Origin of the sequence: Mucilaginibacter sp. McL0603, assembly GCF_049992945.1 — a bacterium.
Taxonomy (GTDB): Bacteria; Bacteroidota; Bacteroidia; order Sphingobacteriales; family Sphingobacteriaceae; genus Mucilaginibacter.
In genome coordinates, this window is the sequence record NZ_CP188251.1 from 1,499,246 (window position 1) to 1,556,916 (window position 57,671).

The following is a 57,671-nucleotide window of genomic DNA, read 5'->3' on the forward strand; positions in this document are numbered from 1 at the left end:
TTTTTCTGGTAATCTGTTTTTTCTTCGGTGGTTAACGGAACTGGTCTTTCCTTGTTCCAGTAAGCGGTATCGTTTTTATTAACCTTTGGCGGGATATGCAATAGCTCGTTGAATTGGCCTTTTGTAAATACGGGACTCAGGTCGTAGTCTTTATAAACCGAAATAAAATATCCCTTCAGCTTAAAACCTAATAACCCACCTGTGAAATCAAACCGGTTTGACGATTGCAGCCATACTTTACCCACCGGCATAAACTGCTGATTGATCCGGATGGTATCGGCAAAATTGATGTTGGCCCTGCTGGTGATATACAGATCCAATGCGTAAATGCGCCAGCTATCATCGACAATATAAATATAACCATCAAAACAAGGGTCGTGACCACGCCTTGGGGTGACTTTTATCTTATTGATCACCACGCCATTTTCTGTCGAGGTGCCCATTAGTTTGTATCGGTAATAAAACAAGGCATTGTCAGATACCGGCGACATCAATGGCCTATTACTTAAACCCTGCCAGTTCTGGTAGTTCTCATAAAAATTCACTTGTGCATCAGTTGCCCGATTAAAGCTGAACATGCGGTTACTGCCTGAAAATTTGGAGGTGATCATCTCCTCGTGTAATTGATTTGGGTATTGATAACTTAGCTTGGATTCAGACTCTGAAAGGTAAATGATACCCCTGCGGTTAGAGTCCAAACCCAGCTCCCGACCTATCTGGTTCATGTCAGCACCCATAAATTTCTTTGGTGCTGCTAATAGCTTCTGTAATCCTTTGATGTACACCTCGCAGGTATAGGCTTTTACCTCGCTTAAATGTGCCTTACGTTTTTTAATTGCTTTGCGAATGATGGCATAAGCCGGATCCTCACCTTTGGCGTTTATGGTAACTGCTTTTAGTTCATAAACCTCGGCAGTAAGGGTGATGTAAAAGGTTGTATTTTCTTTTAGGTCGATGGTGCGGCTTTCCTGTTTGTAACCAACCGCTTTGTACTGTACCTCGTATTGACCAGGCTGTAGTTTTATAGAATAATCGCCTTCAATATTTGCTGATGCTCCCTTGCTGGTATTTTTGATGTAGACACTGGCAAACGGAACGGGTTTACCACCGGCATCAACCACCTTTCCGCTAAGACTAACCTGCTGTGCAAAAGCACTTGAACAAATGCTATAAAAAAAGATAAACAGCAAGGTTGATTTCATAAGCAGTGAGGTTAATGCTAAGTTGTACTTTATTTAATAAAGTTTTAGAGTGCTTTTGTTAAATATTGTTAAAGAAGAAGACACGATTAAAGGATTTTTAGGATTTTCTTGATTGCGCAAGACCGTTCTCACGAGTATGATTTATCCTATTAATCACACAAATCCCAAATCGTGTCAAATCCCAAAATCGTGTCATATCATCCCCATCAATTCCTCATCACTAATAATAGGAATATTCAGCTTGGTGGCTTTTTCAAGCTTGGCGGGGCCCATGTTATCGCCGGCCACCAGGTAGTCAAGCTTGGCGGATATGGAACTGAGTATTTTACCGCCATTTTGTTCGATGATATCTTTCAAGTCATCGCGGGAGTACTTTTCGAATACGCCTGATATGATAAAGCTTTTGCCCACAAGCTTTTCGCTTTGCAGGGTTACTTCCTTTTCTTCAGATACGAATTGTAAACCGCGGGCTTTTAGTTTTTCTATTTCTTCGCGATGTTTTTCGTCTGCAAAATATTCAATAATGCTGCGGGCTATGCGTTCGCCTATTTCCTCAACAGCGTTCAATTCTTCAAACGATGCAGCCATCAGGTTTTCTATTGTTTTAAAATGAGTGGTGAGTTTTTTAGCTACTGTTGCGCCCACATAGCGTATCCCTAAACCAAATAACACACGATCAAATGGCATTTGTTTAGATTTCTCGATACCATCCAGCATATTGGTGATCGACTTCTCGCCGAAACGCTCCATGGTTTTTAGCTGGTCAGCCTTATTGTGAAGGTCATAGATATCACTGATGTGCTTTATAAAGCCTTTTTGATACAGCGTTTCAATAGTCTCGTCGCCTAAACCGTCAATGTCCATCACTTTGCGACCTGTAAAGTGTTGCATTTTACCTACGATCTGTGTAGGGCAACCTTCATCATTGGGGCAATAGAAAGCAGCTTCGCCTTCCTTACGCTCTAATGGAGTATTACAATCGGGGCAAGTGGTACGGTAAAGTATCTTTTCTGCTCCAGGCTTGCGCTTTTCCAAATTTACGCTGATGATCTTCGGGATGATCTCACCACCCTTCTCTACATAAACCGAATCGCCCTCATGCAGATCAAGCCGCACAATCTCATTGGCATTATGCAACGTAGCGCGTTTTACAGTGGTTCCTGCCAGGAATATCGGCTTTAGATTAGCAACCGGGGTAACGGCACCTGTGCGGCCCACCTGATAGCTCACACTTAATAATTCGGTCTCTACCCGTTCAGCTTTGAATTTATAGGAGATGGCCCAGCGTGGAGACTTAGCAGTAAAGCCCAGTTCTTGCTGCTGCGAGTAGTTATTTACTTTGATTACAATGCCATCAATATCATAACTCAGATGGAAACGTTTTTGATCCCACTCAGCTATAAATTTCAGTACGTCCTCAATATTAGCGCATAGTTTAGATTCACTGTTTACCGGAAATCCCCAGCGTTTTGCAGCCTCAAGACTTTCCCAATGGGTTTTAAACAATTGTTTTTCAGTATATAGGAAATACATAAAGCTATCCAATGGACGTTTAGCTACCTCGGCGGAATCCTGTAGTTTTATCGTCCCCGAAGCAAAATTGCGTGGATTGGCATATGGTGGTTCACCATTCTCTATGCGTTCATCATTCAATCGTTCAAAAGCTTTCAGGTGCATAAACACCTCGCCGCGTATCTCAAAATCATCCGGATAATCCCCGGGATCTAATTTTTTTGGGATGCTCCGTATAGTTTTTACATTGGTCGTCACTTCATCACCCTGTACACCATCGCCACGGGTTACAGCTTGCTCCAGCTTGCCGTCTTTATAGGTCAGGCTCATAGACAGCCCGTCGAACTTCAATTCGCACACGTACTCAAAATTATCACCAATAGCTTTCTTTATGCGCTGATCAAAATCAAGCAGTTCCTGTTCGTTATAAGTATTGCCAAGCGAAAGCATGGGCCAGCGGTGCCGAACCGTTTTAAATTCTTTGGTGATAAAGCCACCCACATTTTGCGAGGGAGAATCCGGGTCGATTAACTCGGGGAATTCCGTCTCCAGGGCTATCAGTTCTTCGAGTTTTTTATCAAATTCAAGGTCAGTAATGGTAGGCATAGCCAACACATAATAGTTGTAACTGTGCTGTTTAAGCTCTGCCGATAGGGTCGCTATCCGTTTCTTGGCTTCTTCAAATGACATAGAGCGAATATAATAAATTAGTGATGAGTGATTAGTTGATAGTTAAAAAAATGGATGTACGTTTTTTTTAGCTATAAATTACCAATTTGTTGATTGTTTTTAATTTTTGGTATTTTAAAGTGAGAAATAAAATACTATATTTGGGGACACCGGGAAACATCCTTTTGGGGAAAATTTTCCACACTTGTGTATTAATTGGTCGTATCGGACGTTATTAAATAAAAATAGCCAGACCTCGCGCCCAGCTACTTTTACTAATTAATTTAACTGTTTTAATAAATACAACAATAGTGCCAATCGGCGCAACTTGCCTTTTACGCAACGTAAAAGCATATTTTTGACTGTAATAATTTAACTAACATTTCTTAATAAGAAACTTTGTCAGGCCCGGTTTAATGGGCATTTGCACTGTGCAATTTCGCGTAGCTTTTTTGCGGCAATATAGTGTTTCAATGTCTTTACATCTCGTAATGTAAACCCTGGATTTCTCTAGAATCTATATCCCAAATTAATCATGTAATTACGTGGTATACCCGGCCATTTGCTTATGTTATTGTACGCGCTGGCCCAGTAGGTTTTGTTGGTAAGGTTGTGGCTGTAGGGCCTTTTATCACTTCAACCCGTTCAATATTAACAAGCATGGAAATAATATAGGTAATGTTATAACCTCACTGTCCATTGGGCGTTTGTGTTTTATTACCGGAAAACGAATACCCGCTTTTATAGGATGACGACGTGCTCCCCCGTTATCTCTACCTTTTGCAGCAGGATGGTATTTTGGCTATGTTTTACCGTATACTTAACCGTAATACTATCCTTATTTACTTTTTGAGCGAATGCCCTGTTTGCCCCCAATAATGCAACACCCGATAGTATCAGCAGAACACCAATCCTCATGCTATAACTTAACTAGTGTCGTGTCAATTATGAATTGACGTTTAGTCCTGAGTCGAAAGTCGGGAGTCTGGAGTTAAAAAAGCACAAAATTGACTTGAGACTTACGACTAAAGACTGTTGACTTGACACTAGCATTGTGAAAATATTGAGGCCGCGCTATGACAGCGATAGTAAATAGGGCGAGAATTGCAGAGTGCGTCAGGCTTAGGTTCATACACAATTGTATCAGGTTTTTTACCGGCTTAAACCCCTTTAGGATATTAAAAAGTTACATATATTTTAAATCCGGCTTAAACCAGGGCACGTATAAGTTATCTCATCTATATATAAACAGCAATACTTTATTACAATGAAAATCGTAAAATTAATGTGTTTAGCAGGGGCCTTATCCCTGTTTGCAGTTACTGAGAGCAAGGCACAGATAGAAGTGCATGCAAGGCTTAGTGCCCCGGTAGTAGCCGTTCGTGCCGAACGTCCGTCACCACGCCATGTATGGGTGGCTGAAGAGTGGGTACCCAGAGGGAGTACTTATGTTTACAAAGCCGGATATTGGGCCGAACCACCACATCGGGGAGCCCGTTGGGTAGCCGGCAAATGGCACCAGTCACGACACGGCTGGGTTTGGAAACCAGGTAGCTGGAGATAATAATTGCCGGTAAATAAAAAAGGTGATCAGGTTATACATTGATCACCTTTTTTATTCAAAAAAATTCTATTATTTTAATGCTTTTCGGTACCAGTTGTTGCTCCCGGAGCAGTTGGCTCTTTCGCGAGCATGGCTTCTTTAATTAGTTTTACGGGAGCGCTGCCGTAGCTCAGGAATTTCTCATTAAATTCTTTAAGTACGTATTTGTCGCCCATTTTGCTTTTCCAGTCATCGCGCAGATCCATTATTTCTTTATAGCCGGTAAAGTAACTGTCAAGTTGTACGCTGGTTACGCCTACACGTTTCCATTTGCCTTCGGCTTCAGCCTGCTGCTGAAAAGCCTCATGTGTAAGCAGCAGGAGTGCTTGTTGTTTTGCCATGTTCTGGCAATGTACACTGTAATCCAATATGGTATTACACACCGAACGAAGGTTCCATTTGTACCACATCAGCCACATTTCGGGGTCGCCATCACCATAATTAGCATCCAGCATCATTTGCTCGCTGTAAACTGCCCAGCCTTCAACCATTGCTCCGTTTCCAAAAATGGATTTGATCATACTCGGCGCTTTATTCGAATAAACAAGCTGTACATAATGACCGGGTATAGCTTCGTGTATGCATAATATCTGCAAAATGTATTGATTGTATTCACGCAGGTAACTTTCGGCCTTTTCAGGAGCCCACCCCGCCAGGCTACCCACATTAAAGTAGGAATTCTGAGCGTTATCATACGGCCCCGGCGAGCTCATGGATGCGCCAGCCACACCAGCCATATAACCTGGCTCCTTACGTACGACTAACGGTTTTGTCGGGTCGAGCGTAACCAGGTCTTTAGCCCTTACAAAGGCGGTTAATTTAGGCAGTGTTTTTTCAATAGCATTCTGAAAATCATCAGGTTTTACATGCTTGGCTGATAAGGTATCGATCATTTTGGCGATCATATCCAGCGTATCGGTTGGTTTAGCCTGAGTGCCGAAATATTTCTCCCACAATTTAACAGTGATCTTACCCATCTGCTGGTGAATATATTTTTTGCGCTCTATGGCTGCGTTGTATATCTGTTGTGCGGTTTCAGATGCCTGTATCTCATATTTGAACTTATCTTCATAAAGATCCTTGCCCAATCTGAAAGCACGCGGATGATCATTCTTCATGTTTTTCAGAAAGTCGGCATATCCTTTTACAGCGTCTGCAGATAATTTAGCCCTGTCAAGCATGAGTTTTTTGGTAGCATCGGGGATGTTTGTTTTTTTAAGCGAATCGGCAAAGTCGCCCTCAAATACGCTTACACCGCCTAAGTGCTGCTCAATTGCCAGGCTGGTCAGTTCGGCAACAGGGTTTTTGATATCCTTTTCGGCTTCTTTGTAGTAAGCCGGAACGTTAGCCATCTTATCATAAAAGTTTGTAAGGCGCTTGGAGAGCGGGGCATAGTGCTCATTCAGTATATAAGCAAATGTGCCGATAACGTTGTAAGATGATGGATCCCACTCCCAGGCTTTTAATTGCTCTATCTGCCATTGCATATATTGCATCTGGTTTTGCATTATAGCGTAATCCATCTTATTGGTTTCCAGGAAAGCAGTTGGAACATATTTGCCCAGCGAATCGAGCTGTACTTTGGCAAAATTGAGTTGTTTGTCCCTTGTCTTTTTGTCCGGAACCAGCAAAATACTATCGTATTTATGATAGCCTACACTGGTTCCCCAATCAGGAAATTGCTTCCATAGTTCATCAAGGAAGTGCTGTTCGTAATTATTAAAAGCAATGTCATCCATGCTCCCTTGCATAGGGCCTACAGAACCATCTTTTTTACATGCTGTAAAAAAGGATACAAACAAGGTAAGGGCTATAATTTTTTTGATCACCGGTGATTTTTTAGTTGGTTGGATAAACTTAAAACATTTTATATTAAAATGCCTAATTTATGCCAAACGCTATTGTAAAAATTTCAGCGGCATTGTTTAAAATAGGTTCACCGTGGCTAAATACTGCTATCTTGAATTTAAATCCGGAGATTTTTTTAATGGTTGCCAAACACTCATCCTTATCCTGAAATCCCGGAGATAGTTTTAATTGGGAATAATTCTCGGCTACATCAGCGGCTATTATTACCCCCCCATTGCCGGGATAAAATAGAGCGATCTGGCCGGGCCAATGTCCGGGAGAGTGGATCACACGCAATCCGCCAACACCTGGTATCCAATCGCCGTCGTTAACCTCGGTAATTTGTTCAACAGGCTTTATGTTGATGTAGGGTAGTTTTATACGGGAGCCAAAAGTGGCAATACCTAATAACCTGTTTATTGCTTTCAACTGAAAGCGGTAAGCGACCCCTTCCCGCACAAGCATCGCATCATGAGGGTGCATATAAACTGTAGCTTTTACATCCCGTACAATATCGGCCAGGCTACCGGAGTGATCGTGATGAGAATGTGTTACAATAATATGTTTTATATCATCGGGCTGATGACCGAGCTTTTTGATGGTATCAAATATAAGCTGTTTGCTGCCAGCCGGTCCGGTGTCTATCAATATTAAACCAGTAGGGATGCGAATGATGAATACGTTAACAATTTTCAGTGATAGCTGATAAATTTGGGGGGTGATGGTTACCGTATCCATAATTAAATTTGCTATCTCATCAACTTATTAAGGACTAAATTGTTTGCCATCTAAAAGTAACATATTTATGGATAAACAGCACGAAATATTGATCGACGAACTTATAAAGTTTCTAAGCGGAGGAAGTGCCCATGCCAGCCTGGATGAAGCACTGGATAATCTGCCTGCTAAGTTGCGTAGTGTTAAACCGGATAAACTGCCTTACTCTATCTGGCAACTGGTAGAGCATATCCGCATAGCACAGTGGGACATGCTAAAATTCAGCCAAAATGAAAAACACACCTCACCCACATGGCCTGATGAATATTGGGTAAAGGAAACAGCACCTGCAAATGAAGATGAGTGGAAAAACTCACTAAAACAGATAGATAATGACCGCAAGGAGTTTATCAAATTATTGAAAACCGGAGATATTTATAAAGCCATACCACATGGTGATGGGCAAAGTATTTTACTCGAGGCCCTGCAAATAGCTGATCATAACGCTTATCACACTGCTGAGATTATAGTGATCAGGCGGTTACTGGGTGCCTGGAAATCCTGATTATGTTAGATTTTACGGCTGTCTTAGCCATTGTTTTATAGTTGTGAAAAAATCTGTTGCCTGATCATCGCCTTCAAGCCATGGAAAATGGCCGCTTTTTTCAACAAAATGAATAACTGTACCTGGCAGGATATTTTTTATTTCGAATGCCGTAGACGCGTCCATCGGGTCCTGCCTTCCTTGTACCAGGTATACAGCTCCTTTGTATTTCTTAAGACCTAAGGCAATATTATCACTTGCCGAATAGTATTGTGGCATTAATATATTCGCAATGTCTTTTTGACCTTCAAAGCCAGGTGCGTTTACCATATAACGAGTATCTTCTCCCTTTTTGTGGTTATAAAAGTAGCCAGGCCAGTATACACTCATCTTGAGGCGACCCAAGCTATCAGGTGTTTGCATCTCTTTCAGCTCTTCATTTGTCAGTCGCATTTTTACATTGTCCATTACATAATAGATATCTTTTCCCGTAGGTGTACCGGGGTCGGCTAATATCAATGATTCAACATTATCGGGATGTGTGGATGCATATAATATTGCCAAAGAGCTACCCCATGAGTGCCCTAATATGGTAATGCGATCAAGCTTAAGGTGTTTTCTCAGCTTTTCGATATCAGCAATATAAAGCCTGATATTTACTGTAGAGGAATCAACCTTATTTAAGACAGATTTTTCGGTACCCCGCTGGTGCAAAATAACGCACCTGTTTTGTTTAGCTAATTCACCCCATACAGGCTGAAGATACTGGCCGTTAATACCCGGGCCGCCTGCTAAAAAAATAACTGGTGTGCCTCTGCCCAACTCCTGTACATGCAATTTTGTACCATCATCAGCAGTTATAAAATAATCTGTTTGTGCGTAAGCTGTTATACCAATGGTTGACAATAAGCAAATCAGAAGGAGAAATTTCCTGGTGTTATTCAGATTAAATAGGGGATGAGTTTTACAACCACTGGTAACCGGGGTTTTCATATATTATGATTTAGGTCAATTGTCTTTTTCATCCAACGCAATAGGTTTAAACTGAAAATCCACAGATAAAAAACTGCTTCAATAAGTTGAGAAAAAACAGCTAATTAAGTAAAACGAGAAGTTGATAGATATAGTTACAGAGCCGGATAGCGTGTAAACGCCCGGGTTTAGGAAGGATTGTACAGTAATGCTTTGGAATGCGATTAATATAAACGAAGCAATCTGCTCAAGAACAACTCCTTATAAATAAGAATTTTATAGGTAGTTGAACCGGATAATGAAGTGCCATCGCTATCCGGGCGCCAATAAAAAAAATAAGTTTTTTTTACTCTTCAGATTATTCGCTAATTCGAGCCATTAATAAATTTGACCAGATCTGGCACGAGTTCGGTTTTTAAAGGCAGTTCAGGTTTATCGTACGTAGCCATATTCTGATCTTTATCGGCAGGGGCTTCCTTTAATATATGGTTCATGCCGGGTATGGTGATCTGTATAGCATCAGATTTTGCTTTTTTTAGTTTGTCCGCATCTGCCACGCTGATCTGTACATCGGTGGTGCCTTGTATGATCAGCATTGGTACTTTTACAATTTTGATAACACGGATGGGGGCATATCTGCAATAGGACATTAAATATTTTTGTTTAGCCGGGCTGGCTATAAAATATAATGCAAGGTCAACGTTATCAATGGTTTTTCCTTTTTTAAGACTATCCAGCACTCTTTTAAATTCGTCCTGAATAAACTGTGGTTTGGATTTTAATTGCTCAGTAATAAATTTATCCCCCTGTTCACTGGTAGCATTTACAGAAATAACCATTTTTGCAGGCTGATCACGCGCTGCCAGCATACTTACTAAAGAGCCTTCGCCGTGGCCAAGTACAACCACCTTTGAAAATCGCTGATCATCACTTAGCATATCTATCAATCCGACAGCGTCATCTACATAATCATCAAAACGCAGATCTTCGGGTTTGTTACCCGTTTTACTTTGACCAACCATCCTTTTATCATATCGTACCGAAGCGATACCGCTTTTACTTAGGCCTTCGGCCAAAAGTTTATAAGTATTACCATGAATACCTGCCTGTTCATTATTCCCATTCCGGTCGGTTGGTCCTGAGTCAGCAATGATAAGTACGACAGGTATTTTGCCTGACGCATTTTCAGGCATGGTTAAAGTGCCACTAACTGTTCCGGATAAATTTTTATAAGTAATGGGGGTCTCGCTTTGTGCTTGTGCTATTGTTTTGAGGCCAAGCAAAACCATAAGGGACAGAAATATAATTTTCTTCATTTTATAATAATCGGGGAAACAAATATAGTATCTCTAATTGTATAAAATCAAACACCTGATTTATAAATCTATCTGTCGCTATTTTAGGGGCGATTCTGGCTCATAAATAGATGGTTATGACTATAAATACATGTTTTTATGTAGCGGTTAATTTTATTAAAATAACTATTTTGCTGATTAAATAATGCTTTGCTATAAACCGCTTTATTAATTTACCGTTAAAAAACGGGTATCAACTTTACCCGGTTTATAAGATTTAGTTATTATATTGTGACCGTTTAAAAACAAATTTTATAGAACGAAACCTTTACTTATCCCCTTTAATGAAAATAATTTTCCGTTGCTTAATTGCAGTATTGCTGACTTGTGGTTATGTTTCAGCATTTGCACAAACAAATTTTTCAGCATTACAAGGGAAAATTTTTACAAACGGCGGGCCTGCCGATAGTGCAACTGTGGTGCTGCTCAATTATCCTGATTCGTCTGTAGTAAAATCAACCATCAGCAGCAAAGCGGGTGCGTTTTATTTTGATAGGCTAAGCGGTGGAAAATACCTGATATTTATTACCAAACTAAATTACAATAAATCATACTCGGGGCCATATGAACTTGTTTCGGGCAAAAGCATGGATGTTGGTTTTATCCAAATAAATGGTTCGTCGGCTCAGCTTGGTGGGGTCACCATTGCAGGTAAAAAGGATTTTGTAGAGGTAAAATCCGACAGGGTCGTGCTTAATGTGGATCAAAATGTGATGTCTGCAGGTGCTTCATTACTTGATGTCCTGAGCACATCGCCCGGAGTGAAGGTGGTTAATGATGAAGTATTATATCACGGAGGCCAAAAGGCATTGATTGCCATTAATGGTAAGCCGGTATTACTTAGTGGAGAGGAACTGATCAATTTTTTAAAGAACTACCAGAGCAGCAGTATCAGCAGAATAGAACTGATCGATAACCCAGGTGCAAAATATAATGCCGGTGGCAGCGCTGGCGGTATGATCAATATCATATTGAAGAAAAGTAAGGATATGGGATCGAATGTATCCATTACTGAAAGTGCTGGTTACGGCGATAAATACAAATTCAACACGGGTGTCAATTATACCCTCCGTACAAAAAAGCTTAACCTTTTTGCCAGTTATAACTATGTAAATAATAGTATAACGCACACTATTAATACAAATCGTTTTATTAGCAATAATGGTCAGTTGGATAATTTTGACCTGAATTATAATGCTGATGTTAAAGCAAGTAACAATGCTTTTAATCTGGGAGCAGATTATCAGCTTACGTCGCAACAAACCATAGGGTTTTTAATTAACGGATTTGATAATGTTGCCAATATTGATAAAAGAAATACAACCCGTATTTCAACAAACGGGCTGCTTGATTCGAGCATAAATACAGTATCAAAGATCGACAGGAATATTCATAATATGAATTATAACCTCAATTATAAGGTCAGCCTGGATAAAGCAAGTAAAAGTGTATTGTCAGCCAATGCAGATTATTCAGACTATCATCGCATATCAGGCGAATCGTTAAGAAATGATTTTTTTAATGCATCAGTGCAAAACGAAAACACCCCTGTCTTTTACTTCGACAATTCACCCTCTCATATCACTATTAAGTCGGCTAATATTGATTTTAGCCAGGCCTTGTCCAAAAGCAGTCAACTGGACATGGGGGTAAAAAGCAGCCAGGCAAACAGCGACAATCAGATCGATTTTGCTCAGCTGATGAATGGAAATTACGTATTGGTACCCGCATTGACCGATCATTTTATTTATAACGAACGTATAGACGCGGGGTATATTCAATTTAACAGCAAGTTCAACAAAACAAGTTTCACGTTAAGTTTAAGAGGCGAGCATACTCATTTTACTGCCGAATCGGTTAATCCAAGCAGACATGCTGACAGCAGTTATTTCAGCCTGTTTCCAAATGCCGAGATAAACCAGCAATTGGATAAAAACAACCTGCTTACCTTATCTTATTCGCGCAATATCGACCGGCCTAATTACCAGGACCTGAACCCTTTTGTGAGCTATGTAGATGAATTTTATTCCAGCACCGGTAATCCCTTCCTTAGACCGGATTTTGTAAACACTTATCGTGTTTCTGACCTGTTTTTGGATAAATATCGCGGGAGTTTAAGTGTGATCGTTACAGACAACTTTTTCTATAACGTTTTTAAGCAAAATGATACTACTAAAGCATATATAACTACCAAGGCCAATTTAGGGACCCATTATCAATACGTGGCCGAATTTGCGGCTCCAATTGATATCACCCCGTGGTGGCATATAGATGCAAACTTTACGGCCTTTATAGAGCATTATACCTATAAAATTGACAGCGCTGCCAGTAAAAGTACAAGTGGTATAACACTTGACATGACCCAAAACTTTAAACTAACGCCAAAATTAAGTTTCCAGGTTACGGGCGAGTATCTGTCACCAAGTTATTATGCGATCAGTCAGTATAATCACCTATTCTGGCTTAATGCAGGGTTAACGTATTCGATCTTAAATAAGAAAGGCTCTATAAAATTAGTAGCCAGCGATATATTTAACACGTTTTACAATCAGTACCAAACCAACTTCGCCAATCTTAACATTGCTTCAAAAGATCAGGTAGGCAGCCGGTTCATAGTAGCAACTTTCACCTATCGGTTTGGAAGTTCATCGGCAAAGGGGCGGAGCAAAACCACAGATGAACAGAAACGATTGGGTGGAGGCGGTAATGAGTAATTCCTAAGCCACTTTCATCTCGCGGTATTTCCCTTTTATCCTGGTGACAAAATAATTGCCTAACGAAGGTGCATGAATGAATTTATTATAAACTGAAGCAGGTAACTTAAAATATTGCCATACACCTCCGCTATCCCTGAACTCAAGTTCCAATACTTTATTTTCAGGATCATACCCCACACTTTGTAAAGCTGAAGATTGCACATGTTGCCTTTTCATGATTTTTATCCAAAATGATCAGACCTATCATTTATTAAATCAAAAAGAAGGAAAATGGTTTGCAAAATGTTAGCCTGCGTACCCGCTAAGCATACTGACGAGAATAATGAGCAGTACTATAATACTTATAACCATATACAGGTAATCTTTTTCTATAATAAAGCCGACCGCTGAAAATGCGACTCTGATCACAGGGGTGGCGATCAATAAAACAATGCCTAATTGTATAATGGCTTGCCCTTTCAGGTTGAGCACACCTGCAACAATGCCATCTGTATTGTGGATGAAGTAAGGGACGCCTTTAAAATCCCTGTAATCGGGTATGCTATTCCCATGCCTGTATAAAAAAAATATCCCACCGATAAACACAAGGATCATGGAAGCACTAACTCCAATCCTTAATATCCAGCTGATGATTACCTGCATGTCTTTGTCTTTAAAGCCCCCCAGCCCCCTTAAGGGGGAGTTTTTAGTTTTACATTCCCCCTTTAGGGGGTTAGGGGGATTATATTTTTCCTGCAACGCCATGATATATCATTTGTACAGCCAGTACAGTAATTACTATAGCAAAAACCCATCTTAACCACTTGGAGGATGAGGCTTGTACCAATATTTTTGAACCGCTGAGTGCCCCTAATAAAACGCCTATTACCACCGGCATAGCCAATCCAGGGTGAATGTATCCACGCTGCAGGTAAACCACTGCGCTCGCTGCAGCCGTTACGCCAATCATGAAATTGCTGGTAGTGGTTGATACTTTGAATGGGATACGCATAATACCGTCCATAGCAATTACTTTTAGTGCTCCCGAACCTATACCCAGCAAGCCGGAAATTATCCCTGCGAAAATCATCATGAAAAACCCACCTGCTATATTGCTTACCCCGTATTCAACCTGTACATCATTTACAGGATAACTTCCTCCAAGTTTTAATCTTTTTGACAACCAGGTTTCCTGGTGAACAATTTGTTCAGCTTTTTGGCGCAAAGATATAATGGCCGAGAAAATAAGGATCAACCCAAATAAAACAGCAATAAATTGAGTAGGAATATAAATGGCTATTATGGCCCCGGTAAAAGCACCGGCTGTTGTGGCAATCTCCAGGAACATTCCGAGCCTGATATTGGTGATACCTTCTTTAACATAAGCTGCTGCCGAACCCGAAGAGGTAGCGATAACCGATACAAGCGATGCGCCTATGGCATAATGGATATCAACGTGTAATAAAAGTGTTAAAAGCGGAATGATAATGAAACCACCGCCCAGCCCGGTTAGTGAGCCCAACAGGCCGGCAAAGTAGGAGCCAAATAGTATAATGACAGTAAATACAATTACCGACATAGACAGACAGTATTATTTATTGAGAGCTGCAAATGTAGCAATATCTTTTATTGACTGTTTGATCATAATAAAATTGACAGGATATGACAAAATTATGTCAACAATAATAGCAACATACCGTTATTTGTACTAAGCAAACAAATACCTGAGTCATGGCATCAAAAAAAATTACCGAACTGCTTGGAAACCAGGCAGACGATCTGTTAACTCATCAATGTAAAACATTCCCTAAAGACCAGCTTCACTTACCTTCTCCTGATTTTGTAGATAAGATTTTTGCGCAGAGTAATCGTAATGCACAGGTTTTACGCAATCTGGAGGCTATGTATAGTCATGGCCGGTTGGCGGGTACAGGCTATCTTTCCATTTTACCTGTTGATCAGGGGATAGAGCATACCGCGGGAGCATCTTTTGCCAAAGACCCGCTTTATTTTGATCCTGAAAATATCATTAAACTGGCAATGGAAGGGAATTGTAACGCTGTAGCAACTACTTTTGGTAACCTGGCGATGATGTCCAGGAAATACGCGCACAAAATCCCTTTCCTGGTAAAATTGAATCACAATGAATTGCTAACCTATCCAACCAAATACAAACAGGTAATGTTTGGTACAGTTAAGGATGCCTGGAATTTGGGCGCAGCTGCAGTAGGTGCCACAATTTACTTTGGCTCAGAAGATTCTGACAGGCAAATAGTAGAAGTAGCCCAGGCTTTTGAAGAAGCACACAACCTTGGTATGGCTACAGTTTTGTGGTGCTATACCCGTAATAATGCGTTTAAGAAAGACGGTGTAAACTATGAAACATCAGCAGATATTACCGGGCAGGCTAACCATATTGGCGTTACCATACAGGCCGATATTATTAAACAAAAAATGCCGGATGTGAACGGTGGTTTTACTACAATCAATTTTTCAAAAAGCGACCCGCTGATGTATAGTAAACTTTCTACAGATCATCCTATCGATCTTTGCCGTTACCAGTTGGCAAACTGTTACATGGGCAGGGCCGGACTGATCAATTCAGGTGGCGAATCAAAGGGTGCTTCTGACCTGGCCGACTCAGTAATGCATGCAGTAGTAAATAAAAGGGCAGGAGGCACAGGATTGATACTTGGCCGCAGGTCATTTCAGCGTCCGTTTAAAGAAGGAGTTGATTTTCTGCATACCATACAAGATGTGTACCTGGACAAAAGTATTGATATTGCCTAAAAAATTATTCGATCTCAAGTCTTGTCAGAATCTCTTCCTTTAAGGGGCTGAGGTAATTTTTTAGAATTGACCATATGACGTAATCGTCAATCATGTCATAACCGTGAATAAGCCTGTTCCGAAAGCCAATGATTTCTGATTGGTAAGGAATGGGCCTTTTCTCGTCTGCTGAATCTTTTGAATTGTTTTCGGTTTCCTCAACAGATTCAATGTCTTTTATTTTTTTGACGGCCTCACCAATAATCCCAAGTTGTCGCTCAATAGCACTCTTTGTTTTTAAATCTACAGTATAAACCTCGAAGAGATTGATCGGTCCCAGAAACTCATCTATAAGATTAATACTGTTGACGATGTCAACATAAAGCTTAACTTTTCGATCCATCGTAAATCAGCTGTTTGGATGAGCCAACATACTCTTCGAATATGGCATTTCTGATCGAGTCGGGGGTGATCAGATCAACCTTTTTGTTAAACAGCCGTTCGAACTTATCATATAAACTGAGCAACAATTGTCCTTTGTTAATGGGATTGGGTTCATCAATCTCTACCATCAGGTCAAAGTCACTATTTTTATTGGGGTGTCCACCTTTTCCGCGTGAGCCAAATATGTATAGCTCCCTAACCTTGTGTTCTTTACAAAGAGTTTGTATTTCGGATAATTTATTCGACACAATGCGATCCATAAGGTAAATATACGATAAATATTATTTCATTTTTTTGACATGTGAATAGGGAGCCTTTGATTACATAATTTAGCTATTTTTGCTGCCTATTCACCTGCCAATGGGATACCCGAGCTTACAAGCCTGCATTGCCGATCTTGAAAAAAACGGTCATTTAGTACGAATTAAGGAAGAGGTAGACCCTTACCTGCAAATGGCAGCCATTCACCTGCGTGTTTTTGAACACCAGGGACCAGCCATTTTATTTGAAAATGTAAAAGGCAGCAAGTTCCCCGCGATTTCTAACCTGTTTGGTTCGCTTGAGCGTTCGAAATTTATCTTCAGGGATTCGCTGGAGCAGGTGAAAACGCTGGTAGAACTAAAGAATGATCCTATTAAGGCGATCAAACATCCTTTCAAATATGCCAATGTTGCTTTAACAGCGCTATCTGCTTTACCCATGAAAGTGAGTGCTAATTCGCCCCTGAGCTTTGGTAAAGCAAAGATCAGCGATCTGCCGCAGATAGTAAACTGGCCTTTGGATGGAGGTCCATTTGTGACTATGCCGCAGGTGTATACCGAGGATGCCGACAAGCCGGGAATTATGGATGCCAACCTCGGTATGTACCGCATCCAGTTAGCCGGGAATGATTATATCCAAAACCAGGAAATAGGATTGCATTACCAATTACACCGTGGCATAGGTGTACATCAAACCAAAGCCAATGCTAAAGGGCAACCGTTGAAGGTGAGTATTTTTGTAGGAGGCCCGCCATCGCATCCCGTAGCTGCGGTAATGCCGTTGCCAGAAGGCTTGTCAGAAATGACCTTCGCCGGGGCATTAGGCAAGCGCCGTTTCAGATATTTTTATGATGATGAAGGATTTTGCATATCAGCCGATGCGGACTTTGTGATAACCGGAACAGTGATGCCGCATGAAAATAAGCCTGAAGGCCCTTTTGGGGATCATTTGGGTTACTACAGTTTGAAACACCCTTTTCCGTTGATGAAGGTACATAATGTATATCATCGCAAGGATGCCATCTGGTCCTTTACTGTAGTTGGTCGCCCGCCGCAGGAAGACACGAGTTTTGGCGCACTGATACATGAGATCACAGGTTCAGCCATTCCTAAAGAAATACCCGGTCTGCATGCTGTAAATGCAGTTGATGCAGCAGGGGTACACCCGCTTTTGTTTGCTATAGGTAGTGAACGGTATACACCATACATCAATGAACGAAAGCCACAGGAAATATTAACCATTGCCAACCAGATTTTGGGTAAGGGGCAATTAAGCCTGGCTAAATACCTGTTTATTGTTGCGAAAGAGGATAACCCTGATCTTAGTGTAAATGATATCGGAGGTTTTCTGAAACATGTATTGCAGCGAATTGATCTCACCAGCGACCTGCATTTTTATACCAAAACCACTATTGATACACTGGATTACAGCGGTAGTGGACTGAATTCGGGTAGTAAAGTGGCAGTGGCAGTGGCAGGAGCAGTTAGAAGGGAGCTTTGGAATGAGCTCCCCGCCGGATTTGAGCTACCACGACCTTTTGAGAAATTTAAAATGGTGATGCCTGGTGTGCTGGCTGTTGAGGTACCAAAAAATATAAAGAGCAGTGATTTACCAATAGTGCTTGAAATTTTGGATGAGCATTTAACGGGTGCCGATCTGGATGGCTTGCCATTAATGGTATTATGTGATGATGCCAGTTTTACCGCCCAAAACATCAATAACTTTGTTTGGGTAACCTTCACCCGAAGCAATCCCTCGCATGATATTTATGGGATAGATAGCTTTATCGAGCATAAGCATTGGGGATGTAATGGCCCGTTAATTATCGATGCACGGATCAAACCTCATCATGCACCTGTGTTAGAAAAAGATCCTGCCGTTGAGAAGCTGGTGGATAAGATGGGAGAGAAGGGCGGAGCTTTGTATGGGATTATTTGATTGATCAATTGCGCTCGTCTGTGAAGCGATACAATCTAAGCTATTTTAAGCACTCGTCTATGACCTACCGTGTACCCATATCTTTATGATTTTCCCCAATCCGGGGTAATATGTCGGTAGAAAAAAGACACGATAGCTCTTTTTGCGCCAAAGGGTAGGTGCAATACATTTTTCGCCCTTGTTATCCGGGATGCATATTCAGGTATTGCGCCTACGGTGCAAAAAAACGGTTTCATTATTCTTTTACCAACATTTAGCTCCTAAAGGAGCAGCTTTTCTTGAGGAATATTGGGTGTTGTACGCAGTAGGTCAGAGACGATCGCAAGCTTAGTTAGCAAACCTGCTTCAACTCATCCAAAACCCTAAACATTTTCTCCTTTATCCCTCTGCAGGCTCCCTTAGATAATTGAAACTATGAAGTTGTGAGAACTAAGTTTCATTCTATTTAATTCATAACATTGATAAAGCCTCTTGAAGATTTATTCCAATCCTTCATCTCTTAAAATACCGAGCAATGTATCAATGTTTGCCGTGTCGTATTCGCCCTTGTCATAGATCGAAATAAGGTTGACCGTTTCATTTTTTGACACCACATAGGTAATTATCCTGGCGCCGCTTGATTTACCTTTGCCCTTGCTGCTTATGGCTATCCTTATCTTGAATAGATTATGTCCCAAAGAAATTCCAAGAGTTGGATTTGTTTCGAGTTCGTAAATAAGTTTAGCAATGTCAGTTTTAAAGGAAGGATATTTTTTAATTAAAGGTTTCGCCTCTTTTTCAAAATTTGCGGTAACCTTAATGCTATAGCTCATTTAGCCAGATTTTAGCATCCTTCAGTTCGGTTTTACCAGCCAGTGACGATTTTACTTCCTGTACTCCTTTTTTGAAGCCGTTATAAAAGTCATTAAGATCAGCTTGATTTTTCGACACTTTATTACGGTTTTTAAATAATGATTTTACTTCGCTAATGATCTTCTTATCATCAGTGTCAAGTATCATTCTCACTATTTCGAGTTTTTCGGCCTGCAAATTCATACTATCAAATTTACGGTTAATTTGATTATTGCCAAACCATTATTTCAACTCATCCAATACCCTAAACATCTTCTCCTTTATCCCGCGGCCTGAACCATTGAAATTATTCACCATAATAGAAAAGCAAAGCTCACGGCCATTGTGGGTTTGATAACCGGCGTAGGTTAATACATTCAGGATACTGCCGCTTTTCATTTTCATGTTGTTGTAAACGGGCAGACTTTCATAAAAATCCGGGAACCAATCAGTGCCTTTAGCTGATTTGAGTACAGTAGCCATTGTCATGGTAGTCACCCGGTCGCCGGGAGAAAGGCCGCTGCCATCAACCACGTTTAAAGCGTTAGGATCAACGCCTCTTGCTTTCCAGAAATCCTGTTCAACCCCTACGCCATTGTCTGTCGACGGCTGTTTGCCGGATTTCCAGGCTATGGTTTTAAGCAGTTGCTCGGCATATAGGTTAATGCTTTTTTGATTAAGCCAGTAAACGATCTTGCTTAATGTAGGTGAAAGAATGGTGGTTAAGTTGCCGGTAATAGCAGGCAATGGCTGCCCTTTACTGTTTAATGTTAAAACTGATTCTGGTTCATTGCTCACTATAATCCCTAATCGCCTTAAGGTGTCAGTCAGGCGGTAGGCTGCATCATAAGCAGGATCTGGAATGGCCGCCGAAATGCTTTTTTTATCTTTGTCTTCCGCATAAGTGCCGCGCAGATACATTAATTTGGTTCCAACAGGCAGATAGGCGTAAGCATCGTCACCTGTACCTGAAGGAGCATTTAACAATTCACTTTTATAATTGAGATAGGGAGTGTTAGGCACAGTCCTGCTAATCCCTATAGGTGTATTTACCGGCCCTGTTTTTAATTTGATATCAAATTGGTTTTCGCGCCAGCAAAGTCCGGAAGTACCGGCACCGTAATAATTGCCTACATCCATCCATATCCATCCGTTGGGGATAGATTGTGTGCCAAAAACGGAATCGTCGCCAATTACACGCCCGTTAATCTTTTTAATGCCGGCCTTTTGCAAGGCAGCCACCATCTGGCTCAGAATTTCGTTTTCTTTATGCCCCTCATAACGCCAGCTTCCTAGAGTTGGGTCGCCTGCACCTTTTATGATAATATCGCCATTTAGAGTGCCGTCAGCGGTAATAGTTCCATTATATCCAAACTGCGTTTGGTATTGAAAATCTTTGCCTAAAATATTAAAGGCAGTAATGGAGGTAATAACCTTAAGCGTAGAAGCTGTGGCCAACCCCATATTCGGATTAGCTGCAAAAACTGTTTCCCCGGTTTTAGCATCCAATACGGTTATCGATACAGAAGCATATTTGCACTGACTATCCAGTTGCAAACGATTAAAAGCATTTTGTAATCGTGATTGCAGGGTTTGCGCGTTGGTAAGCCCTGCAATCAGTATAAAATTAGTTATCAGTAGAGATTTGATCCTCATTGGTTGCATTGCGTTGTGAAAAATAATAGATAGGGATACCTATCAGTACAATAATCAATCCTGGCCAGGTAAAGTTAGGTTTATAGATAATGAGCAGTATGCAAAAGGTAATACCCATTAAAATATAGATGGCTGGTAAAACAGGGTAGCCAAAAGCTTTATATGGTCTTTCGGCATCAGGCCTTGATTTACGTAACCTGAAAATGCCGACAATGGTAAGTACATAAAATAATACCACCACAAAAGAAATCATATCGAGCAAGTCGCCATATTTACCACTAAGACATAGAATTGAAGCAACCAAAGCTTGTATCCATAAACCAAATTCGGGTACGGCAAATTTGTTTAATGTGCCTGTTCTTTTAAAGAAAAGGCCATCTTTCGCCATCGTATAATAAACGCGTGCTCCTGCAAATATCAGCCCATTATTGCAGCCAAAAGTTGATACCATGATCATCAAGGCTATTACCACAGTTCCGGCAGTACCGAATATAACATGTGATGCGGCTACCGCTACGCGGTCTTTTTCGGCAGTTGCAATGTCATGTAAAGGCAAAACTGCTGTATACACCACATTCGCCATAACATAAATGAGGGTAACTATCATTGTGCCGAAAAACAAACTCAGCGCCACATCGCGCTTGGGATTGCGCATTTCACCTGCTATAAAGGTCACGCTGTTCCATGCATCACTACTAAAAATAGATCCTACCATGGATGCAGCTATCGCACCGACAGCGGCTGCAGTAGTGTACTCAGTAAAACTTCCGTTAGTATTTAGTTTATGTAAGGTCCATGCATTGCTCCAGTTTAGATGCCATGTGCCGCTATCCAAAGCAATGAAACCGAAAACAATCAGCCCAAACAAACTAAGCAGCTTGGTTAAAGTAAATGTAGTTTGGATGATCTTACCGCTTTTTACCCCACGGGTATTAATAAACGTCAAAAGCACTATAACTACTATAGATACGATCTGTGCTGCGTTGATCTTGATAAAACCGAGATTGAATAAAATGTTATCCTCACTTACAGCAGGGATAAGGTACGCGGTGAACTTGGAAAAAGCCACACCCACTGCGGCGATGGTGCCGGTTTGTATTACTGCAAAAAAGCTCCATCCATATAAAAAGCCTATCAGTTTATTATAGGCTTCTTTCAGGTAAACATATTGTCCGCCCGCTTTCGGGAACATCCCGCTTAATTCACCGTAACTAAGTGCTGCGGTTAACGTCATAAATCCGGTGATGAGCCACACTACAATGAGCCATCCGGCCGAACCAACATTGCGGGTAATATCGGCACTAACAATAAATATCCCCGAGCCGATCATGGAACCGGCTACAAGCATAGTACCGTCGAGCAGGCCAAGCTCGTGCTTCATCTGTGATGGTTGCGTATCTTTCATTAAAAATTATTACGTTTAAAGTCCTAAGCTATTTAAAAATTTTATAATTGGGCGATGCACCTCAAAGAAATTAAATTTGCTAATTTGCAACGTCCGATTATTTTTGCAGTCAATCGCTCTAAATTTCAATCAATTATAAACCAAAATTTTAAACATGGATTTTTTGTACAATAACTTAATTTATTTTATTCCCGTTTTAGGTCTTATCGGCATATTCTTTATGATCGGTAAGTCGGCCTGGGTAGTTAAACAGGATGCCGGTGACGGAGCAATGACGGAACTTTCCGGCTATATCGCTGATGGGGCGATGGCCTTTTTAAAAGCGGAGTGGAAAATTCTGAGCTACTTCGTAGTAGTTGCAGCCGTATTACTGGCCTGGTCGGGCACTACAGTTGCAACTTCAAGCCCGGTAATTGCAATCTCCTTTATCACAGGCGCATTTTTATCAGCTTTCGCCGGCTTTATCGGTATGCGCATTGCTACCAAGGCCAATGTGCGTACTACCCAGGCAGCGCGGACCAGTTTAGCGAAAGCGTTAAACGTGTCATTTACAGGTGGTACTGTAATGGGTCTGGGTGTTGCCGGTTTGGCTATTATCGGTTTAGGTTCGTTATTTATTGTGTTTTATACCTTCTATGTTAAAAGCAAAGGACTTGATGTAAATCATGAGGCGATGGCAAAAGCGCTTGACGTTTTAGCAGGATTTTCATTAGGTGCCGAATCTATCGCATTATTTGCGCGTGTAGGCGGTGGTATTTATACCAAAGCTGCCGACGTAGGTGCCGACCTGGTAGGTAAGGTAGAGGCAGGTATCCCCGAGGATGACGTGCGTAACCCGGCTACCATTGCCGATAACGTAGGCGATAACGTAGGTGACGTTGCCGGTATGGGTGCCGACTTGTTCGGATCATATGTTGCCACTATGCTCGCAACAATGGTGCTGGGCCGGGAAATTGTATCACATGATAAGTTTGGCGGTATTGCCCCGGTATTATTACCAATGGTGATTGCTGGTTTAGGGTTGATATTTTCTATAATTGGCTCATACTTTGTCAAAATAAAAAATGAGACCGACAGTGTGCAAAAAGCCTTGAACATCGGCAATTGGGCATCAATTATTTTAACTGCTATAGCAACTTATTTTTTAGTGCATTGGATGATGTCAGGGGATGATATGCACATGATTCGTGATGAGAGCGCTAGCGGAGTATTAAAAGATGGAGCATCGCATTTTACCAGTAGTGGTGTTTACTTCGCTATTGTTGTTGGCCTTATTGTAGGTACTTTAATGTCGATGATCACTGAGTACTATACGGCTATGGGCAAACGCCCGGTATTAGGTATCATCAGGCAGTCATCAACAGGGCATGCTACTAACATTATCGGCGGTTTGGCTGTAGGTATGGAATCAACGGTAGCGCCTATCCTGGTATTGGCCGCAGGTATTTACGGGTCTTATTATTTTGCCGGATTATACGGTGTTTCTATTGCTGCGGCAGGCATGATGGCTACTACGGCTATGCAATTATCTATCGATGCATTTGGCCCCATTGCAGATAACGCAGGTGGTATTGCTGAAATGAGCCGCTTGCCTGAGGAAGTTCGTCACCGTACAGATAACCTGGATGCTGTAGGTAACACTACCGCAGCTACCGGCAAGGGTTTTGCCATTGCATCAGCTGCGTTAACCTCATTGGCTTTATTTGCGGCCTTCGTAGGTGTTGCAGGTATCGAGCATATTGATATTTACAAAGCACCCGTACTTGCCGGACTATTTGTAGGCGGTATGATCCCTTTTATATTTTCGTCCTTAGCTATATCGGCAGTGGGCCGTGCAGCAATGGCAATGGTGGAAGAAGTTCGTCGCCAGTTCCGCGAGATACCGGGTATAATGGAGTACAAGGCCAAACCTGAGTATGAAAAATGTGTGGCTATCTCAACCAAGGCGTCCATTCGCGAGATGGTTGCTCCCGGGCTGATCGCTTTAATTACCCCGATAATTGTAGGTTTTATTTTTGGTCCTGAAGTCTTAGGCGGAATGCTGGCTGGTGTAACCGTATCAGGTGTGCTGATGGGTTTATTTCAGAGCAACGCGGGCGGTGCATGGGATAACGCCAAAAAATCATTTGAAAAAGGATGTGATATCAACGGCGAAATGTTCTACAAAAAATCAGAGCCGCATAAAGCATCGGTAACAGGTGATACTGTGGGTGATCCGTTCAAAGATACTTCCGGTCCGTCAATGAATATATTGATCAAATTGATGTCTATCGTATCATTGGTTATTGCACCGCATTTGAATGCAAAGCTTGAAAAGAAATTAAATGGCGATCATTTTCAGATTAAAAAAGAGATCAAGGTTCAGGCCGTGAATTCATCCATAATCAAAACAGATAAAAAAGCGTAATAGCTTAAATATATTTTACAAAGGCTCCAGATTTTGGGAGCCTTTTTTTGTTTCTTTAACCTGATAGAAAAGAGATAATTATCTATTTTTAAGTTATAATTTGGGAAATATGTCTATCTCTCTTTGTTACGTTTCTGTTTCTTTAAGATTTCAATAAATTTAACTACGTTTGGAAATTAACTGATATTTATTCTCATAGAAAAAACTGATCTTATAATGAGCTTATTTGTAAAAAAATCTCTAAAACAATTGATGGCCGATCCTGAAGAAGGACATGGTAGCCTGAAACGGACGCTTGGGGCGGGAAGCCTTATTGCTTTAGGTATCGGGGCTATCATTGGCGCCGGCCTTTTTGTAAGAACGGCAGCCGCAGCCGGTGCACATGCCGGATCTGCTGTAACCATTTCATTTATCATTGCTGCAGTTGGCTGTGCTTTTGCGGGTTTGTGTTATGCAGAGTTCGCTTCCATTATCCCAATTGCCGGTAGTGCATACACATATGCATATGCCACAATGGGCGAAATTATTGCCTGGATAATAGGCTGGGCGCTGGTGTTGGAATATGCTCTTGGTGCTGCTACAGTATCCATAAGTTGGAGTGAATACGCGAATAAGCTACTCGGTGGGCGAATACCGTTCGAATGGTGCCATTCTCCGTTAGAGAAAGCCATTATTGATGGAGTTACCCATCAGGGTATCATCAATCTTCCTGCATTGTTTATCTTACTTTTGCTATCAGCGTTGTTAATAAAAGGTACTCAGGAATCTGCTACAGTAAACGCGATCATCGTATTTATTAAAGTGGCCATCGTGTTGGTGTTTATTGCTATAGGCTGGCAGTTTATTAATCCTGCTCATCACACGCCTTATTTGATCCCTGCAAATGCACCAGCGGCCACATTGCCGGATGGTACATTGTATTCGTATCTCCCGTTTTTTAATCACGGATGGGGCGGTGTGCTGCGAGGGGCTGGTATCGTTTTCTTCGCCTTTATCGGGTTTGATGCAGTTTCTACTGCGGCACAGGAAGCAAAAAATCCAAAGCGCGATATGCCAATAGGTATTTTGGGTTCATTGGTTGTTTGTACTATTCTGTATATCCTGTTTTCATGGGTATTAACCGGTGTGGCGCCATACCAGGATTTTATGCACGCTGGTAAAGAAGCTTCGGTTGCTTACGCTATCAGTACTTATATGCACGGATTTGGCTGGTTATCAACCTTGGTAACTATCGCCATATTAGCTGGTTTCTCGTCGGTGATACTGGTGATGCTGTTAGGTCAATCAAGGGTATTTTATACTATGTCAACTGACGGATTATTACCAAAAGTATTTTCCGATCTGCATCCTAAATTCAAAACCCCTTATAAAAGCAATATGATACTGTTTGTTTTTGTCGGTTTGTTTGCAGCGTTTTTGCCTGAAAGCATTGCCGGTGATTTAACATCTATTGGTACTTTGTTTGCATTTGTTGTGGTTTGCGTAGGGGTAATGATCCTTAGAAAGAAGGATCCGAATTTGAAGAGACCATTCAAAACCCCGCTTGTTCCGCTTGTTCCTATATTAGGTATTCTGATTTGTTTAGCTATGATAGGAAGCTTAGCTCTCAGCACCCAATTGAGTGCACTCGCCTGGATGATAGTAGGTTTGGTAATCTATTTTACATATAGCAAAAAGAATAGTAAAATAGGCAGTGCCGGTGATGCATTACCCATCGCCTCGGATTTTGAAAAATTGAAATAGATCTTAATTCTATATAAAATAGTAAGGCCTCCAATTCTGCGGAGGCCTTTTTGCATTTATGAATTGCTGAATGCCCAGCTCGTGATAAAGTTTAGGGGGATTCTATAAAGCAAATTTTATCGTAGTTACGGCTCCTAAACCAACACCGTCGCTACTTATATTAAATGAGCCTGTATGGCTCTCTACAATCGACCGGCAATTATATAAGCCCAGCCCGGTACCTTCTTTTTTTGTGGTGAATCCTTTTTCGAAGAAATGCTCGCTTGTTTTCTTGTCAAAGCCTTGCCCGTTGTCAACTATTTTTATCTGGATAAATTCGCTGGTTGATTCCATATACACGGTGATGCATTTTTCAGAGTTTTCCATGTAGATAGCCTCCAAGCTATTTTTCAGCACATTCAGCATCACCTGCATCAGTTTGGTATGATCCCCCTTGATCACATACTTGCCCTGTTTTACGTTCACGCTGAATTTTACCCCTCTTTTGTCAAAAGAAGCAAATAGCATCGACCGGCAATCGTCAATAATATTTACCAGGTTTACAGGCTTTCTTTCTTTTGTTCCATTATGGCTTCTTACCAGTTGCCGTTGTATGTTCAGTATTTCCTGGATGTGTGTTATAATATTCAGAAGCTCACTAAGGCAAGTGGTTAACTCTTTCAGATTATCACCTTCCGATTTTGCAAGGCTATCAGTAATTGACATTAATGCAATGGCTTTATTGTCGCCGATTGCACCGCCTATTTGCGCTTGATTAGTTTTTATAAAGCTAGCCAGGTTCCTGGCACTGTCAAGATTACTTCTTTCGGTTACACGGTTGATCCTAGTCAGATAAGAACCGAACCCTACCAGCGCGTTGCCAATATCATGCAATACTTCTGATGCAATCTCGAATTTTCCCTGTGCAATAGCCTTTTCTAATTCCTGCTCTTTTTGCTGGATCAGTTGACTATTCAAATTCTTTAACTCAGCAGATTGAATATGCAATTCCCTGTTCAAGCTATTTAAGGCTTCTTCCGAGAGCTTTCGATCAGTAATATCATGACCTATTCCCAATATCCGGTTAATTTGCCCCTGTTCATCATAAACCGGTACTTTAGAGGTTGACAGCCAGCACTGAACACCTTTTGAATCGTAGAAAAATTCTTCCCTGTTTAGTATTGGCTCACCGGATAATAGAATATCCATATCATCTTTATAGCCCCTGTGGCCTATTTCATTTGGAAATAATTCCAGGTCGGTTTTGCCTAACACATCAGCCTCACTTTTAGCACCTATGGCCATTACATCAGCATTATTAGCTATAATTTTACGGCCCTGAACATCTTTTACATAAATAGTATCAGGTAAATTATCAATGAGCGTACGAAGTAATATACGTTCACGCTGAATTTCTTCCTGGGCTATTTTTTGCTCGGTAATATCGATATGTGTACCGATAATACTGCCGGCATTTGACGAATCCTCTGCTTTTAGAAATCCCCCTCTTGAGCAGATCCACAACCAGCGGTCGTCAGCATGTTTCATCCGGAAGATATTCTCAAACATCCCAATTGGATCGTCAAGGTAGGCCATAAAATAACGCATGGCTTCTGCCCGGTCGTCCGGATGTACCAGGTCGATCCATACCTCATTTAAATTTTTGCCCGAGAAATTAAAATCATTTTTATCCCTGCCCAGCATTGAAAAATAAACACTGTTGCAGTCCAAAAAACCGGTCGCCGGGAAATATTCCCATGCCCCGGTATTTGACATCTCAAGTAACTGCCTGTACTGCTTGGTTGTTTCCTTTGTTGTATACTGCTGCTGACTCATGTTATCAGACGCAGCTTTTTTTAGAAGAGTATTCGCCATTTAACTTCTCATAATGGTAAAGCAATGGTAAATAATGCGCCTTTATTATTGCTTACAGTTATTTTACCGCCATGTGCACTTACATATTGTTTTACGATGGCAAGTCCAAGGCCGGTTCCGTTAGTTTTATTTTGTGTTACAAAAGGCTCGAAAAGAGTTGACATTATTTCCTTAGGTATCCCGGGGCCATTGTCACAAATGGAAATCATTACGTTTTTACCCTCAACCCAGGCCGAGATGTGTATGGTAGCATCGGTTACCTGGTTATCATGCAATGCATCTGCAGCATTATTGATCAGGTTGCTCACCACTCTTCTAAGTTTGCTCTCATCACCCTGCACAAACAGATTATCTCGTATATAAGAGTGGATAGTCACATCATCCCAGCTATTTCTATGTTTCGCGTGTTCAATAGCTTCTGAAATAATTTTTTCGACATCTACCGGTTTCTTTTGAACAGGTATATCTTTAATGAAATCTAAAAAGTCTTCAAATATTTCTGATGCCTGCTCAGCTGATCGGTCTATCATATCGATAAACTCATTTTTTTCTCCATCTTCGCGCATCATATCCGTCATGCATTTGATGTTATTAATGGGTGCGCGCAGATCATGCATCACCATCCCTATTACCTGCCCAACTGCTGATAGCTTTTCTTTTTGGATAAGCTTTTCACTTAACTCGGCATTGCGTATAGCCTGGGCTGCATTTTGCACAAAAAGTGTCAACAAATACATCTTTTCGGTCTTCAGCTTCTCTTGTTTTTGGAGTATCGCAAAGACATAGTAATTATCCAAACGGGCCAGCACAAGGTCATCCAACTGTATAACGTCATCCTTTTCAATGCTGATGTTGTTAACTCTTGAGGTCAGTTCGTCCAGGTTAACTCTTTCTTCTATCGCACCGATAGAAAGTATCTTTTCATAGTTCAAATCCTTATCCAGTTTGCCGATCAGGGCCATATCAGTGTCCAATGATCCTGCAAGCTGTTCTAATATATTTTTGAGTAAAGAATTGAGTTGATTTTTGCTTAACCCGATCGATGATATTGACCCGATCAGTTTTTCGAGGTTACGCAGTTTGTTATAATCAGTAACCGCTTTTGTAGCCAATTGAATGATCTCTTCGGGAGCATAAGGTTTACAATGATATCCTACATTTTGCCCGGCCTGTTCAACTATCTCATCAATAGAGCGGTCGCTATAGGCAGTCACAAAAATGATCTCCGCTTTGACATCGTATTTTCTTATCTCGACAGCCGTTTCCAATCCGTTCCATCCGGGCATACGCATATCCAGGAAAATTACGGCGTAAGGTCGGCCACTCTTGATTGCTGCCTTAACTTTCTTTACCCCTTCCATCCCGTTTGACGCTTTATCGACAGTGAAAGCGGGAATACATTTAGTACGGGCAACTAACAAAGGTTTTGGGCTGCCGAATAAAATATCAAAGGCATCATTAATGCTATCTTGTTCTTCCGATTGAACATGCGGAACCAGAATGTCTTCAATATTATCCCGCACCATTTCTTCATCGTCAATCACCAGGACAGATGTATTAACTTCACTCATATATACAATAGGTTTATTATTAGCCGTTTTTACGATTTTATTAATATTATGTTTCGGATTTATTAATTACTGTACTGTTATTATTGAAATAGTATAAATGTCAAAAAAACACGTTTTGACCGCAGTGTTTATTTTATTTAATAGCTTTGTATTATCTGTCCGTCGCAATAAACTAAGGCCTATGCACCCGTTTGTATTAAAAGAAATCATATCGGTAACCATGATCTTGTTTGCCATCATTGATATACTCGGGGCTATACCGGTGATCATTGAATTAAGGCAGAGGGCTGGGCATATACAATCAGAAAAAGCATCTGTTGCAGTACTTATTTTGATGGTAGGATTTTTATTTGCAGGTAATGAATTATTGGATATTATAGGGCTGGATATTCCCTCATTTGCCATTGCAGGCTCATTCGTAATATTTTTTATCGCGATGGAAATGATCCTGGGGATCACATTTTTTAAAGAAGATATGCCCGAATCAGTATCCATTGTACCACTGGCTTTCCCGCTCATAGCCGGAGCCGGAACAATGACAACCCTGCTATCGCTTAAATCTCAATATCAAACACAGAATATACTGGTAGGCATCGTATTAAATACCATGTTTGTATACCTGGTGCTCAAGAATGTGAAATGGCTGGAACGTTTGTTTGGCAAAACAGGATTGAGTATCCTGCGCAAAGCATTTGGGGTGATATTACTGGCAATTGCGATAAAGTTATTCAGAAGTAATACGCATTTGTAGATGTGCAGGTGTGTATGTGCAGATCTGTAAATGATGATTAATCAGATGTAGCTACACTTCGCGGTAAATATTTGCTGTTATTTGTCTTTTTGGTTTGGTCTTCGAAGAGCAACTATTGATAATCTGCACATCTACATATTTGCACATCAGCACATCTGCATATTTGCACATCAACGCACCAACCTCGTCACAAACATCGTATCCGCTTTATTCTCATAGCCTTTTAATACAATTTGTTCTTCCACTTTCATGCGCAATTCCTTCACCATAAAATCAACAGCCCATTCATTCTCCGCTTTAAAGGCTGAGCAGGTAATATAGATCAATGGCTTGCCGGGTTTAAGGTATTTGACCACGTTAGCGGCTATTGTTTGTTGCAGGCGTTGGAAGAATTCAATTTTCTCTGCTTGAAATTGGCTGATCATCTCAGGTGTCCGCCCCCAGGTGCCCGAGCCGCTGCAAGGGGCATCGAGTATAATACCGTCAAACGCATAATTATGCAGTTCCGGGTCTACGTTTTTGGTAAGGTCGATGATTTTTTTCTGGTATTTGATCAACCCGGCCTGTTGAAAACGTTCATCCAGATTGGCGAGGATGGATTCTCGTATGTCCGATACTACCAATTTCAGATCAGGCTGTAATTCATGTAACAGCAGCGATTTGCCACCTGATGCCGCACAGGCATCCCACCAGGCTTCCCATTTCTGAGGCTTAAAATATTGTGCTGTTTGCTGCGACGAAAGATCTTGTACCTCGAACCAGTTTTGCTGTGGGAAAATGTTTTCCAGTCGCGTGCCATTTGGCAGGGCCAGGCAACCGTTGCCTTCATCTTTAAATACTATACTCTCTTTGGTCAGCAGTGCTTTCACATGCTGCTCAAAGCCTTTGCGTACACGGATAAAAAGATCAGGTTGAATAAAAAATGATTTTAAGAAAGCATTCTTATCGATTCCATCAGAAAGCTCAGCCGACCATGGAAATACATCGGCCAGTTTAAAATCAGGATAAGCAGTTTTAACAAGCTTGATCTTTTCATCAATATTAAAGCCGATGCACAATGCCCATTCAGGCTTAAAATGTTGTAAAAAAGAGTTGATTTGGTTGTTGCATAAAAACTCAGCAACAATTAACCGGTCTTCGGTAGGGGTATTAAAAAGCGCCTTACCCAGGCGGAAGTAATTATAGATCAAACGGCTGGCAACTTTCCGGTCGGTTGATCCCATTTGTTTGTTCTGCCGGTAAAAGCCGGGCAAAAATTTGCTTAAGGGCGTTTCGGCAGGGTAGCTACCCAAAATTCGCTGAAACGTTTTAAGCTGGTTCAATGCCTTCATTCTACCTTTTTTAACTCAAAATTATTGTATTCCAATATATTTACGTGCGTATTTATCCAGCCTAATCCGGATTTTTTTTCAAAATTGTATTTATTTAATAAGCCGCTGAACTCATTTTTATCCAATTTTTTCAGCTCATCCGGGTTTTCGCCAAGCAAGCCCCCAAAATACATACCCTCATCAAAGCCCATCAGTGCATAATGTGTGGGTTCTGTATGATAAATTTTGCGATAGTTACGGATAAAAGCAGTAACCGCAGGCGACTTATAATCAACCCTTTCGGTAGTTGTTATATGTGTTTTTAGCCTTTGTAAAATATCAGCTTTAAGATAGTTAAATTTTATCCAGCTTGGATGACCGAAAACCGTGATAGGATATTTTTGAGCCAATGAATCCAACGAATGTAAAGTGACCATCAAAAACGCCTGGTTTGTAGCCGGAATCACGAATATATTTTCTTCGGTTAATGAAAGCTGTGGGATTAGCCCGTTTAGCTGGCCACGCACTATTGTGGGGGCAATTATTTTAGTCTTGTTTTTTGTAGCGCTATCTAAGCCTTTTTTAAATGGGCCGATATAATTATTCTCTTCACTATAGCCCGACTTTAGGATAAATACCTTTTTGGGCTTATAGTGCTCAGCAATATATTGTGCGGCGGATTGTGCATGGTATTCGAGCGGAGTAGCTACCGTTACCAGGTTTTGATCTTTAATAGTTGATGGTGCAGCCGGGGAAAGAGGGGATACCGTAGGAATAGATTTTCCTGACCCGGACAATATGCTTGTAAAGGCCTGCAGGCCATCCGGAAATACCGGCCCTATGATCAGGCTGCTGGTACGTATTGCGGGATTGTAAGCCAGGCCATGCGCCTCTGATGGCTGATCCTTAGTATCAAATACCTGTAGCTTATAATTATACCCTTTACTGCTGAGCGAATCAAGCGCAAGCTTAAAACCCTGGTAAAAATCCAGCGAAAGATTAGCCCGGCTCAAAGTTCCCGCTGTATATTGCTGGCCCCCATTTAAATTATCCAGGTTAAACGGCAGTAGCATAGAAATGGTAGAAACTCTTGCTGATGCAGGCTTTTCCGCGCTTTTTTCAGGCTCTTTTTTAGCAGAGGCTGCGTTGCTTTTTGCAGGTGCTGTTACCGGAACTACCTTTGGCGAACAGCCGGCAGCCAGTAAAGCAATACCTATAAAAAAAAGCCATTTATTCCCACTCAATTGTAGCTGGTGGTTTCGAACTGATGTCATATACTACCCGGTTTATTCCTTTTACGTTATTGATGATCTCATTGGATATCTTAGCCAGCAGATCGTAGGGTAAATGGCACCAATCGGCGGTCATACCGTCTAATGATTCCACTGCGCGCAGGCATACCACGTTCTCGTAAGTACGCTCATCGCCCATTACACCTACAGATTGTACCGGCAAAAATATAGTACCGGCCTGCCAAACCTTATCGTAAACACCGGCGGCCCGCAAATTGTTGATATAAATCGCATCGGCCTCTTGCAATATTTGTACTTTTTGAGGAGTTACTTCACCTAATATCCTGATTGCTAAGCCCGGACCAGGGAATGGGTGCCTTCCTAAAATATTTGGATCAATGCCTAAAGCTTTACCAACCTTACGCACTTCGTCTTTGAATAGTGTATTTAGCGGCTCTACTACCTTCAGTTTCATAAAATCGGGTAAGCCGCCTACGTTGTGATGTGATTTGATAGTTGCCGATGGCCCTTTGACAGATACCGATTCGATTACGTCAGGGTAAATGGTTCCCTGTCCCAGCCATTTTACATCTTGTACATGGTGCGCTTCGTCATCAAATACTTCTATAAATACGCGGCCTATAGCCTTGCGCTTTTTCTCAGGGTCAGTTAATCCGGCAAGTGCGTCATAAAAGCGTTGTTTTGCATCCACGCCTTTTATGTTGAGGCCCATGTGTTTGTAAGAGTCCAGGACGGATTCATACTCGTCTTTTCTCAGCAAACCGTTATCTACAAATATGCAATGCAGGTTTTTGCCGATAGCATGGTGCAATAATACTGCAGCCACAGATGAATCTACACCTCCCGAAAGTCCCAAAACCACTTTATCATTGCCCAGTTTTTCTTTTAGGGCGGCTACTGTGGTTTCGACAAAGGAATCTGGTGTCCAGTCCTGTGCGCAACCGCAAATATCTACCAAAAAGTTTTGCAGTAATTGCTTGCCGTCAATACTATGGGTTACTTCCGGGTGGAACTGTATACCGTAAGTTTGCGTGCCTTTTACATGATAAGCAGCTACCTTAACAGTATCTGTACTGGCAATGATCTCGAAATTTTCACCAATACGTGCAATGGTGTCAGCGTGTGACATCCACACCTGCGAGCCTGCAGGGACAAGTTTAAATAGTGGATTTTTATCAGCTATGAACTGCAAATTGGCACGGCCATATTCACGGGTGCTTGATGGCAACACTTCGCCGCCATTAAAATGTGCGATATGCTGAGCACCATAACAAACCCCCAAAATGGGTAGTGTGCCATGAAATTTGTTAAAATCAAAATGTGGCGCATCTTCCTGGCGAACAGAATATGGACTGCCTGAAAGGATGATGCCCTTTACAGTGTTATCGATCTCCGGAAAATGATTGAAAGGATGGATCTCACAATAGATATTGAGTTCCCTGACACGGCGCGCTATCAATTGAGTAAACTGCGAACCAAAGTCAAGAATGAGGATTTTTTCTTGCATGGGCAAAGATAGAAATTTTGTTGAAAGGTTGAAAGGTTGAAATGTTGTATTGCTTGCCTATTCATTTGTTACTTTAATAAGTCCCATCGTAGTTGCAACCCAAATAGTTTTATCGTTTTCTACGCCGAGACCCATGATAGTATTATGAAACCTCCCCGTTCGGAATTTCATAAATTCAAATTTTCCATTGTTAATTTGGAGTAATCCGTCATTTGTGGCCATCCAAATTACATTTCCGTTGCTGGAAGTCACGATTTTACGTACCATTTGATCTGCCAAAGCTGAGTTATTCTTATCATAATGCTTCCAATGATTGTCTTTTAGAATAGAAAATCCGCCTTTTCCAAAGCCTCCACCATATCCAATATACAGATCGCCATTTTCCATAAACTTTAGCGCCCTTACTGTACCTAATTGTAATTCAGAGTTTTCTTCAGTAAGCTTTCCCCATTTCTTTCCATTGTACAATAATAAACTATTATCACAGCCAACAGCTAGTTGATTATCCCTACTTATTGCAATGGCTAATACATTATACTTATAAATTGAATCTCCTGGCATTTCAAACCTAGACCATTTAGAGTTGTTGTAGACTATAATACCATCTGAAGTTCCGAAAAACATTTCCCCGTTATTGCCTTCACAAACAGTAGCAATAGATTTGTCTGTAATAAGAGATTTCTCGGGAGCATAGCTTATCCATTTGTTTCCATCGAACTTTGTAATACTGTTCTGTGAAAATATCACCCAGATATCGCCTTTTTTGTCAGAATAAATAATCTGCCCTTTTGGATTTGTGATCGGTGAATTTGAGTCATTATAACTGGTGAACTTTTGACCGTCATATTTAATCAGTCCGCCTTTCAGGGAGTGCATCCACTTGTTTCCATCGTGATCTACAGCTATACCCCATAGGTCATCATCGGTTAGTTTTGAATTGGTATGGTCTATTATCTCAATTTTTTGTGCAAAAGCCAACGAATAAGATAATAGCAGGGTTACAATAAGGCCAGGTATTTTCATTCAACTAAAATAAATAATCATTATAAGCTCCATTATCATATTTATTCCAACGATGGGTTTCAAAGCAATCGTCATATGAAATGAAATAACTATTCCAACGACATCAACGGTACCGAATGTAGCGCAACACGGTTGCCTTCCGTATCCAAAAACACTGCCATATAACCATGTTCAGGCGAGATTTGTGTTTTGGGGATCAGCACCTGGCCGCCTGCTGTCTTTATTCTGTCAAGTACCAGCTGCACATCCGGGTTGCCGTTAAGATAAACCAGCGGGCCACTCTCTGCCGACGGTTTATAAAAATCGCCGCTGCTGCAAATAGCACCGCCAATTTTCATCGGATCGTCAATTGGGAATAAACGCATTTTTAATTGCGGCATATCCATGGAGATCATCTGTATATCAAAAATAGTTTCGTAAAATTTTTGGGCACGGTCAAGATCAATAGCAGGAATCTCGAACCAGCTGATGGCGTTTTTAAAAGTCATGGTGGGTAATTAATAGCAATTAGGGACCAAATATTAATCAATCAGGTAAAACTTAAATACAGTAAATCGTCGTATAAGTTTTAAAAATAGCAAGAAATTGGCATATTTATTTTTGTTCCTGATTTAATTGAGAATAAATAAAAATTCTATTCTAAATTTATGTTACCAACCACCCGCCTCGCCACTTTTGAAGATGTCCCCGAATTACAACAGTTGATGGCGATCTCTGCCAGGCAACTAAGTACAGATTTTTATACAACAGAGGAAACGGAAGGCGCCATTAAATATATTTTTGGGGTAGATAGCCAGTTGATAGAAGATGGAACCTATTATGTGGTCGAATCAAAAGATTCGATAATAGCTTGCGGTGGTTGGAGCAGGAGAAGTACATTGTTTGGCGGTGATCAGCACAAGGATTTGTCCGACCCTTTACTCAACCCGGCTACAGATGCGGCACGCATTCGCGCCTTTTTTGTTCATCCCGATTGGGCCAGAAAAGGAATAGGAAAAATGCTGATGAATGTTTGTGAAAAAGCCGCCCAGCAATACGGCTTTACTAAAATAGAAATAGGCTCTACATTGCCCGGCGTACCGCTTTATGAGGCCATGGGCTATCACACCATTAAAAATATCAAAGTACCATTACCCAACGGCGTTTCATTCATGGTAGTGAATATGAAAAAGTATTTTAAACCTTTGGTATAGTTAAACTCCGTTTATTTCTGACGCTATAAATCTGGAAATCTCTCTGTAAAGAAATTTGAAAATTCTTTAAACAAAACAGGCTCAATTAGTGAGCCTGTTGTTTAATTTTTTGGTTAAATTATTTTATAGGAAAAAGAACACCGAAATTAAGACTCGATCTAACGTTTTGGATAGTTTCTCCACCGCTGTCTTTAAATATGTTGGTAATGCCGCTCTGCCCATCTGCCTCAATAAATAATTTTACGCTCTTAGATATAGGAAATTTTACACCTATCCCAGCTGCAAGGCCGAAATCAGTGGTGTTAAAAGCATCTTTTATATTCACTCCACTATTGGAAGATTCAGAAGTATTTAATAACACGCCTACATAAGGACCGAAATTTAAATACCAGTTTCTCATCCTACCAAAGTGCCAGTCTGCCATTACTGGAATAGTTAAATAATTCAAATGAATATTAACCCCGTCTATTGTTCCTGTAACATTTCCCGCATTATCATAAAAATCGATGAACCCATTACCCCAACCTTTTTGGTCATAAGTTAATTTACCTTTAATACCCCATCTGTCAGAGAAATAATATTCGCCCGAAATACCAGCATTGAAACCGCTTGTATAGTCGGTGCTTTGGCCGGAACCGGATAAACTTACATTTGAAGTGTTTAAACCGATATTAACCCCAAATTCGGCGGTGTTTTTTGTTTGTGCAAATGAAACAGAATAAATACCAGATAAAATAAGTAGTGTTGTTAGAATTTTTTTCATAATTGTGAATAAGATTTTGTACAAAGGTAATTAGTTACGCAAATTGTCAGTTTGATAGTTATTTATTGCTGACGAACAACGCTTGTACGGATTAAGCAAGTATCGGGTTTTACCAGATTTAATATCGCGGTAAATTTGTTGTGTTAAAAAGAAAATAAAAAAATGGAAACACAAGAATCGATCAATTATCAGCGCATTGCCGATGCGATCAACTATATCAGGCTTAATTTTAAGGAACAACCCAACCTGGATGAAGTGGCCGAAAAAGTAAACTTAAGTCCCTTCCACTTTCAGCGCATGTTTACCGAATGGGCCGGTATCAGCCCTAAAAAATTTCTGCAATATCTTAGTGTCGAATATGCCAAAGGTATTTTAAAAGAAAAACAGGCTACTTTGTTTGATGCCGCTTTTGAAACCGGCCTTTCCGGTACAGGCCGCTTGCATGATCTGTTTATCAATATCGAAGGCATGACCCCTGCCGAATATAAAAACGGCGGTAAAGCACTCACCATTAATTACAGTTTTGCCGAAAGCCCTTTTGGTAATATACTGGTTGCCTCAACCGTGAAAGGGATATGCTACCTGGCTTTTGCCGACGATAAACAAGAAGCTTTTAGCCAGCTTCAAGCACAATTCGCTAATGCAACTTATCACCAGGTGGTGGATATGACCCAGCAAAATGCTTTGTTCATTTTCAAAAGGGACTGGTCAAAATTATCCAATATCAAACTGCATTTAAAAGGTACAGCTTTTCAGCTTAAAGTATGGGAAGCACTGCTCCGTATCCCAATGGGTGGCTTGTATACCTACGGATCGCTGGCACAGAACATTAGTATGCCTAATGCCAGCAGAGCGGTAGGGAGTGCAGTAGGCGATAACCCGGTGGCCTTCCTTATACCATGCCATCGCGTAATACGGTCTACAGGCGATTTTGGCCAGTATCATTGGGGTGCAACCCGCAAATCGGCCATGATAGGCTGGGAGGCAGCACAGGTAAACAAGATTGCTATTTAAGAGATGGACCTGCAACATCGGATTGAACAACCGGACTGGAATAAGATTTCCAGCCGGTTAAATGATAATGGTTATGCTTTGATTAGTAATGTACTCGGCGACATTGAATGTGACAGCCTTGTACAGGGATACGATAATAAAGAACTATACCGCAAAACTATTAACATGGAGCGTTATCGTTTTGGACAGGGCGAGTACAAATATTTTAATTATCCCCTGCCCGGGATCATTCAGCAGGTAAGGCAAAGCGTTTATCCATACCTGGCACCTGTGGCTAATAACTGGATGAAAGTATTGAATATTGACAAATGCTTTCCTGTCAACCTGGATGAGTTGCTTGAGCAATGCCATACCCATCAGCAAACGCGGCCAACGCCTTTGATACTGAAATATGGCAAGGGTGGTTATAATACTTTACATCAGGATCTGTATGGCGAGATCTATTTCCCTATGCAACTGGTGTTGTTTTTAAATGAGCCGGGCACAGATTATGAAGGCGGTGAGTTTGTGTTAATCGAGCAAAGACCAAGAGCGCAATCGAAAGCTATTGTGTTGAAACCGGTTAAAGGCGATATGCTGATTTTTACCACCAATTTCAGACCGGTAAAAGGAACAAAGGGTTATTATCGGGTAAATATGAAACATGGCGTAAGCGAAGTTACATCAGGCAGCAGGCACACACTGGGTATAATTTTTCATGATGCATCATGATAGTGCATAACAAATTAGATGAAACGCCCTTTAAAAGAACGCGCCAGTTAAAAATACTGATTGACAAGGGCGAAGTACAATTAGCCGGTAACAGCAAACTAAAGATATACGGAAAATTAAATTGCTCTTCCGGCAAAAGAATGAAAACTGAAAATAGGGTATTCTTCAGATCAGAAACTGAGGCTAAAAGAATGGGCTACCGCCCATGCGGACATTGTATGCGTGAAGATTATCTGCTATGGAAAGCGCCGGATTGATTATATTTGAATAAAAACTATGTTGTTTAAAAAGACCCTTTTTTTGTTACTATTCGGACTGATATTCGTGTCGTCAAAAGCGCAAACCACTGATAGCTTACTATTCAACAAGCTGGGCGATTTTGATTTGGCCCGCTTTAACAATGATCAGGGAGAAGCCATACGAATAGGCGAAAGTATTTTACCCGATACTGCAAAGCTTACTGCAAAAGTCCGTGCCAGTTTTTTTGCCCGGCTGGCTAAGTTATATGAGGATAGTGAGCAGGATACAAAAGCTATAATATATTATCAGAAAGTAGTTGCCGCAGTGCCCGATTACTATGTTACACAACGCGCATTGGGTTATTTGTATGACAACGCCGCCGAAGAGATACACCTCAGGCTTTATCAAATTAAAAATGATGACCCTAGATACAGATCATTATTTGACGGTTATAAAGCAATAGTATTAAAAGCCTTACCCCACCTGGAAAAGGCCCAGGCCTGTGACCCCAATGATGATGCACTCGACCTGATCAGGACGCTGTATCAAAACATTCATGACGAGAAAGGACTAAACTCACTTAACAGTCGTTTGAAGAATTTAAGCAAAAATTGTATTGATATTTTAAGTGATAATTAGAAGTCAGAGGTCTGATTTCAGAAGTCAGAGTTTTTGATTTTCATTCCGAAATTGGCATAGCGCAATCCGCATTTAAAAATTAAGCATTTTGCCTTGCTGAGGATATATCAGGTTTAACTGTAGTTCGTTCTCAGCAGCTAACTGTTTTTTTATCCGCTCAATACTACTTTGCGGGGGCTTTACATGGGTTATTACAATGTTAAATCCTTTTAGCGAGCCTTGTCCCGAAAGCTTTTCCAATTCATTAAGTTCTTTCATCAGCCAATGCGGAGTAAGGTGGCCAAACAGAGTTTTATCCGGTTGTTCATCCGGAAAAGATACTTCTATCATGATTGCTTTAAGCTTTTTTTCCTTGATCAAAGGGGCAATACCTTGCCATAGTAATTCAATCTTACGGCTTTTTTCAATTTCATCGGGACCGGTATCCCCCAGGTAAAGCATATAATTATCATTATTCCGCACCAAAAAAGCAGTACTCGTAAGGTTTGAATGGCTTAACGGGAATGCTTTAACCCACATTTCTGTGTTCTCTACAGGTATTTCCACACCCGGATTGAGCACCTTATAATGATATTTTTTTAATTGCGGGGCCTCGCCCTCATCGGCAAAATTGGCCCAGCTTTTCCAGGTAAAATAGTGTGTTTTAAATGTTTCTATACAATCCGAAAATGCATAAATATTTTTTGTGGTATCATCGGGCGAGTTAATGATCAAACCCGATAAATGATCCAGGTGTGAGTGGGAGATCAGGTAGCCTTTGATATATTTTCTTAATACCACTTCAGCCGGAACAGCAAAAACCTTATTCCCGATCGCCTTTTCGATACCTGCATGCAGTGTGCCTGCATCAAGGCATACATAATTATTGCTATTCACAGGCGCCAGCATATATGCGGAGAGGTTACTCTCGTCTATACCACCCTTTACGCCCAATGGCACCACCTTGAAAGCAATGTTTTTATCCTGTGCAAATGATACAAGATTTATAAATAGAAAAATTAAAAACAGAAAACGACGATACATTATTGGAAGGTATTTTTTCTGTCTAAAGTAATCATCTCTGGCAATAAAACCCCAATTACATAATAGAAATCCACTAAGCATTTATGCGCTTAAGGTTTGGTCTCCATAGCACAAAATACCGGCGTCTAAGGCATTTGGAACAAAAATATATCCGTAGCGGAAGCCAGAAAAGAAAAGTTTTGATCAGGAAATTGCGTTTGATCCTTGTGTGCATAACATGCTCACATTTTGGACATCTGAAAGTAGAGTTTGAATACATAGTTGATAGTTAGGTGCCTGATAAGTAGACATTTATCATTGATAAATTGTTTTAATCATCGAAATGTTTTTTTAATTGTAAATAGACAATTATATCCGTAGAGAAATAGGGATAAAAATGACGGGATATTTATGGACAATTTTCTACTTTTATCCCCTTATGAAAACCAGTGGTATTGTTGCAAAGGCGGTTGCTCGCCTGTTTCTTTTATTAATGATTTTAGCCATTATTCCTTTGTTCCAGGTTGATACAGAAAAATTGCATCATCTGTATATCGTTACAAAAAGTAAATGGCTGTTTGTATTCCCGGTAATATTGGTTGGCGGTTTTGTGTACTTCTTTATTCGTTGTACACTCAATAAATATAAGGAACCCGATTCAAACTGGCTGCTGGTAATAAACACACTTATTTTGATGGCTTATTGTGCCACACTTTTTATACGCGTATATGAGCTAACAATGAAATAGCTAATTAACTATTCGGTTTTCATTGCTTTTTCGGCCGATTTCTTGTACTCATATTCTCCGCCAAAAAGGAAACCCCATGGCTTAAGGCTTTCTATCCTGTCGAAAATTATTTTAAGGATAGCAATTACAGGGATAGCCAGGAACATACCCGAGAGGCCCCAGATCATTTCGCCTATTACAATACCAAGGAAAGATATCAAAGCGTTTAGCCTCACTTTTGAACCCACAATAGTTGGGAGCAACACGTTAGAATCAACCGCATGCAGGAGTATTACACTAACTATAACAGACAACACATCTCTCACATTCCCCGTTGCAAAAGTGATGAGTGCGCTAAGGAACAAAGCAGTAAAGATTCCGACATAAGGTACGATATTGAACAGGCCCACGATCAGCCCGAGTAACATTGCGTATTTAACCCCGATCAGCAGGAAAGCCGTACAAGCTATTGTGGCTACAATAACCATCTCGAGTAGTAAACCCAAAATGTATTTCCTTAAAATACTTTGGATATTTTCTACAATATCGTACACAATGGCCGAATTTTCTTCACTGAAAACCCATACCAAAAAGTGTAGTAATAATCGCCTGTATAATAGTATCAGGAAAGTAAAAATAAGTATGAACGAATAAAATAACATCAGCGATGATACTGCCCCTAAAGTAGTACCAATAACGGAGCTGCTTGATGACATAAGCTTAGTAGTAGCGTCGTGTACATAATCCATCTGCTTGTCCATATTAATATGGAAGCTGTTTTCTACCCATCCTCGTATATCATCTATTGATTGGCCCACCTGTTTTTTAAGCATCGGCCAATCATCCGCCAGTCTGGATATCTGTGTACCTACCAGGTAAAGTATACCTCCTATAAAAGCGATAAGTGTAATGATTGATAACAGCGAAGCAATACTGCGGTGAAACCGTAATCTTTTTTCAAAAAAACTACATATTGGGAGCAGCAATATGGCAAACAGAAACCCGAAGATCAATGGGTCGATCAAATCTTTGGCTACAACAATCAGGTAGCCTAAAGCAATAAGGCCGACAAGAACTAAGGAAAGTTTTTCGTAAAAAGGGGCTGTTATTTTTTTTACAGGCATACCAGGGGGCGTTTATTTGTACTATACGTTCAGCTTACCGTCGAAGCTAAGATTTTTGAAATATAGGGATAATTGTTTTTACTTATAAAATATCTTCCAGTTTGTTTAATACCTGTTTGATGTAATTGTCCATTACCTGGTCGGGCTGTTTGCTAAATGTTTTTGTTGCCCGGTTGGCTAATATTACATTAAAGGATATTGCCCTATGCCCTAATACTGCTGCCATGCCATATATACCGGCTGTTTCCATTTCCAGGTTGGTAATTCGCTTACCGTCCGAATTAAAGTTTTGTATTGATTCCATCAGCTCCGGATAAGTTGCTTTTGCCCTTATTTCACGGCCCTGCGGTGCATAAAAACCCGGCGCAGTAATGGTAATACCTTGTTGCAGGTGGGTAGCCAACCTGCTGATCAGCAAGGTATCGGCGGATGCCATATAGGGTGAAAAGTTACTGCCATTTGGCAACGCTGCTTTAAAATTATCTAACAATTCTTTTTCAGGTACCAACAACTGACGCTCATAGTAATTCATCAGTATATCCATCCCAAATGCCGAACTCGAAACTAACAGACTATCAATAGCAATATCAGCTTGTATAGCGCCTGATGTTCCTATACGGATAATGTTGAGTTTTTGCAATTGCGCTTTAGGCAGACGTGTTTGCAAATCGATATTGACCAATGCATCCAGTTCGTTCATCACAATATCGATATTGTCAGTACCAATGCCTGTGGATATTGCAGTGATTCTTTTACCTCCAATGGTACCTGTATGGGTAACAAACTCGCGTTTGGATTTTTTTAGTTCGATATGGTCAAAATACTGACTTACCTGCGATACACGTTCAGGGTCGCCCACGGTGATAATCGTATCCGCAATATCTCCGGGCAATAAATTTAAATGGTAAACGCTGCCGTCGGCATTTAATATCAGTTCTGTTTCTGCTATCCGGTTCAAAACTATAGTATTAATAATCACAGTAATAATCAAGGCAAGTTACAAACCAGTTCTCTCATTATAAACTGATTAAATATCAGAGTTTTTGATAATATCATTTTTAAACATAACATTAACAAAATCACATAATTGTATAATTAATTTATATTAAATTTATTATTTGTTAATAATTAGATAACAATTACATAATTTTGGCATTAGTAGGCTGCTTGTCCACCAATACAACAGCCATCCCTTCCATTATAAACCTTTTATAACCTAAACCGATAAATGTTTAAAAAAATGAAATTTGAGAAGAAGACTATTTCTGGAATATTATTAATTATTGTTTCAATTTTAATTTTAATTGTCCCTAATATTTTATTAAATGATAGTCAGGGTATATTAAATCTCTGTTTAACAATCATTTCTAAAATATGCCTTTTTTTATTTTTGGGTTTGGTTTTGTTAAGATTGACGCGATCTTTTTTTTGGTCGTATCTGATTCTTGGAACGGCATATCTACTATCCTCGATTATCGAAATCAGTAACATTATTCTTTTAGATCATTATATTACTGCGGATAATATAACATCGTTATTAAATGCCTCTAAGAGCGAGGTTCAAGAATTTTACCACCTGTTTCGTGTATATCTCGTTGTGCCGGCTGTTTTGATTGCTGCCTTTATTTTTATCGTAATAAAATACAAATCAATAGCATACAATATTAAAAATCAAAAATTGATCATCCCTTTGGCACTGATTGCTCTTGTGATTTCAATTCCGGTCTCTTTTTTAAGAATATATCACTCTGATAAAGCGCTATCGGGTAAAGGTTTAATAGACTGTACACTAAGAATCGATTATTTAATGGACCATCCTTTCAATATTTTAAATGAAAGTTATGTTTTTGTTAAAAATAGTATACGAGCCAGAAAATATAAGGCTCAGCACGATAATTTCAGTTTTGGTATATTAAATCAAAGCGATACGCAGAAACCTAAATTAGTTGTGTTTATTATTGGTGAAAGGATGAGATATGCTAACTGGTCAATAAATGGATATAATAGAGAAACAAGCCCCAATCTTGAAAAGATCAAAAATCTAATTTCATTCAAAAAAAATTACTCCAATTCTAATTTCACTTATGGCTCTATTCCGCTGATTATTACCCAGGCAACGCCAAAAGACCCTACACTTGCCTATTCGCAAAAAACCATAGTAACATTATTTAAAGAGGCCGGATATGAAACAAACTGGATCTCGAGCCAGTATTTATTTGATATTATTAACGAAAAGAACACGCCCGACCATTTATACCCACTTTATGCAAGGCAACACACAGATATGGATATCATTCCTTTATTTGATTCGGTTCTGAACAAAAAAACACCAAAAAACCGACTGATAATAATAAATATGTTGGGTGGCCATGGCGGAGTGCCTGCTAAATTTAATGTGTTTAATCCAAATGATAGTCATGAGGACCATCCGGTCACGTTAAGTAATGCAGCCATATTTATTAATACGTATGATAACATGATGCTTTTCCAGGATTATGTACTTAGTGAAATAACAAAAATGACTGAAAGACAGAATGTATCCTCTGTTGTAATGTTTACGGCTGATCATGGGTGCAATTTGTTTGATAACGGTAAAGCTTTATTTGGATACGGTTCAGCCAATCCCACCGAAAAGGAGACACATGTTCCGATGTTTATCAGTGTATCTGACAAGTACATTGAAAATAATCATAATAAGTATAAAAACTTACTGGACCACAGGGATTTACTTACCACTAATAATAACTTATTTTATTCTCTGGCCGATTTGGCAAATATTAAATATAAGTCATTTGTAAAACAACAAAGCATTTCTGATCCTTCGTTTGTTGAATTCCCTTCAAGATTTGTACGTGCAGATAATAAGGTGTTTGAATTCAAAAATGTAAAAGACAATGAACTGAATTCCGGCCTTGCTGAAAATGCCTCAACAAAAGAAGATAATACATCTAAGAAATAACTCTGCAGGCTTTAGAAGCCCCTTCAAGCATGCGGTTCTTGATGCGTAATAAAGTAAATAATTGTTAGAAACACTTTTTTACAACGCTTGTTAAAGATTTATCATCTATTCAAAAATTTACAACCATGGCAAAGTATTCAGAAAAAGCAGGAGAAAAGGTTGAGAAAACCATGCACGAAATGAAAGAAGGTAAATTGAAAAGTGGTAGCGGTAAAAAGGTAACCAGCAAGAAACAGGCTGTAGCTATCGGCCTATCCGAAGCCCGTAAAGAAGGGGCTAAGGTGCCGAAAAAGAGTTAACGCCTCGGTAAAAGAGCAATTTATTGTCTGAATCAGAATTTGCAGAATTAAAGAATTACGAAAATCAGGTTAATCATTTAATCCGGGAAATCATGGTTCAGACAATTCTGCGATGAGTTTATTCTTTTTCTGTAAACGCGTCCATGATCTTCATCAAAGTTACCGCTTCTTCAATTGGACAGGGGTTTGGCCCTTCTCCTCTGAAGTAACTTACGATTTTCCCAATCATAGGTTGTTGAATATGCTCTGGATGAGTAAAATTTACCGTTTGCTCACCCTCTTCATTTTTCAAGCTCACAAATGTCCCGAAAAATGGGAACATGATCTTTCCTTTTGTGCCGATTATCTCGCAGCTATCAATGGTTTCGCTTTCGGCAACATTAAAACACCACGAACCATTCACTACTACTTTGTTTTTAAACAATATCTCGCCGCAAACATGATCATCAGCAGGGTTTACGCCCGATTGGTTTAACGAGAATCCATGATACCGATCAGGCTCGCCAAAATAGTATAGCATCAGGTCGAGCTGATGTGGGGCAAGGTCATGAAAATAACCACCGCCTGAAAGTTCGGGCTGTACCCGCCAGTTGGTTTCCGAATTAGCAATCAGGTCCGGTTTTATACTCTTCCACATCCTGATCTGTACAGTGCGCACGTCGCCGATAGTATTTTTAGCCAAAAGTTCTTTTACATATAAAAACATTGGCAAGGCACGGCGGTAATGAGCCACTGTAAGCTTGCCGTTATATTGTTTTACGGCATCGGCCATCGCCTGGGCTTCCTGTGCCGTACGTGTTACGGGTTTTTCCACATATACGTCTAAGCCTTTTTTCAAAGCAGCTATCGCGTATTCCAAATGAAAAGCAGGAGGGGTGGCTATGGAGACAGCATTGACCTCGGTATCGTTTAATAGTTTGTCTGCATCGTCATACGATTTACCTACGTTATGGCGTGCCGCATAATCAGCAGCCTTCGCAGCGTCACGACGCATTACGGCTACCAATTTGCTATTAGGAATTTTGTTGTAGGCTTGTCCGCTTTTTTTTTCGGTTACATTGCCGCAACCGATGATGCCCCAGTTGATGTTGTTCATTTCTAATTTAAGTTCTTAACATAAATGATCCCGTAGGGATTAAGCTTTGTAGAAAACAAGCCATCAAAAAATCCGTGCCGTTAGGTACGGAAAAATCCTGATAATATTTTCTACAAAGCTTTTGCACCTATGGTGCATTGTCTTTTACTTCAATATTGCCTCAATCTTCGTCAGTTCTTCTGCCGAAAATTTTATGTTATCCAGGCATTTCAATGAGTCAGCCAATTGTTCCGGTTTACTTGCACCGATCAGTACCGAAGTAACGCGCTCATCCTTTAATAACCATGATAACGCCATTTGTGCCAATGTTTGTCCGCGTTGCAGAGCAATATCGTTCAGCCTTTTTATCTGGCTGACGCGCTCATCAGTTACCTGGCTTTTTTGCAGAAACCCGGTTGATTTTGCCGCTCTTGAATCTTCAGGTATACCATGCAGGTATTTGTTGGTTAACAAGCCCTGCGCCAATGGCGAGAATGGGATACAACCTACACCATCTTTTTCTAATACATCCAGCAAACCGCCCTCAACCCAACGCTCAAACATGGAGTATTTTGGCTGATGAATTAAACAAGGAGTGCCTAATTTCTTTAATATGCTGATCGCTTTGTCAGCTTCATCAGCAGGGTAATTGGATATACCAGCATATAGTGCTTTACCTTGCCTTACAATCAGATCTAAAGCACTCATCGTTTCTTCCAGCGGTGTTTCAGGATCTGGACGATGATGATAGAAAATATCTACATAATCCAGCTTCATGCGTTTCAGGCTTTGGTCAAGGCTGGATACCAGGTATTTTTTTGAACCCCAATCGCCATAAGGCCCGTCCCACATAGTGTAACCTGCTTTGCTGGATATGATCATTTCATCGCGGTAACCGCTGAAATCTTTCTTCAATATCTCACCGAAATTCTCTTCTGCTGATCCCGGAGGCGGACCGTAATTATTAGCAAGGTCAAAATGGGTAATGCCGCTGTCAAATGCCAGGTGAAGGATATTACGGCAATTTTCCATCACGTCCACACCACCAAAGTTATGCCACAGGCCGAGCGAAACGGCCGGCAATTTAATACCGCTGCGTCCGCAACGGCGGTATATCATGTTTTTGTATCTGTCTGCAGAGGGTAGGTAAGTCATTGGTAAAAGCTTTAAATGTTGAGCCTTAAAAGTAGGATTTTTTACTAAAACCAGCGTGTAAAATAATTGATAAACAAGCAGGCATTAAGCCAGCTTCAATATGATTTACAAGTAATTGAGCAGAAACGAATTGAATAATTAAATTCTATTAATTCTTTAATTAGCAAAATTACGGTTCAGACAATCTCCGCCACAACAAAAGTGCTTCCTCCAACAAATACCAGGTCATTTTTACCGGCACTGTTTTGCGCTGCATTCAAAGCCGCCTTTACCGAAATGTATATTTCACCATGCAGACCAAAGTTTTCTGCTTTCTCCTTTAACTTTTCCGCATCCAAGCCTCGCGGAATGTCTGGCTTGCAGAAGTAATAGATAGCATCCTTAGGAAGCATAGTCAGCATTCGACTGATATCCTTATCATTCACCACACCAATCACGAAGTGAAGTTGCTGGTAAGGAGTGGCCTCGATATTTTTCAGCACTTCGGTAATACCTTCCGGGTTATGACCGGTATCGCAAATGGTTAGCGGATCCTGGCTTAGAATTTCCCAACGCCCATGCAAGCCGGTCAGTTTTTTAACCTGGCTCAATGAACTTCGGATATGTTCATCTGTAATTATAAAGGCTTGTTGACGCAATTCTTCAATGCCCGACAATACTGCCTTTACATTTTTAAGCTGATAAGTACCTGGGAGGTCGAGATGCAGGTCGAACGTCTTAAGTTCTGAGTCATTCTTTTGAATACTAAAGTCTAAATATTCTTCCGACTTACGCTTTCCGGCCTCCAACTTTAAAATGCGCCACTTTTCAGATGCAAAACTGATCGCCGAATTTTGAGATTGAGCTTTGCTGACAAACACATCGGCTATTTCAGATTGATATTCGCCTATGATAACCGGGATACCAGGTTTAATAATACCTGCTTTTTCACCTGCGATAAGGGTTAGCGTATTACCCAGCAAATTCACATGGTCCCATCCAATATTGGTGATCACTGAAAGCAGCGGGCTAATGATATTGGTCGAATCAAGCCTTCCGCCTAAACCTACCTCAATAATCGCAATATCTACTTTTTCGTTGGCAAATGCGTCAAAGGCCATGCCTACGGTCATCTCAAAAAAGGAGGGTTTAATATCCTCAAAATCAGTCCGGTGCTCTTCCACAAATTTGATCACATGCTCTTCACTGATCATTTCGCCATTAATACGGATACGTTCCCTGAAATCCCTTAAATGCGGTGAGGTATAAAGCCCGGTTTTATATCCCGCAGTTTGCAATACAGCAGCCAGCATGTGCGAGGTTGACCCTTTGCCATTAGTGCCGCCAACATGTATGCTTCTAAATTTATTTTGCGGATCGCCAAGTCGCTTACAGAGCTCTATAGTATTGTTCAGATCATTTTTAAATGCCGAAATACCATCCCTCGTAAACATAGGGAGTTGGCTGTATAGGTAGTCGAGCGTTTGTGCGTAGTTCATTTTTTTAGTAGCAGTTGCAGTAGCAGTAGCAGGTATGCTATTACTATTTAGTTTTAGGAGTGAACTTCTCAGGATGATTAGCCATTGAATTTAGCATTCTACCTATTTCTTCATACTTTAACTGAAGAAGGTTTAGATTTTCACGACTAATATATTCACAACTATAAGCGAAATCTAACCAAATGGATGTTTCGGTCGCTTCTCCATCCGCATCTGTCATTTTAGTGGTGAAATGTTTTGGATAAATACGCTTTCTATAGCCCTCACCAATATTAACACATACTGAACGGGAAGATCGTCCTATTTGGTCGGTGAGTGAATAAGTTTCTTCTTTTGGAAAACTTTTACTAATTAAAAAAATGGTTTTCGCAGCTTCAAATGCTAACTGGTAAACTTTAAGATCCTTAAAACTTCCTGTCATGATAATCGATTTTACTTTACAAAGTACTGCTACTGCTGCTGCTACTGCAACTTTATTTGTAAATAAAAATCAATTTACTTTAAATACAAAAACCACTTTCCCGGATTGGGTCTCCGGTGCGTTTTCAGAAGCGTTGAGTTTAGAGTCTTTTACCGCGTCTTCACATTTTTGCAGCAAGTTAGGATCTGTTATAGTTGTACCTGCGGCACCAGCACTGGCATAAATCACAGTACCGTTTTTATCTACACGAATATCAACCACTACTTTACCGGTGCGCCTGTTATCGTCAGTAACCGATGGTTTATTTACAAAGCTGCGCTGTGCCATCTGTAAACCACCATTCCCCGAGCCCGTACCATTATAGTTCGGTGACAAGGTTGAACCATTTGGTTTACCCTGGTTGCCCGGTGTGTTAGTGGTTCCATCGCCTTCACCAGTGCCGCCATTGCTTTTGCCTTTGTATAAAGCATTCTGATTGATGGCAGGCTTGGCTGGTTTGGTTACTGGTTGTGTAGCCACAGTTTTACTTACTTTTTTCGAGTTGGCATCCACAGTAGGGGCATCCTCGGTACTCTGGGTAACTACTTTTTTATCGCTTTGCTCCACCTGCGTTTTTTGTGGTGTTGGTGGGGCAGGGGTTACTTTAGTTGGTTTGGTATGATTGGGCCTTTCAGCTTTTGATGGTTCTTCAACACTGGTCAAATCGGTACCCATACCTTCGTCCGTAGTACCATAGTTTACCAGGATACCGCCAGTTCCATCCTCCGGTTTAGGTGGATTTTTAAATACGATAAAATAACACAAAGCAATCAGCACAGCCATAATAATGCCTGTAGCTAAAAATGCTTTGGGATAATTATTTTCTTCCTGGTAGTATTCCATTTTTTTTGCTTTGCGTTTAGCGCCTGGCGGTGAGCGTTGGTTTGCAAACTGCCCACTGCAAACCGCCAACTATCCTTTCGGTTCTGTTGCCAGAACGAGTTTTATATTCAGTTTTTGCGCAATATCCATTACCTGCACCACATTTTGTATAGCCACCGTACGGTCAACCGACAAAACGATGGTTAATTCTGTTGCCAGTTTTTTAAATCCCATCAGCGTATTTTGCATATCCCCAACCTTCACCGGTTTATTATTCACGGTATATTTCAGGTCCTGGCTGATGGTTACCGAGATCGTTTTTTTTGAAACGGCCTGGCCTGATGAAGATTTAGGCAGCAGCAACTTGATCACATTCGGGTTAGTTACTGTTGATGCGATCAGGAAAAAAAGCAGCAGGAAGAACATAATATCGTTCATTGCCGAGGTATGCACCTCAGCCGATACACGCTGATGTCTTTTTCTCAGGTTCATTTGCTTGGTTCTTCTAACAGGTCGATAAATTCAATGGCATCCGTTTCCAGCTTCAATATCACTTTATCCACCATAATCATCAATATGTGATAACATACGTAGGCTACTATACCCACCATTAATCCGGCGGCCGAGGTTACCATTTTTACATATAAACCTCCTGATATAACGCCCATACTGATATTATCTGTTTTAGATATATCATAAAAAATCTTGATAACCCCTGCAATCGTCCCAAGGAACCCAAACATGGGCGCAATACCGGCAACAATACCCAATATGCTAATGTTCTTTTCCAGTTTGGAAACTTCCAGCTTGCCCACATTCTCAATGGCGCCTTCAATATCTTTTATAGGGCGACCGATACGTAAAAGCCCTTTTTGCAGCATACGGCCAAGCGGCGAGTTACTATTGCGGCAAATAGCAATAGCGGATTCCAACTTACCGGTTAAAATACTGGTACGTACCTGGCTCATCAGGTTAGATTCGTCTTTGGCAGCTTTGCGTATAGTAAAATAACGTTCAAAGAATATCACGAGGCCCAACACAGCTAAAAAGCCGATAGGTACCATCACCCAACCACCTTTGATCAGCAGATCGCCAAATCTAAGTTCATCACCAGCCTGACCAGGTACCAGCGGTAAATTCTTTGCGGTATCAGCCAGTTTATGCACTGTATCTGTTATTTGTGCTAATAGCATCATTTTTTTGGATTAATTTTTAATGTATAAATTCCTTTATCAACCTTGCCGGTTTTTAGAAGATCTCTTTTTGCCTTTTCTGCTTCCTCTTCGGAGTAATATGTGCCAAATGTTATTTTAATAAGTTTGCCGGGAACATCAGTTGCTATTTTCGCACTGATACCCTTTTCTTCATAAGATTTTATGGCAATCTCAGCCGCTTTCCTGGCTTCGAATGCTGCTCCTATTACCACCCAATGAACACTTTGTATCGTGTCAACAGATTTTGCATTCTGATCAGCAGCAACTGGCTGGGCTGCAGGTTTGGTTGTTGAATCCGGACTAGTTATTGTTTTTGATGTGTCAGTGGCTGCATTTGCCGTGCTATCAAGCGGCTTTACAACTACATATGTTTGTGGCTTGTCCTGGAGGTTAAACCACTCAGGCTTATATTTATAAAGGCCCATAACGGCCAATAAAACAATGATGAGGATAAGCAGTAAAGTTATCCATAAGCTTCCGCGTGTTGAGCGAGGCTCTTCGTATACTTCTTCTTCTGTTTCCTGTTCTTCTGCAGTTTTCTCAACTACGGTTGGTTCAGGCTTTACTATTTTTTCTTCGGCTGGTTTTATCGGGACTTCTTCTATTGGTTTTACAGAGGCTTCTTCCTTTGGCTTTATTTCTTCCTCTACAGGGGGAGTATGAATTTTTACAGGTTTCTCTTGCGGTTCAGGAATATCAACCGGCTGGAAGCCATAAAAAGACGGGTCGCTTGTTTTGGAAGTATCAACCTTAAATGCCAGTACAGCACCATTAATATATAAAAAACCTAAGCCTGCAATCTCCACATTTCTTGTTGATAGCTGCTGCTTTATACCGGCTACATACTTATCAATAAAATATTTGGATGATGCCAGTGAAATATTCTTTTTGGCTGAAATGAACTTTGCAAGGTTTTCATCTTCTTTATGTTTCGGATCAAAACTTACTTCATGAACTGGAGGATAAAACTTGTTTTCCTGTTCATTATAATAGCCGTTGATGCGTACTTGAGTAAAACATCCAAGTCCGGGCAAGCTGACTTCGCCCTGTAATCCTAATAATTCACTTATATATACGGCTAAATCCATTCCGCTAAAAGTAAAAGTAAATCAGACATCATACAACTTAAAAATGAACTGCAACACCACCAAATATATTGAACCCATAATTAGGATAATACAGCCATACCTGGTTGGTTGTATTCAGAATATTGTTCACCTGCCCGAAGATAGAGAACCTGCTATTTATTTTATATTCAACGCCTCCGCTCAGGTCAGCAAATGAATCTATTTGTACAACACTTGGGGTAGGTGTGCCCAAAACCTGGTCATAAGCAGTGCCTCTGAATAATAACGTGCCGTTGATGCTTAATTGTTTTGTGATATGTAAAGTGGTTCCTGCTTTCAGTATAAATTTAGGTAAATTCCAGGCTTCAGCTTCATTGGCCATCTGGTAATCTTTAAACTCAACCCTGCCGAATACATCCACATTATCTGATATTTTAACATCCAGTTCGCCGTTGAAACCGCTTACCCGCGAGTTGCCATTATCGTATATCACGGAATATTTATTACCAGTAGCATTAAAATCGCTCACAAACAATGGCATATCCTTAATGCTATTGCGGAAAATCGTCGCTTTAAAACCAACACCTGGCGCTAAAGTTCCCTTCAGTCCCAAAGCTATGTCCAGCTTATCCACAGAGTTTTTAATGGCGATATTTTCTTCTATAAAAGGATTAATTTCTGAAAAATCGCGCAGTGATGACCTGTTTACATCCCCTTTTACTTCGGCAAACAAACGCACATATTTAGGTATTACCTGGAATTCAAGTTTGACAGCCGGGAAAATATAGGCATTGGATTGCAAACCAGATTCGCGCGCCAGGTTTAATCCCACATCAATTTTATAATTATCCCCCTGGAACTTTAAATAAGGATTCAGTCTGACAATGGTGTTATTGTATGAATACAGGCTGTCTTTAGGTGTACTCAGATCGATTGACGCACCTAAACCAGCGTGAAACTGATTGATCGTTTCGTTTAGGAAACCGCTGATCACCACATTGCTTTCCTTTGCCTGGTAGGCATTGTTCCAGATGTAGCCATTTACTTTTACCGCATAGGTAAAGTCATTCTCAACATCCTTATAGTTTTTTGTGACCTCGCCTTCAGCGCTCAGCGTACTAAAATGCTGTTTTTGCGGACTAAACGCAGGTGGTGGATTTGCAGGATCAAACCCATAAAAATATGTACCACGACGATTATAATCAATGCGACCAGTGAAAGCATTATCATCCGTAAGGCCTTTGCCAAATACACCTATCTCATCACGGCTTTCATTTTGTTTACTAATACTTGGTCCTGATTGGGCAATGTGTTTGGCAAAAGCGCCTACCTGCAAAGCCTGATCACTTCCGTTATCAACGTAAACTTCACCAAAAGTAGTTTTGAGGTTTCCCAGTCCAACTTTTGCATAGTTACTTGAAGGTATTGAATCTTGCTCTTTAGGCATTGGCATCGGCTCTAACTGGCGGATATCTGTATTCCTTTCCAGTCTTTTATCCAATGTTACATATGTTAAAGGAGCCTTAAACGGTGTTTTGTCCTCCAGATCAGGGTTACGGCGTATCTTCACCGCATCAGCTAAAACCGGTTTGTATGCAGTGGTAACTATGATCTCTTCTGATAAGGCGGCTCCGTTTTTATTTGCCGGATTGTTACCAGCGCCGCCTTTTTTTGTAGTATCCTGTGCAGTACTAGTTTTTGCAGTAGTAGTTTTTGGCTTGACCGCAGGTTTCTTAGCAGGGGTTTTAGCCGTGGTCTTCTTATTTTTAGTATTAGTTTTATTTTGTGCGTTAGCAGGAGCAAAGTAAAATACTATTACTAAGGTGAACAGCGTATAAATATATCTTGATCTGATCATTGCTTGTCTTTTCCTATTGTTCTTTGTTACCTGTTATTAATTTTTTGTAGTATCTGCTTTTGTAGTATCTGGTTTCTCATCTTGTCCGCCTGATTTTACACTACCCGGACTTATTTTCCCCAGCTTATCCTTAGCGGTTGGCAGTATATCGTCGTCCCCTTTATAGTTATCGATAATACTCTGCAATGTTGCCTTGGCCTGGAAGTTATCTTTCATGCCGACATAGTTATCAGCTAATAAGATATAGGTTTTTGCTACCCAGTAATCATAATTCGGCAGTTCCTTTACCAGGTCAAAACACGTTTTTTGGGATGTTTTATAATGACCTTTCAGGTATTCAATATTGGCAATATTGTATTTAGCTTCAGCAGCAGCTTTGGTTTTAGTATTAGCTACGGTGTAGGTAAACTCTTTTACTGCCGATGTGGTGTCACCTTTTTGTAGATAAGCAATACCCGAATATAAACCGGTTTTATACTTGTCTTCTTGAGAAGATTTCTCATAATCGCGTACCAGCTTCGCATACTTCAATGCATCATCCGGCATCTTCATTTGGGCATAGCATAAAAGAAGATTATTAATGGCGAATGAATAATCTGCTTTATATTCCGAGTTTGTCTCCAGTTTTTTCAGGTAAACAATGGCTTCGTTATATTTCTTTTGCGATATTTCCCAACCCGCCATGCTGATCAGTGATTTTTCGGTATAAGCGCTGGTCCAGTCGTTTAATATCACATTGAAATCAGCCACAGCCTCATCGCCACGGTTCAGGTTGATCAAACTTTGTCCCCTGATAAAATGTGCCTGTTTCTCATAGATCGGTTTGGTCGTGAACTTATCTAAATAGGCATTTACCGCCTGTACTGTTCCTGACCAGTCGCCTTTCAGATAAAGGTTATTAGCAGCGGTATACATAATGTTCTCCTGGTCGGCAGCAGTATAATTGCCGATAGGAGTAGTAGCTGCATAGGTGATAAAGGTTTGCGCATCGCCCTTATCAGTATATATTTTTTCGATCTGTTTAAGTGCCTGTTTAGCTTCATCAGTTGATGAATAATCCTGTATCACTTTCTTAAATGATTCAACAGCCAGGTCATCACTACCATTATTGTAATCTATCAGGCCGATAGTGACCAATGCACGCGGCACATAGCTGCTGTGCGGATATTTCTCTATCATTGCCTGCAGCCCGGTTTTGGCAGTGGCGCCGTCATTTTTTAAGAAATAAGTATAAGCGATCTCAAACGAAGCGTCGTCCGCATAGTCAGAGTTAGGGAACTTGTTCAATACATCGGTCAGTGTGCTGATCTTGTTATCGGGTGACCCCTGTAAACCCTGTATCATCCCACGCTGAAATAAGGCATAATCTTCGCCTTTGTCATGATGAGCTATGATACGGTCGTAATAATTCCTGGCTTCGCTATAATTCTTTAAAACGAAATAACTATCTCCCAAACGGGTTACGGCATCATTGATCGTATTCTGATCTTTCTCGCTGCCCTCTAAAAACTTCTCAAAAGAATAAGCAGCCTTTTTATATTGTTCATCACCAAAAGCAGCGTATGCCAGGGCATAGTTTGCATAGTTGAAAACAGGAGTTGCACTTGCCTCGTCCATATCCATGAAACGTTCGAAGTTTTGTACCGATTCTCCATATTTACGCACCTCGTACATAGCTTCCGCCATCCAGTAAATTGTTAAAGCCTGGGTTTTGCGATCGACAGGCACTTTTAACGAACGCAGGAATATCCCGATGGCGTTTTCAAATGCACGTTCATTATAAAACTCAAGTCCGCGATAGTAAGTCACTTTCTGGTAGGCCAGTTTTGCACTTGCCGATTTATTTGGCAATGGTTCCAATATCTCAACAGCTTCTTTGTAATTCTTAGAATTTAAAAGCTCTTCGCCAAGCAGTGTTTTAACTTCGTCAGTTCTGCCTGATTGGGGGTAGTTTTTTAAGTACAAACGGGTCGCTTCAAGTGCCTGAGTATTAAAATCAAGTTCGTAGGATAGCTTAGCATATTCATACA

At 40.6% G+C, this 57,671-nt stretch carries 53 protein-coding genes (2 of these 53 running past the window's edge); 16 read left to right on the plus strand and 37 right to left on the minus strand.

The window, feature by feature from the left end:
• The 3 genes from ACPPVU_RS06970 to ACPPVU_RS06980 all read right to left on the minus strand — a co-directional run.
• On the minus strand, positions 1 to 1,202 hold the beginning of the coding sequence (locus ACPPVU_RS06970) for a DUF5686 and carboxypeptidase regulatory-like domain-containing protein (RefSeq protein WP_426670963.1). The gene continues 1,249 nt to the left of window position 1, outside the view; 1,202 of the gene's 2,451 nt are visible here — the first part of the coding sequence; the start codon lies at positions 1,200 to 1,202; its stop codon lies beyond the left edge, outside the window.
• A gap of 192 nt (positions 1,203 to 1,394) precedes the next feature.
• Positions 1,395 to 3,404, minus strand: a complete 2,010-nt coding sequence (ligA, locus tag ACPPVU_RS06975) for an NAD-dependent DNA ligase LigA (protein ID WP_426670964.1) — start codon at positions 3,402 to 3,404, stop codon at positions 1,395 to 1,397.
• 720 nt (positions 3,405 to 4,124) lie between these two features.
• Positions 4,125 to 4,301, minus strand: coding sequence for a hypothetical protein (locus ACPPVU_RS06980; RefSeq protein ID WP_426670965.1), 177 nt, complete (start codon positions 4,299 to 4,301; stop codon positions 4,125 to 4,127).
• A gap of 349 nt (positions 4,302 to 4,650) precedes the next feature.
• Between ACPPVU_RS06980 and ACPPVU_RS06985 the strand changes: the two genes are divergently transcribed.
• Complete coding sequence (locus tag ACPPVU_RS06985; RefSeq protein ID WP_426670966.1) at positions 4,651 to 4,947, plus strand: hypothetical protein; 297 nt, start codon at positions 4,651 to 4,653, stop codon at positions 4,945 to 4,947.
• A gap of 74 nt (positions 4,948 to 5,021) precedes the next feature.
• Here the strand turns inward: ACPPVU_RS06985 and ACPPVU_RS06990 are convergent, their stop codons facing one another.
• Complete coding sequence (locus ACPPVU_RS06990; RefSeq protein ID WP_426670967.1) at positions 5,022 to 6,815, minus strand: DUF885 domain-containing protein; 1,794 nt, start codon at positions 6,813 to 6,815, stop codon at positions 5,022 to 5,024.
• A 52-nt stretch (positions 6,816 to 6,867) separates the two neighbouring features.
• On the minus strand, positions 6,868 to 7,572 hold the full coding sequence (locus tag ACPPVU_RS06995) for an MBL fold metallo-hydrolase (RefSeq protein ID WP_426670968.1): 705 nt from the start codon (positions 7,570 to 7,572) through the stop codon (positions 6,868 to 6,870).
• A gap of 67 nt (positions 7,573 to 7,639) precedes the next feature.
• Between ACPPVU_RS06995 and ACPPVU_RS07000 the strand changes: the two genes are divergently transcribed.
• The gene (locus tag ACPPVU_RS07000; RefSeq protein WP_426670969.1) at positions 7,640 to 8,116 is read left to right on the plus strand and encodes a DinB family protein; all 477 of its coding nucleotides are present in this window, start codon (positions 7,640 to 7,642) and stop codon (positions 8,114 to 8,116) included.
• A 12-nt stretch (positions 8,117 to 8,128) separates the two neighbouring features.
• On the opposite strand, the gene ACPPVU_RS07005 is transcribed toward ACPPVU_RS07000, so the two are convergent.
• On the minus strand, positions 8,129 to 9,088 hold the full coding sequence (locus tag ACPPVU_RS07005) for an alpha/beta fold hydrolase (RefSeq protein ID WP_426670970.1): 960 nt from the start codon (positions 9,086 to 9,088) through the stop codon (positions 8,129 to 8,131).
• 344 nt (positions 9,089 to 9,432) lie between these two features.
• Positions 9,433 to 10,383 (minus strand): alpha/beta hydrolase, encoded by a 951-nt coding sequence (locus ACPPVU_RS07010; protein WP_426670971.1) that lies wholly within the window; start codon positions 10,381 to 10,383, stop codon positions 9,433 to 9,435.
• 323 nt (positions 10,384 to 10,706) lie between these two features.
• Between ACPPVU_RS07010 and ACPPVU_RS07015 the strand changes: the two genes are divergently transcribed.
• The gene (locus tag ACPPVU_RS07015) at positions 10,707 to 13,136 is read left to right on the plus strand and encodes an outer membrane beta-barrel protein (RefSeq protein WP_426670972.1); all 2,430 of its coding nucleotides are present in this window, start codon (positions 10,707 to 10,709) and stop codon (positions 13,134 to 13,136) included.
• Positions 13,137 to 13,139: 3 nt separating this feature from the next.
• On the opposite strand, the gene ACPPVU_RS07020 is transcribed toward ACPPVU_RS07015, so the two are convergent.
• The 3 genes from ACPPVU_RS07020 to ACPPVU_RS07030 form a co-directional block, all read right to left on the minus strand.
• Positions 13,140 to 13,355: a KTSC domain-containing protein gene (locus ACPPVU_RS07020; protein ID WP_426670973.1), complete on the minus strand. Its 216-nt coding sequence runs from the start codon at positions 13,353 to 13,355 to the stop codon at positions 13,140 to 13,142.
• 69 nt (positions 13,356 to 13,424) lie between these two features.
• Positions 13,425 to 13,781 (minus strand): DUF1634 domain-containing protein, encoded by a 357-nt coding sequence (locus tag ACPPVU_RS07025; RefSeq protein WP_426670974.1) that lies wholly within the window; start codon positions 13,779 to 13,781, stop codon positions 13,425 to 13,427.
• 79 nt (positions 13,782 to 13,860) lie between these two features.
• The gene (locus ACPPVU_RS07030) at positions 13,861 to 14,697 is read right to left on the minus strand and encodes a sulfite exporter TauE/SafE family protein (protein WP_426670975.1); all 837 of its coding nucleotides are present in this window, start codon (positions 14,695 to 14,697) and stop codon (positions 13,861 to 13,863) included.
• A gap of 152 nt (positions 14,698 to 14,849) precedes the next feature.
• Between ACPPVU_RS07030 and ACPPVU_RS07035 the strand changes: the two genes are divergently transcribed.
• Positions 14,850 to 15,908 (plus strand): class I fructose-bisphosphate aldolase, encoded by a 1,059-nt coding sequence (locus tag ACPPVU_RS07035; RefSeq protein ID WP_426670976.1) that lies wholly within the window; start codon positions 14,850 to 14,852, stop codon positions 15,906 to 15,908.
• 4 nt (positions 15,909 to 15,912) lie between these two features.
• Here ACPPVU_RS07035 and ACPPVU_RS07040 read toward each other — a convergent pair whose 3' ends face one another.
• Together ACPPVU_RS07040 and ACPPVU_RS07045 are read right to left on the minus strand one after the other, a co-directional pair.
• Complete coding sequence (locus ACPPVU_RS07040) at positions 15,913 to 16,290, minus strand: HepT-like ribonuclease domain-containing protein (protein WP_426670977.1); 378 nt, start codon at positions 16,288 to 16,290, stop codon at positions 15,913 to 15,915.
• Positions 16,274 to 16,591, minus strand: a complete 318-nt coding sequence (locus tag ACPPVU_RS07045) for a nucleotidyltransferase family protein (protein ID WP_426670978.1) — start codon at positions 16,589 to 16,591, stop codon at positions 16,274 to 16,276. Before ACPPVU_RS07045 ends, ACPPVU_RS07040 begins: the two co-directional genes overlap by 17 nt.
• A gap of 100 nt (positions 16,592 to 16,691) precedes the next feature.
• Here ACPPVU_RS07045 and ACPPVU_RS07050 point away from each other — a divergent pair, with 100 nt between their 5' ends.
• Positions 16,692 to 18,530, plus strand: a complete 1,839-nt coding sequence (locus ACPPVU_RS07050) for a UbiD family decarboxylase (RefSeq protein ID WP_426670979.1) — start codon at positions 16,692 to 16,694, stop codon at positions 18,528 to 18,530.
• 479 nt (positions 18,531 to 19,009) lie between these two features.
• Here the strand turns inward: ACPPVU_RS07050 and ACPPVU_RS07055 are convergent, their stop codons facing one another.
• Genes ACPPVU_RS07055 through ACPPVU_RS07070 form a run of 4 tightly spaced genes read right to left on the minus strand, consistent with a single transcriptional unit; the run spans position 19,010 to position 22,422 of the window.
• Positions 19,010 to 19,342: a hypothetical protein gene (locus ACPPVU_RS07055; protein WP_426670980.1), complete on the minus strand. Its 333-nt coding sequence runs from the start codon at positions 19,340 to 19,342 to the stop codon at positions 19,010 to 19,012.
• The gene (locus ACPPVU_RS07060; RefSeq protein WP_426670981.1) at positions 19,332 to 19,565 is read right to left on the minus strand and encodes a hypothetical protein; all 234 of its coding nucleotides are present in this window, start codon (positions 19,563 to 19,565) and stop codon (positions 19,332 to 19,334) included. Before ACPPVU_RS07060 ends, ACPPVU_RS07055 begins: the two co-directional genes overlap by 11 nt.
• A gap of 39 nt (positions 19,566 to 19,604) precedes the next feature.
• Positions 19,605 to 21,017, minus strand: a complete 1,413-nt coding sequence (gene dacB, locus ACPPVU_RS07065) for a D-alanyl-D-alanine carboxypeptidase/D-alanyl-D-alanine endopeptidase (RefSeq protein ID WP_426670982.1) — start codon at positions 21,015 to 21,017, stop codon at positions 19,605 to 19,607.
• A complete protein-coding gene (locus tag ACPPVU_RS07070; RefSeq protein WP_426670983.1) occupies positions 20,989 to 22,422 on the minus strand; it encodes an APC family permease in 1,434 nt (477 codons plus the stop codon). Before ACPPVU_RS07070 ends, dacB begins: the two co-directional genes overlap by 29 nt.
• 154 nt (positions 22,423 to 22,576) lie before the next feature.
• Here ACPPVU_RS07070 and ACPPVU_RS07075 point away from each other — a divergent pair, with 154 nt between their 5' ends.
• Together ACPPVU_RS07075 and ACPPVU_RS07080 are read left to right on the plus strand one after the other, a co-directional pair.
• The gene (locus tag ACPPVU_RS07075; protein ID WP_426670984.1) at positions 22,577 to 24,829 is read left to right on the plus strand and encodes a sodium-translocating pyrophosphatase; all 2,253 of its coding nucleotides are present in this window, start codon (positions 22,577 to 22,579) and stop codon (positions 24,827 to 24,829) included.
• Between the two features lie 216 nt (positions 24,830 to 25,045).
• A complete protein-coding gene (locus tag ACPPVU_RS07080; protein WP_426670985.1) occupies positions 25,046 to 26,572 on the plus strand; it encodes an amino acid permease in 1,527 nt (508 codons plus the stop codon).
• Positions 26,573 to 26,674: 102 nt separating this feature from the next.
• Here the strand turns inward: ACPPVU_RS07080 and ACPPVU_RS07085 are convergent, their stop codons facing one another.
• Positions 26,675 to 28,426, minus strand: coding sequence for a PAS domain S-box protein (locus ACPPVU_RS07085; protein WP_426670986.1), 1,752 nt, complete (start codon positions 28,424 to 28,426; stop codon positions 26,675 to 26,677).
• Positions 28,427 to 28,434: 8 nt separating this feature from the next.
• On the minus strand, positions 28,435 to 29,997 hold the full coding sequence (locus ACPPVU_RS07090; RefSeq protein WP_426670987.1) for an ATP-binding protein: 1,563 nt from the start codon (positions 29,995 to 29,997) through the stop codon (positions 28,435 to 28,437).
• 181 nt (positions 29,998 to 30,178) lie between these two features.
• Here ACPPVU_RS07090 and ACPPVU_RS07095 point away from each other — a divergent pair, with 181 nt between their 5' ends.
• On the plus strand, positions 30,179 to 30,748 hold the full coding sequence (locus tag ACPPVU_RS07095) for a MarC family protein (protein ID WP_426672188.1): 570 nt from the start codon (positions 30,179 to 30,181) through the stop codon (positions 30,746 to 30,748).
• A 170-nt stretch (positions 30,749 to 30,918) separates the two neighbouring features.
• Here the strand turns inward: ACPPVU_RS07095 and ACPPVU_RS07100 are convergent, their stop codons facing one another.
• From ACPPVU_RS07100 to ACPPVU_RS07120, 5 genes are all read right to left on the minus strand, one after another.
• The gene (locus ACPPVU_RS07100) at positions 30,919 to 32,079 is read right to left on the minus strand and encodes an RsmB/NOP family class I SAM-dependent RNA methyltransferase (protein ID WP_426670988.1); all 1,161 of its coding nucleotides are present in this window, start codon (positions 32,077 to 32,079) and stop codon (positions 30,919 to 30,921) included.
• Positions 32,076 to 33,332 carry an ABC transporter substrate-binding protein gene (locus ACPPVU_RS07105; RefSeq protein ID WP_426670989.1) on the minus strand — a complete coding sequence of 419 codons (1,257 nt, stop codon included), beginning with the start codon at positions 33,330 to 33,332 and terminating at the stop codon, positions 32,076 to 32,078. Before ACPPVU_RS07105 ends, ACPPVU_RS07100 begins: the two co-directional genes overlap by 4 nt.
• Positions 33,289 to 34,818, minus strand: coding sequence for a glutamine-hydrolyzing GMP synthase (gene guaA, locus ACPPVU_RS07110; RefSeq protein WP_426670990.1), 1,530 nt, complete (start codon positions 34,816 to 34,818; stop codon positions 33,289 to 33,291). The genes ACPPVU_RS07105 and guaA overlap by 44 nt, the downstream gene beginning before the upstream one ends.
• 57 nt (positions 34,819 to 34,875) lie before the next feature.
• Positions 34,876 to 35,841 (minus strand): hypothetical protein, encoded by a 966-nt coding sequence (locus ACPPVU_RS07115; RefSeq protein WP_426670991.1) that lies wholly within the window; start codon positions 35,839 to 35,841, stop codon positions 34,876 to 34,878.
• Between the two features lie 89 nt (positions 35,842 to 35,930).
• A complete protein-coding gene (locus tag ACPPVU_RS07120) occupies positions 35,931 to 36,329 on the minus strand; it encodes a VOC family protein (protein WP_426670992.1) in 399 nt (132 codons plus the stop codon).
• A 159-nt stretch (positions 36,330 to 36,488) separates the two neighbouring features.
• Between ACPPVU_RS07120 and ACPPVU_RS07125 the strand changes: the two genes are divergently transcribed.
• A complete protein-coding gene (locus ACPPVU_RS07125) occupies positions 36,489 to 37,034 on the plus strand; it encodes a GNAT family N-acetyltransferase (protein ID WP_426670993.1) in 546 nt (181 codons plus the stop codon).
• A 118-nt stretch (positions 37,035 to 37,152) separates the two neighbouring features.
• Here ACPPVU_RS07125 and ACPPVU_RS07130 read toward each other — a convergent pair whose 3' ends face one another.
• Positions 37,153 to 37,797, minus strand: a complete 645-nt coding sequence (locus tag ACPPVU_RS07130) for a porin family protein (RefSeq protein WP_426670994.1) — start codon at positions 37,795 to 37,797, stop codon at positions 37,153 to 37,155.
• Between the two features lie 162 nt (positions 37,798 to 37,959).
• On the opposite strand from ACPPVU_RS07130, the gene ACPPVU_RS07135 reads away from it, so the two are divergent.
• Genes ACPPVU_RS07135 through ACPPVU_RS07150 form a run of 4 tightly spaced genes read left to right on the plus strand, consistent with a single transcriptional unit; the run spans position 37,960 to position 40,401 of the window.
• A complete protein-coding gene (locus ACPPVU_RS07135; RefSeq protein ID WP_426670995.1) occupies positions 37,960 to 38,811 on the plus strand; it encodes a bifunctional helix-turn-helix domain-containing protein/methylated-DNA--[protein]-cysteine S-methyltransferase in 852 nt (283 codons plus the stop codon).
• Positions 38,812 to 38,814: 3 nt separating this feature from the next.
• Positions 38,815 to 39,522 carry a 2OG-Fe(II) oxygenase gene (locus ACPPVU_RS07140; protein ID WP_426670996.1) on the plus strand — a complete coding sequence of 236 codons (708 nt, stop codon included), beginning with the start codon at positions 38,815 to 38,817 and terminating at the stop codon, positions 39,520 to 39,522.
• Positions 39,519 to 39,779, plus strand: a complete 261-nt coding sequence (locus ACPPVU_RS07145; RefSeq protein WP_426670997.1) for an Ada metal-binding domain-containing protein — start codon at positions 39,519 to 39,521, stop codon at positions 39,777 to 39,779. The genes ACPPVU_RS07140 and ACPPVU_RS07145 overlap by 4 nt, the downstream gene beginning before the upstream one ends.
• A gap of 43 nt (positions 39,780 to 39,822) precedes the next feature.
• Positions 39,823 to 40,401 carry a hypothetical protein gene (locus tag ACPPVU_RS07150; protein ID WP_426670998.1) on the plus strand — a complete coding sequence of 193 codons (579 nt, stop codon included), beginning with the start codon at positions 39,823 to 39,825 and terminating at the stop codon, positions 40,399 to 40,401.
• Positions 40,402 to 40,473: 72 nt separating this feature from the next.
• Here ACPPVU_RS07150 and ACPPVU_RS07155 read toward each other — a convergent pair whose 3' ends face one another.
• A complete protein-coding gene (locus ACPPVU_RS07155; RefSeq protein WP_426670999.1) occupies positions 40,474 to 41,424 on the minus strand; it encodes an MBL fold metallo-hydrolase in 951 nt (316 codons plus the stop codon).
• 418 nt (positions 41,425 to 41,842) lie between these two features.
• Here ACPPVU_RS07155 and ACPPVU_RS07160 point away from each other — a divergent pair, with 418 nt between their 5' ends.
• Positions 41,843 to 42,151: a hypothetical protein gene (locus ACPPVU_RS07160; RefSeq protein ID WP_426671000.1), complete on the plus strand. Its 309-nt coding sequence runs from the start codon at positions 41,843 to 41,845 to the stop codon at positions 42,149 to 42,151.
• An 8-nt stretch (positions 42,152 to 42,159) separates the two neighbouring features.
• Here the strand turns inward: ACPPVU_RS07160 and ACPPVU_RS07165 are convergent, their stop codons facing one another.
• Positions 42,160 to 43,254 carry an AI-2E family transporter gene (locus ACPPVU_RS07165; RefSeq protein ID WP_426671001.1) on the minus strand — a complete coding sequence of 365 codons (1,095 nt, stop codon included), beginning with the start codon at positions 43,252 to 43,254 and terminating at the stop codon, positions 42,160 to 42,162.
• An 82-nt stretch (positions 43,255 to 43,336) separates the two neighbouring features.
• Entirely contained in the window at positions 43,337 to 44,212 is an 876-nt protein-coding gene (locus tag ACPPVU_RS07170) for a nucleoside phosphorylase (protein WP_426671002.1), read from the minus strand.
• 282 nt (positions 44,213 to 44,494) lie between these two features.
• On the opposite strand from ACPPVU_RS07170, the gene ACPPVU_RS07175 reads away from it, so the two are divergent.
• On the plus strand, positions 44,495 to 46,213 hold the full coding sequence (locus tag ACPPVU_RS07175; protein WP_426671003.1) for a phosphoethanolamine transferase: 1,719 nt from the start codon (positions 44,495 to 44,497) through the stop codon (positions 46,211 to 46,213).
• A gap of 125 nt (positions 46,214 to 46,338) precedes the next feature.
• Positions 46,339 to 46,512 carry a DUF6496 domain-containing protein gene (locus ACPPVU_RS07180; RefSeq protein WP_426671004.1) on the plus strand — a complete coding sequence of 58 codons (174 nt, stop codon included), beginning with the start codon at positions 46,339 to 46,341 and terminating at the stop codon, positions 46,510 to 46,512.
• Positions 46,513 to 46,630: 118 nt separating this feature from the next.
• On the opposite strand, the gene ACPPVU_RS07185 is transcribed toward ACPPVU_RS07180, so the two are convergent.
• The 10 genes from ACPPVU_RS07185 to ACPPVU_RS07230 form a co-directional block, all read right to left on the minus strand.
• Entirely contained in the window at positions 46,631 to 47,608 is a 978-nt protein-coding gene (locus ACPPVU_RS07185; protein ID WP_426671005.1) for a Gfo/Idh/MocA family protein, read from the minus strand.
• Between the two features lie 144 nt (positions 47,609 to 47,752).
• Positions 47,753 to 48,742 carry an L-glyceraldehyde 3-phosphate reductase gene (gene mgrA / locus ACPPVU_RS07190; RefSeq protein ID WP_426671006.1) on the minus strand — a complete coding sequence of 330 codons (990 nt, stop codon included), beginning with the start codon at positions 48,740 to 48,742 and terminating at the stop codon, positions 47,753 to 47,755.
• Positions 48,743 to 48,918: 176 nt separating this feature from the next.
• Positions 48,919 to 50,220, minus strand: coding sequence for a bifunctional folylpolyglutamate synthase/dihydrofolate synthase (locus ACPPVU_RS07195; protein ID WP_426671007.1), 1,302 nt, complete (start codon positions 50,218 to 50,220; stop codon positions 48,919 to 48,921).
• A gap of 43 nt (positions 50,221 to 50,263) precedes the next feature.
• A complete protein-coding gene (locus ACPPVU_RS07200) occupies positions 50,264 to 50,641 on the minus strand; it encodes a four helix bundle protein (protein WP_426671008.1) in 378 nt (125 codons plus the stop codon).
• 69 nt (positions 50,642 to 50,710) lie between these two features.
• Positions 50,711 to 51,523: an energy transducer TonB gene (locus tag ACPPVU_RS07205; RefSeq protein ID WP_426671009.1), complete on the minus strand. Its 813-nt coding sequence runs from the start codon at positions 51,521 to 51,523 to the stop codon at positions 50,711 to 50,713.
• 69 nt (positions 51,524 to 51,592) lie between these two features.
• A complete protein-coding gene (locus tag ACPPVU_RS07210) occupies positions 51,593 to 51,994 on the minus strand; it encodes an ExbD/TolR family protein (RefSeq protein WP_426671010.1) in 402 nt (133 codons plus the stop codon).
• On the minus strand, positions 51,991 to 52,695 hold the full coding sequence (locus tag ACPPVU_RS07215) for a MotA/TolQ/ExbB proton channel family protein (protein WP_426672189.1): 705 nt from the start codon (positions 52,693 to 52,695) through the stop codon (positions 51,991 to 51,993). The genes ACPPVU_RS07210 and ACPPVU_RS07215 overlap by 4 nt, the downstream gene beginning before the upstream one ends.
• Complete coding sequence (locus ACPPVU_RS07220; RefSeq protein WP_426671011.1) at positions 52,695 to 53,804, minus strand: SPOR domain-containing protein; 1,110 nt, start codon at positions 53,802 to 53,804, stop codon at positions 52,695 to 52,697. Before ACPPVU_RS07220 ends, ACPPVU_RS07215 begins: the two co-directional genes overlap by 1 nt.
• A 37-nt stretch (positions 53,805 to 53,841) precedes the next feature.
• A complete protein-coding gene (locus ACPPVU_RS07225; RefSeq protein WP_426671012.1) occupies positions 53,842 to 55,641 on the minus strand; it encodes a hypothetical protein in 1,800 nt (599 codons plus the stop codon).
• Between the two features lie 36 nt (positions 55,642 to 55,677).
• A protein-coding gene (locus tag ACPPVU_RS07230; RefSeq protein WP_426671013.1) for a tetratricopeptide repeat protein crosses the window boundary here: on the minus strand, positions 55,678 to 57,671 show its 3' portion. Its footprint extends 1,099 nt past the window's final position; only the last 1,994 of its 3,093 coding nucleotides appear in the window; its start codon lies beyond the right edge, outside the window; the stop codon is at positions 55,678 to 55,680.

Excerpts from the sequence above, each read along its gene's own strand:
- ligA (WP_426670964.1), bottom strand. The coding sequence starts at position 3,404 with ATGTCATTTGAAGAAGCCAAGAAACGGATAGCGACCCTATCGGCAGAG.
- ACPPVU_RS06980 (WP_426670965.1), bottom strand. The coding sequence starts at position 4,301 with ATGAGGATTGGTGTTCTGCTGATACTATCGGGTGTTGCATTATTGGGG.
- ACPPVU_RS06985 (WP_426670966.1), top strand. The coding sequence starts at position 4,651 with ATGAAAATCGTAAAATTAATGTGTTTAGCAGGGGCCTTATCCCTGTTT.
- ACPPVU_RS06995 (WP_426670968.1), bottom strand. The coding sequence starts at position 7,572 with ATGGATACGGTAACCATCACCCCCCAAATTTATCAGCTATCACTGAAA.
- ACPPVU_RS07000 (WP_426670969.1), top strand. The coding sequence starts at position 7,640 with ATGGATAAACAGCACGAAATATTGATCGACGAACTTATAAAGTTTCTA.
- ACPPVU_RS07005 (WP_426670970.1), bottom strand. The coding sequence starts at position 9,088 with ATGAAAACCCCGGTTACCAGTGGTTGTAAAACTCATCCCCTATTTAAT.
- ACPPVU_RS07010 (WP_426670971.1), bottom strand. The coding sequence starts at position 10,383 with ATGAAGAAAATTATATTTCTGTCCCTTATGGTTTTGCTTGGCCTCAAA.
- ACPPVU_RS07015 (WP_426670972.1), top strand. The coding sequence starts at position 10,707 with ATGAAAATAATTTTCCGTTGCTTAATTGCAGTATTGCTGACTTGTGGT.
- ACPPVU_RS07020 (WP_426670973.1), bottom strand. The coding sequence starts at position 13,355 with ATGAAAAGGCAACATGTGCAATCTTCAGCTTTACAAAGTGTGGGGTAT.
- ACPPVU_RS07025 (WP_426670974.1), bottom strand. The coding sequence starts at position 13,781 with ATGCAGGTAATCATCAGCTGGATATTAAGGATTGGAGTTAGTGCTTCC.
- ACPPVU_RS07030 (WP_426670975.1), bottom strand. The coding sequence starts at position 14,697 with ATGTCGGTAATTGTATTTACTGTCATTATACTATTTGGCTCCTACTTT.
- ACPPVU_RS07035 (WP_426670976.1), top strand. The coding sequence starts at position 14,850 with ATGGCATCAAAAAAAATTACCGAACTGCTTGGAAACCAGGCAGACGAT.
- ACPPVU_RS07040 (WP_426670977.1), bottom strand. The coding sequence starts at position 16,290 with ATGGATCGAAAAGTTAAGCTTTATGTTGACATCGTCAACAGTATTAAT.
- ACPPVU_RS07045 (WP_426670978.1), bottom strand. The coding sequence starts at position 16,591 with ATGGATCGCATTGTGTCGAATAAATTATCCGAAATACAAACTCTTTGT.
- ACPPVU_RS07050 (WP_426670979.1), top strand. The coding sequence starts at position 16,692 with ATGGGATACCCGAGCTTACAAGCCTGCATTGCCGATCTTGAAAAAAAC.
- ACPPVU_RS07055 (WP_426670980.1), bottom strand. The coding sequence starts at position 19,342 with ATGAGCTATAGCATTAAGGTTACCGCAAATTTTGAAAAAGAGGCGAAA.
- ACPPVU_RS07060 (WP_426670981.1), bottom strand. The coding sequence starts at position 19,565 with ATGAATTTGCAGGCCGAAAAACTCGAAATAGTGAGAATGATACTTGAC.
- dacB (WP_426670982.1), bottom strand. The coding sequence starts at position 21,017 with ATGAGGATCAAATCTCTACTGATAACTAATTTTATACTGATTGCAGGG.
- ACPPVU_RS07070 (WP_426670983.1), bottom strand. The coding sequence starts at position 22,422 with ATGAAAGATACGCAACCATCACAGATGAAGCACGAGCTTGGCCTGCTC.
- ACPPVU_RS07075 (WP_426670984.1), top strand. The coding sequence starts at position 22,577 with ATGGATTTTTTGTACAATAACTTAATTTATTTTATTCCCGTTTTAGGT.
- ACPPVU_RS07080 (WP_426670985.1), top strand. The coding sequence starts at position 25,046 with ATGAGCTTATTTGTAAAAAAATCTCTAAAACAATTGATGGCCGATCCT.
- ACPPVU_RS07085 (WP_426670986.1), bottom strand. The coding sequence starts at position 28,426 with ATGGCGAATACTCTTCTAAAAAAAGCTGCGTCTGATAACATGAGTCAG.
- ACPPVU_RS07090 (WP_426670987.1), bottom strand. The coding sequence starts at position 29,997 with ATGAGTGAAGTTAATACATCTGTCCTGGTGATTGACGATGAAGAAATG.
- ACPPVU_RS07095 (WP_426672188.1), top strand. The coding sequence starts at position 30,179 with ATGCACCCGTTTGTATTAAAAGAAATCATATCGGTAACCATGATCTTG.
- ACPPVU_RS07100 (WP_426670988.1), bottom strand. The coding sequence starts at position 32,079 with ATGAAGGCATTGAACCAGCTTAAAACGTTTCAGCGAATTTTGGGTAGC.
- ACPPVU_RS07105 (WP_426670989.1), bottom strand. The coding sequence starts at position 33,332 with ATGACATCAGTTCGAAACCACCAGCTACAATTGAGTGGGAATAAATGG.
- guaA (WP_426670990.1), bottom strand. The coding sequence starts at position 34,818 with ATGCAAGAAAAAATCCTCATTCTTGACTTTGGTTCGCAGTTTACTCAA.
- ACPPVU_RS07115 (WP_426670991.1), bottom strand. The coding sequence starts at position 35,841 with ATGAAAATACCTGGCCTTATTGTAACCCTGCTATTATCTTATTCGTTG.
- ACPPVU_RS07120 (WP_426670992.1), bottom strand. The coding sequence starts at position 36,329 with ATGACTTTTAAAAACGCCATCAGCTGGTTCGAGATTCCTGCTATTGAT.
- ACPPVU_RS07125 (WP_426670993.1), top strand. The coding sequence starts at position 36,489 with ATGTTACCAACCACCCGCCTCGCCACTTTTGAAGATGTCCCCGAATTA.
- ACPPVU_RS07130 (WP_426670994.1), bottom strand. The coding sequence starts at position 37,797 with ATGAAAAAAATTCTAACAACACTACTTATTTTATCTGGTATTTATTCT.
- ACPPVU_RS07135 (WP_426670995.1), top strand. The coding sequence starts at position 37,960 with ATGGAAACACAAGAATCGATCAATTATCAGCGCATTGCCGATGCGATC.
- ACPPVU_RS07140 (WP_426670996.1), top strand. The coding sequence starts at position 38,815 with ATGGACCTGCAACATCGGATTGAACAACCGGACTGGAATAAGATTTCC.
- ACPPVU_RS07145 (WP_426670997.1), top strand. The coding sequence starts at position 39,519 with ATGATAGTGCATAACAAATTAGATGAAACGCCCTTTAAAAGAACGCGC.
- ACPPVU_RS07155 (WP_426670999.1), bottom strand. The coding sequence starts at position 41,424 with ATGTATCGTCGTTTTCTGTTTTTAATTTTTCTATTTATAAATCTTGTA.
- ACPPVU_RS07160 (WP_426671000.1), top strand. The coding sequence starts at position 41,843 with ATGAAAACCAGTGGTATTGTTGCAAAGGCGGTTGCTCGCCTGTTTCTT.
- ACPPVU_RS07165 (WP_426671001.1), bottom strand. The coding sequence starts at position 43,254 with ATGCCTGTAAAAAAAATAACAGCCCCTTTTTACGAAAAACTTTCCTTA.
- ACPPVU_RS07175 (WP_426671003.1), top strand. The coding sequence starts at position 44,495 with ATGAAATTTGAGAAGAAGACTATTTCTGGAATATTATTAATTATTGTT.
- ACPPVU_RS07180 (WP_426671004.1), top strand. The coding sequence starts at position 46,339 with ATGGCAAAGTATTCAGAAAAAGCAGGAGAAAAGGTTGAGAAAACCATG.
- ACPPVU_RS07185 (WP_426671005.1), bottom strand. The coding sequence starts at position 47,608 with ATGAACAACATCAACTGGGGCATCATCGGTTGCGGCAATGTAACCGAA.
- mgrA (WP_426671006.1), bottom strand. The coding sequence starts at position 48,742 with ATGACTTACCTACCCTCTGCAGACAGATACAAAAACATGATATACCGC.
- ACPPVU_RS07195 (WP_426671007.1), bottom strand. The coding sequence starts at position 50,220 with ATGAACTACGCACAAACGCTCGACTACCTATACAGCCAACTCCCTATG.
- ACPPVU_RS07200 (WP_426671008.1), bottom strand. The coding sequence starts at position 50,641 with ATGACAGGAAGTTTTAAGGATCTTAAAGTTTACCAGTTAGCATTTGAA.
- ACPPVU_RS07205 (WP_426671009.1), bottom strand. The coding sequence starts at position 51,523 with ATGGAATACTACCAGGAAGAAAATAATTATCCCAAAGCATTTTTAGCT.
- ACPPVU_RS07210 (WP_426671010.1), bottom strand. The coding sequence starts at position 51,994 with ATGAACCTGAGAAAAAGACATCAGCGTGTATCGGCTGAGGTGCATACC.
- ACPPVU_RS07215 (WP_426672189.1), bottom strand. The coding sequence starts at position 52,695 with ATGCTATTAGCACAAATAACAGATACAGTGCATAAACTGGCTGATACC.
- ACPPVU_RS07220 (WP_426671011.1), bottom strand. The coding sequence starts at position 53,804 with ATGGATTTAGCCGTATATATAAGTGAATTATTAGGATTACAGGGCGAA.
- ACPPVU_RS07225 (WP_426671012.1), bottom strand. The coding sequence starts at position 55,641 with ATGATCAGATCAAGATATATTTATACGCTGTTCACCTTAGTAATAGTA.